The 44,739-nt window shown below is 73.1% G+C and carries 34 protein-coding genes (1 of these 34 only partly in view); 17 read left to right on the forward strand and 17 right to left on the reverse strand.

The window, feature by feature from the left end:
* Both ACZ4W9_RS07440 and ACZ4W9_RS07445 read right to left on the reverse strand, forming a co-directional pair.
* Positions 1-33, reverse strand: partial view of a tyrosinase family oxidase copper chaperone gene (locus tag ACZ4W9_RS07440; protein WP_467933832.1) — the start only. Its footprint begins 474 nt before the window's first position; the window shows 33 of its 507 coding nt (coding positions 1-33); the start codon lies at positions 31-33; its stop codon lies beyond the left edge, outside the window.
* An 829-nt stretch (positions 34-862) separates the two neighbouring features.
* On the reverse strand, positions 863-1,528 hold the full coding sequence (locus ACZ4W9_RS07445; RefSeq protein ID WP_467933833.1) for a hypothetical protein: 666 nt from the start codon (positions 1,526-1,528) through the stop codon (positions 863-865).
* Between the two features lie 707 nt (positions 1,529-2,235).
* Here ACZ4W9_RS07445 and ACZ4W9_RS07450 point away from each other — a divergent pair.
* The 8 genes from ACZ4W9_RS07450 to ACZ4W9_RS07485 all read left to right on the forward strand — a co-directional run bounded on the left by ACZ4W9_RS07450 (position 2,236) and on the right by ACZ4W9_RS07485 (position 11,790).
* Positions 2,236-3,552 (forward strand): glycosyltransferase, encoded by a 1,317-nt coding sequence (locus ACZ4W9_RS07450; RefSeq protein WP_467933835.1) that lies wholly within the window; start codon positions 2,236-2,238, stop codon positions 3,550-3,552.
* Positions 3,549-4,970 carry an exopolysaccharide biosynthesis polyprenyl glycosylphosphotransferase gene (locus tag ACZ4W9_RS07455; protein ID WP_467933836.1) on the forward strand — a complete coding sequence of 474 codons (1,422 nt, stop codon included), beginning with the start codon at positions 3,549-3,551 and terminating at the stop codon, positions 4,968-4,970. The genes ACZ4W9_RS07450 and ACZ4W9_RS07455 overlap by 4 nt, the downstream gene beginning before the upstream one ends.
* A 4-nt stretch (positions 4,971-4,974) precedes the next feature.
* Complete coding sequence (locus ACZ4W9_RS07460; RefSeq protein ID WP_467933838.1) at positions 4,975-6,345, forward strand: O-antigen ligase family protein; 1,371 nt, start codon at positions 4,975-4,977, stop codon at positions 6,343-6,345.
* A gap of 209 nt (positions 6,346-6,554) precedes the next feature.
* Complete coding sequence (locus ACZ4W9_RS07465; protein WP_467933839.1) at positions 6,555-8,132, forward strand: lipid II flippase MurJ; 1,578 nt, start codon at positions 6,555-6,557, stop codon at positions 8,130-8,132.
* The gene (locus ACZ4W9_RS07470; protein ID WP_467933840.1) at positions 8,116-8,859 is read left to right on the forward strand and encodes a polysaccharide deacetylase family protein; all 744 of its coding nucleotides are present in this window, start codon (positions 8,116-8,118) and stop codon (positions 8,857-8,859) included. Before ACZ4W9_RS07465 ends, ACZ4W9_RS07470 begins: the two co-directional genes overlap by 17 nt.
* Complete coding sequence (locus tag ACZ4W9_RS07475) at positions 8,856-10,013, forward strand: glycosyltransferase (protein ID WP_467933842.1); 1,158 nt, start codon at positions 8,856-8,858, stop codon at positions 10,011-10,013. Before ACZ4W9_RS07470 ends, ACZ4W9_RS07475 begins: the two co-directional genes overlap by 4 nt.
* On the forward strand, positions 10,010-10,666 hold the full coding sequence (locus tag ACZ4W9_RS07480) for a YveK family protein (RefSeq protein ID WP_467933843.1): 657 nt from the start codon (positions 10,010-10,012) through the stop codon (positions 10,664-10,666). Before ACZ4W9_RS07475 ends, ACZ4W9_RS07480 begins: the two co-directional genes overlap by 4 nt.
* Positions 10,663-11,790, forward strand: coding sequence for a GNAT family N-acetyltransferase (locus tag ACZ4W9_RS07485; protein ID WP_467933844.1), 1,128 nt, complete (start codon positions 10,663-10,665; stop codon positions 11,788-11,790). The genes ACZ4W9_RS07480 and ACZ4W9_RS07485 overlap by 4 nt, the downstream gene beginning before the upstream one ends.
* On the opposite strand, the gene ACZ4W9_RS07490 is transcribed toward ACZ4W9_RS07485, so the two are convergent.
* The 10 genes from ACZ4W9_RS07490 to iolC all read right to left on the reverse strand — a co-directional run bounded on the left by ACZ4W9_RS07490 (position 11,787) and on the right by iolC (position 26,869).
* Entirely contained in the window at positions 11,787-12,929 is a 1,143-nt protein-coding gene (locus tag ACZ4W9_RS07490) for a glycoside hydrolase family 26 protein (RefSeq protein WP_467933846.1), read from the reverse strand. The two genes, ACZ4W9_RS07485 and ACZ4W9_RS07490, sit on opposite strands and share 4 nt — an antisense overlap.
* 689 nt (positions 12,930-13,618) lie before the next feature.
* Positions 13,619-14,338, reverse strand: coding sequence for a hypothetical protein (locus ACZ4W9_RS07495; RefSeq protein WP_467933847.1), 720 nt, complete (start codon positions 14,336-14,338; stop codon positions 13,619-13,621).
* 488 nt (positions 14,339-14,826) lie between these two features.
* Positions 14,827-15,681 carry an ABC transporter permease gene (locus ACZ4W9_RS07500; RefSeq protein WP_467933848.1) on the reverse strand — a complete coding sequence of 285 codons (855 nt, stop codon included), beginning with the start codon at positions 15,679-15,681 and terminating at the stop codon, positions 14,827-14,829.
* Positions 15,678-18,326: an alpha/beta fold hydrolase gene (locus ACZ4W9_RS07505; RefSeq protein WP_467933850.1), complete on the reverse strand. Its 2,649-nt coding sequence runs from the start codon at positions 18,324-18,326 to the stop codon at positions 15,678-15,680. The genes ACZ4W9_RS07500 and ACZ4W9_RS07505 overlap by 4 nt, the downstream gene beginning before the upstream one ends.
* Positions 18,327-18,468: 142 nt before the next feature.
* Positions 18,469-19,950, reverse strand: a complete 1,482-nt coding sequence (locus ACZ4W9_RS07510) for an APC family permease (protein ID WP_467933851.1) — start codon at positions 19,948-19,950, stop codon at positions 18,469-18,471.
* A gap of 400 nt (positions 19,951-20,350) precedes the next feature.
* Complete coding sequence (gene mmsA / locus ACZ4W9_RS07515; protein ID WP_467933852.1) at positions 20,351-21,853, reverse strand: CoA-acylating methylmalonate-semialdehyde dehydrogenase; 1,503 nt, start codon at positions 21,851-21,853, stop codon at positions 20,351-20,353.
* Between the two features lie 16 nt (positions 21,854-21,869).
* Positions 21,870-23,750: a 3D-(3,5/4)-trihydroxycyclohexane-1,2-dione acylhydrolase (decyclizing) gene (gene iolD, locus ACZ4W9_RS07520; RefSeq protein WP_467933854.1), complete on the reverse strand. Its 1,881-nt coding sequence runs from the start codon at positions 23,748-23,750 to the stop codon at positions 21,870-21,872.
* A complete protein-coding gene (gene iolB / locus ACZ4W9_RS07525; RefSeq protein ID WP_467933855.1) occupies positions 23,747-24,565 on the reverse strand; it encodes a 5-deoxy-glucuronate isomerase in 819 nt (272 codons plus the stop codon). The genes iolD and iolB overlap by 4 nt, the downstream gene beginning before the upstream one ends.
* Positions 24,566-24,572: 7 nt before the next feature.
* Positions 24,573-25,442: a Cgl0159 family (beta/alpha)8-fold protein gene (locus ACZ4W9_RS07530; protein ID WP_467933949.1), complete on the reverse strand. Its 870-nt coding sequence runs from the start codon at positions 25,440-25,442 to the stop codon at positions 24,573-24,575.
* 476 nt (positions 25,443-25,918) lie between these two features.
* Positions 25,919-26,869, reverse strand: a complete 951-nt coding sequence (gene iolC, locus ACZ4W9_RS07535) for a 5-dehydro-2-deoxygluconokinase (protein ID WP_467933856.1) — start codon at positions 26,867-26,869, stop codon at positions 25,919-25,921.
* Between the two features lie 330 nt (positions 26,870-27,199).
* Here iolC and ACZ4W9_RS07540 point away from each other — a divergent pair, with 330 nt between their 5' ends.
* On the forward strand, positions 27,200-27,400 hold the full coding sequence (locus ACZ4W9_RS07540) for a helix-turn-helix transcriptional regulator (RefSeq protein WP_467933858.1): 201 nt from the start codon (positions 27,200-27,202) through the stop codon (positions 27,398-27,400).
* 12 nt (positions 27,401-27,412) lie between these two features.
* Here ACZ4W9_RS07540 and ACZ4W9_RS07545 read toward each other — a convergent pair whose 3' ends face one another.
* Complete coding sequence (locus tag ACZ4W9_RS07545; protein ID WP_467933859.1) at positions 27,413-28,456, reverse strand: zinc-dependent alcohol dehydrogenase family protein; 1,044 nt, start codon at positions 28,454-28,456, stop codon at positions 27,413-27,415.
* 147 nt (positions 28,457-28,603) lie between these two features.
* Here ACZ4W9_RS07545 and ACZ4W9_RS07550 point away from each other — a divergent pair, with 147 nt between their 5' ends.
* Complete coding sequence (locus ACZ4W9_RS07550; RefSeq protein WP_467933860.1) at positions 28,604-28,843, forward strand: heavy-metal-associated domain-containing protein; 240 nt, start codon at positions 28,604-28,606, stop codon at positions 28,841-28,843.
* 86 nt (positions 28,844-28,929) lie between these two features.
* Positions 28,930-31,182 carry a heavy metal translocating P-type ATPase gene (locus ACZ4W9_RS07555; protein WP_467933862.1) on the forward strand — a complete coding sequence of 751 codons (2,253 nt, stop codon included), beginning with the start codon at positions 28,930-28,932 and terminating at the stop codon, positions 31,180-31,182.
* Between the two features lie 677 nt (positions 31,183-31,859).
* Here the strand turns inward: ACZ4W9_RS07555 and ACZ4W9_RS07560 are convergent.
* From ACZ4W9_RS07560 to ACZ4W9_RS07570, 3 genes are all read right to left on the reverse strand, one after another.
* Positions 31,860-33,149: a citrate synthase gene (locus ACZ4W9_RS07560; RefSeq protein ID WP_467933863.1), complete on the reverse strand. Its 1,290-nt coding sequence runs from the start codon at positions 33,147-33,149 to the stop codon at positions 31,860-31,862.
* A 197-nt stretch (positions 33,150-33,346) separates the two neighbouring features.
* The gene (gene recD2, locus ACZ4W9_RS07565; RefSeq protein ID WP_467933864.1) at positions 33,347-35,602 is read right to left on the reverse strand and encodes an SF1B family DNA helicase RecD2; all 2,256 of its coding nucleotides are present in this window, start codon (positions 35,600-35,602) and stop codon (positions 33,347-33,349) included.
* Between the two features lie 98 nt (positions 35,603-35,700).
* Positions 35,701-35,940 carry a hypothetical protein gene (locus ACZ4W9_RS07570; protein ID WP_467933865.1) on the reverse strand — a complete coding sequence of 80 codons (240 nt, stop codon included), beginning with the start codon at positions 35,938-35,940 and terminating at the stop codon, positions 35,701-35,703.
* A gap of 303 nt (positions 35,941-36,243) precedes the next feature.
* Between ACZ4W9_RS07570 and ACZ4W9_RS07575 the strand changes: the two genes are divergently transcribed.
* From ACZ4W9_RS07575 to ACZ4W9_RS07585, 3 genes are all read left to right on the forward strand, one after another.
* The gene (locus ACZ4W9_RS07575) at positions 36,244-37,032 is read left to right on the forward strand and encodes a GAF domain-containing protein (RefSeq protein ID WP_467933867.1); all 789 of its coding nucleotides are present in this window, start codon (positions 36,244-36,246) and stop codon (positions 37,030-37,032) included.
* A gap of 115 nt (positions 37,033-37,147) precedes the next feature.
* Positions 37,148-38,032 (forward strand): RpnC/YadD family protein, encoded by an 885-nt coding sequence (locus tag ACZ4W9_RS07580; protein WP_467933868.1) that lies wholly within the window; start codon positions 37,148-37,150, stop codon positions 38,030-38,032.
* Between the two features lie 80 nt (positions 38,033-38,112).
* Complete coding sequence (locus ACZ4W9_RS07585) at positions 38,113-38,427, forward strand: hypothetical protein (RefSeq protein ID WP_467933869.1); 315 nt, start codon at positions 38,113-38,115, stop codon at positions 38,425-38,427.
* Between the two features lie 362 nt (positions 38,428-38,789).
* Here the strand turns inward: ACZ4W9_RS07585 and ACZ4W9_RS07590 are convergent, their stop codons facing one another.
* Complete coding sequence (locus tag ACZ4W9_RS07590) at positions 38,790-39,572, reverse strand: DUF2637 domain-containing protein (RefSeq protein WP_467933871.1); 783 nt, start codon at positions 39,570-39,572, stop codon at positions 38,790-38,792.
* 578 nt (positions 39,573-40,150) lie between these two features.
* Between ACZ4W9_RS07590 and ACZ4W9_RS07595 the strand changes: the two genes are divergently transcribed.
* Genes ACZ4W9_RS07595 through ACZ4W9_RS07605 form a run of 3 tightly spaced genes read left to right on the forward strand, consistent with a single transcriptional unit; the run spans position 40,151 to position 44,632 of the window.
* Entirely contained in the window at positions 40,151-41,176 is a 1,026-nt protein-coding gene (locus ACZ4W9_RS07595) for a LacI family DNA-binding transcriptional regulator (protein ID WP_467933872.1), read from the forward strand.
* Complete coding sequence (locus ACZ4W9_RS07600; protein ID WP_467933873.1) at positions 41,173-42,693, forward strand: sugar ABC transporter ATP-binding protein; 1,521 nt, start codon at positions 41,173-41,175, stop codon at positions 42,691-42,693. The genes ACZ4W9_RS07595 and ACZ4W9_RS07600 overlap by 4 nt, the downstream gene beginning before the upstream one ends.
* On the forward strand, positions 42,683-44,632 hold the full coding sequence (locus ACZ4W9_RS07605; protein WP_467933875.1) for an ABC transporter permease/substrate-binding protein: 1,950 nt from the start codon (positions 42,683-42,685) through the stop codon (positions 44,630-44,632). The genes ACZ4W9_RS07600 and ACZ4W9_RS07605 overlap by 11 nt, the downstream gene beginning before the upstream one ends.
* Positions 44,633-44,739: the final 107 nt, after the last annotated feature.

Raw genomic sequence — 44,739 nt, forward strand, 5'->3', positions numbered from 1 at the left:
ACCGAACTCCACTTCACCGACACTGACGACCATGCTCGCTCCTCGTCCGGTTACAGATGTCCCTACCGGCCTAACCGGACGGAGGCGCGCAGGGTCACCGCCGTAGAGCCATACGGAGGGTGCGGCTGTGAGCGGTCACGGTGCGGGACAGGGGCGAGGGCGCCGTCCTCGGGACATCCGGCGCCCGGCGGGCCGAAGCTCTCACCGGCGGGCGCGGGCAGGGGACCTTCACGACAGGCGGGGCGCGGGGCCCGCACCGGCGGCTCGGTGGGTGGCCCGGACCTCATGCGCGCGATCACCGGCGGGCAGGTACACGCCGGCGGTGGCGTTCGTGTGGGCGGAGAGCCCCGGGTCCTGTCGTCGAACTCCCGCCGTCCGCCCGAGGGCCGGGCCTCGCGGCGTCAGGTGCGTGCTCCGGTGATCCCGGCCGGAGGTGGGGAGAGCGCCGGGCGCTGGCCCTCGTACGGGATGTACGTGGGTCCGGGCCCGGTGCGGCGAGGCGCGTCCGTGCCGCCGAGCAGCCGGGCCGCGGCGGTGGGTGCGGGTCCGAGCCGTCACCCGGGGAGCAGGCGGGCAAGCGGGGCGGCCGGCCGTCATCCGCCCCGTTTCCGGCCGTCCAGGCGAGCAGCGCGAGCGTGCCGGGGTCCACGGCGCGGGAGGGCGGCTTCCCCGGGTACCGAGGCTCGTGCGCGGTCGTATCGGCGGCCCTTGCGCAGTCCGTCGGCTCCTGCCCCGTCCGCAGTGGCGCCAGGGATCGCGCCGTACCACCGAGCGAGGCGTTTCGACACGCCCTGGGCCGGTGTCGCATGTGCGCGACACCGGCCCAGGCGAGGATCGGGGCGTCAGCCGGCCGGCGGCCGGGTCACTCCGTGGGGAAGGCGGACAGGGAGGGCAGGAACACGACGGTGGGAGCGGACGTGTCGCTCTTGGTGGTGTTCGCGTCCACCAGCTGCTCCAGGCCGGACATCACGTCGGTGGCGGTCGGCAGGAGCTGGTCGGGGTCGCCGGTGATCGCCTTCACGAAATTGTCGATCGCTGTCTCCAGGGCGGAGAACAGGTCGTCGAAGAAGTCCCGTGCCAGGGGCGCACCGTGGTGCGCGTGCCGCGCGGCGACCGGGCCGGCCGAACTCGGGGAGGCCGCGGACGCCGCGGTGGATGCGGGGCTTGCCGGGACGGTGGGAGTCTCGGGCTTCGCCATCGTGACCGGTGCCGGACCGGCGGCCATTCTGGCGACGGCCGTCTTCGCCGCCTCCCCCAGCCTTCTGGCCTCGTCGACGGGAAGGCTGCCCTTCTCCAACGACTGGCGGAGCAGTTCGACGACCGGATCCAGCTCGGGGTTCGCGCTCCCCAGGGCCCTGGCCCGGGCGAGCAGCCCCTCCTTCTCCGCCGCGGAGACGGACACCTGGGACTCGGTACGCCCGTTCTCCCGGGCCACGTCGGCTGCGAGGGCCACTGGGCCGGTGACACCGACCAGAACGGACGCGCAGAGGACGGTGCAGGCGAGACGCCGGACGGGCAGATCACGCATGGGTTTTCCTTTCGTGAACACGCTGGGACCTGAACCCACCGTCCGTTCACCGATCGCTTCGTGCAACCGCTGATCCACCGACTGTGACCCGTCCGGGGAAACGCGGAACCGGCCGCCACGCCACGGTCCGCACACGGGGCGGCCGAGAAGTGGTGCGATGTCTGCCGTTGCCGCACAGGCTGACCGGCACATGGGCCGGGGACCGGGGCGGCGTCTCCGCGGACATCGCCCGGAACGACACGCGCATCCGGGGGATGCCCAGCGCTGTGCCAACGCGCGGGTCCGTCGGGAGTTGCGCCGCCAATGAGGTGACGGACAGGAGGGCCATTCCGGTGGTTTCAGTGCATTTGTCCGGTCGCACGGACCGATCCGGACGGCCGGCGAGACACCCACGCGATCCGCTTCCGGAGTACCCCGCACGCCCCCGGCGACTGGGCCGCTCGCCTGGTCGGCATACCGGATCCCCTGATCAGCGCACCGGGTGAGTGCCGTCGGCGGATGGCGGCCCACGCCGGCGTGCCCGGTCACGGCCACGCGGTACGTTCCCGATCCGGTCCGCGGGCCGGTGGTGACCCGCCGGGCTTCCGGCTCGTTTGCCACGCGGACGTGGCGTGAGTCCGCGCGCTCTTCTCCGCCGTGGGCGCTCGGGACCGCAGGCGCGTTCACGACCGCAGTCCCGAGCGCTCTGTGAGCGAGGTAATCCGCGCATGCACCAGCCACCTACCGGCTTCCGGCCCCGGGTCCTGCACCTCGCGCAGCCTGTCGACGGCGGCGTCGCCCGGGTCGTGCTCGACCTGAGCCGGGCTCAGCTCGCGGCGGGCCTGCGGGTCGCGGTCGCGTGTCCCGGCGGTGCGCTCGCCAGGGGCCTGCGCGAGGTGGGCGCCGAGGTGTGGGACTGGCCGGCGGGCCGGTCGCCGGGGCCCGGCCTGCCGGGCGAGGTACGGCGGCTCGTACGCCTGCTCCACGAGGTACGGCCCGAGTTGGTGCACGCCCACAGTGCCAAGGCCGGCCTGGCGGCGCGGCTCGCCGTCCGCGGACGGGTTCCGACCGTGTTCCAGCCGCACGCCTGGTCCTTCGAGGCGGTCGGCGGGCTCACCGCGGCAGTCGCCGTGCGCTGGGAACGGTGGGGCGTGCGCTGGGCGGACCGGGTGGTGTGCGTCAGCGCGGCAGAGCGCGCGACTGGCCTGCGCGCGGGGGTGCGTGCCGCGTACAGGGTCGTCCCGAACGGCATCGACACCACCCGCTTCTCCCCGGCCCCCGTGGCATCGCCCGAAGTCCCGCCCGCCGACGGCGACCGCGCCGAGGGCGGGGCCGGTCCGGCCGGGCGGCCCCTTGTCGTCTGCGTGGGCCGCCTGTGTCGGCAGAAGGGCCAGGACGTACTGCTGCGCGCCTGGGAGGGCGTCCTCCAAACACTGCCGCAGGCGCGGCTCGCGCTGGTGGGTGACGGCCCGGACCGCGAGGTGTTACGCCGACGGGCACACCCCTCGGTGGAGTTCACGGGCGCGGTCACCGACGTCGTGCCCTGGTACCGGGCCGCCGATCTGGTGGTGCTGCCCTCGCGCTGGGAGGGCATGGCGCTCGCCCCGCTGGAGGCGCTCGGCTGCGCACGCCCCGTCGTGCTCACGGACGTCGACGGTGCCCGCGAGAGTCTGCCACAGGCGCTCGCCCCGCACTGCCTGGTGCCCGCGTCGGACTCCGCGGCACTGGCCCGGGCGATCACCGCGCTGCTGGCCGATCCGCCGTTACGCGGGGCACTCGGGGACCAAGGCCGCCGGCACGTCGTGTCCCGGCACGACGTGCGGCGCACCGCGGACCGGATCACGGCCGTCTACCGCGAACTCCTCATCGACGCACCGCCGCGGACCGGCCACCGCCCGACGTACACCGACCACCGCCCCGCACCGACCGGCCCGCACACGGCGCACACCGACCACCGCCCGGCGCAGCCCGGCCGGGCCCCGGCGGAGAGCAGTGGAACGAGCCGGCTCGTGCCCGCCGAACGCAGGGAGTCCAGACACTCGTGACCACGGAAACCACCGTTCCCTCGCCCGGCGCGCAGCCGTGGGCCCACAGCCTCCCGCACGTCTCCGTCGTACCCGCCCGTCCCGTCGGCGGCTTGCGGTTCCCTCCGCGGCGCCCGTCCCGCTGGTCCGCCCCGCCACTGCCGCTGCTCGCCGCCGACCTGCTCGCCGCGTTGGTGGGCACCGTCACCCTGGAGGAGGCCGTCCGCCGACCGGTGCCGGTGGCCGCGTTGGTAGCCGGCGCGCTGCTGCTGCGTCCGCGCTCCGCCCGGCCGGTACCCGGTGTGCTCGACGAACTGCCCGAGGTGAGTGGGCGGATCGCGGTGACCTGGTTGGCCCTGGCCGCACTGCTCGCCGCCTACGACCCCACACACGCCCTGACCGCCCGGACCCTGTTGCTGGGCTGCGTGCTGCACATCGCGGCAGCCGGCCTGACCCGGGCCCTGGTGCACTGGCGGTGCGCGGTCGCGCTACTGCGGCATCCGCGTATCGCGCTGGTGATCGGTCCCGCCGTGACCGCACAGCGGGTTGCCGCCGCGCTGCTGCGGCATCCGCGCTGCGGGGTGCGGCCGGTGGCCCTGGTCGCGGAGCAGCCGGGGGGCCCCGGTGTACTGCCGGTCCTCCACACCGGCGAGGAGGTGGAGCGGGCACTCGTCCGGAACGGGGTGCGGGTGGTGCTGACCGTGCACCCGGCCGTGCGCACCGAGCGCGCTGCGCTGCTGCGGGCGCTCGCCGAGTCGGGCTGCGCGCTGTGGGAGGTGGACGCGGACCGCCCGGCGTACGAGTCGCACCACCAGATCGCCGGGTTCGCCGTGCGTCGCCTGGACTTGGGCGCGGGGCGGCGCGGCAGCGCCGGCAAACGGCTCATGGACGTGGTCGTGTCCGGGGTGCTGCTGGTCGTGTTCGGCCCGGTGCTGCTGGCGTGCGCGACGGTGCTGCGGCTCACCGAAGGACCCGGGGTGGTGTTCCGGCAGGAGCGCGTCGGCAAGGACGGCCGGCCCTTCACGATGCTGAAGTTCCGCACCCACTGCCCGGCCGACGAGCACGAGGCGGACACCCGGTGGAGCGTGGCCGACGAGCAGCGGATGAGCCGCTTCTGCCGGCTGCTGCGGCAGACCTCGCTGGACGAGCTGCTCCAGTTGTGGAACGTCTTCCGGGGCGACATGAGCCTGGTCGGTCCGCGGCCCGAACGACCGTACTTCGTCAGCCGGTTCAGCCACCTGCACCCCGGCTACGCGGCCCGCCATCGCATGCGGACCGGTGTCACCGGTCTCGCCCAGATCAACGGGCTGCGCGGGGACACCTCCATCGAGGACCGGGCCCGTTTCGACAACGCCTACATCGACAACTGGTCGCTGTGGCAGGACGTCTGCATCCTGCTGCGCACCGTCGCCGCGCTCGTGCGCTCCAAGGGGAGCTGACCCGATGTCTTCCAGCCCGCCGTCCCCCCGGCCCGCACGGCTGTCCCCGGTGCTGCCGGTGGTGGCCGTGGTGGCAATGCTCGCGCTGCCGGTCGCACCGGGTGACGACGGCGGCGCCGGCCCGGCCGACGCGCTGTCGGCGCTGGCCGTCCTGTGCTGCGCGGTACGACTGCTGCGCGCACGCCGCCGCCCGCTCGGCCCCACCGCCGGGGTGATCCTCGGACTGCCGGTGGCCGCTCTGGTGCCGGCCGCGCTGCACGCGGCCGAGGCCGACGCCGGGATCACCGGCCTCGGCCGTTACCTCCAGGTCTTCGTGCTGGTCCCCGCCGCCGTCGCGCTGCTCATCCGGGGCCGAGCCGACTTCCGGCTGCTGGCCTGGTCGTTGGTGGCGCTGGCGGGGTGGCAGGGCGCGGTCGGCGTGCACCAGTACGTCACCCGGACCGGCGCCTCCTACCAGGGCGAGGGCATCCGGGCGGTCGGCACCTTCGGGGTGACGGACGTGATGGGCATGGCGACGGTCGTGTCCTTCGGGCTGGTGTGCGCGGTGGGCCTGGCCCTGGGCCCGTCCTCGGCGCGGGAACGGGCGATCGCCGTCGCCTGCGCGCTCGCCCTGTCGGTGCCGCTCGCCCTGTCCTTCAGCCGGGGTGCCTGGATCGCCACCGCCGTCACCCTCACCGTCCAGCTCCTGCTGGCCGGGGTGCGCCGGGCGGTGCGGGTCGTGGCGGTCGTGCTGGCGGGGGTGGTGCTGGTGGGCGGTCTGGGGGCGGGTACGGCGATGCTCCGGGAGCGGATCGACAGCATCACGCGGGTCGCCGACGCGCCCGACCAGTCGGTCACCGACCGGTACACGATGTGGGCGGCGGCGGTCGACATGTGGCGGGACCGGCCGCTGACCGGCGTCGGGCTGAAGGCGTTCCCCGAGTACCGTGACGCACACTCCTCGCTCGCGCTGTCCTCGGGCAGCGACACCGAGGGCGCGGGTGCGGCCTTCCGCCGGCAACCGCTGCTCTCCCCGCACAACATGTACCTGCTGGTGCTCGGCGAACAGGGGCTGACCGGGCTGCTGTGCCTGGCGGGCGGGTGGCTGGCCCTGCTGGTGTGCGCCCTGCGCGGCCTGTGCCGGACGCACGCGGCCGGCGGCCGGGGCCTGGACTGCGCGCTGGTCGCCTGCGGGCTGCTTGTGTGGCAGCTGGTGGACTTCGTGTACGCCGACATCGGCGGCCCGTCGACGGTGCTGACAGCGGTGTGCTTCGGGCTGGTCGTGTGGTGGGCGCTGCTGGCCGACGACGGCCCCGGCGCGGACGAGCACCCCGCGGCCCGGGCCCGGCTGGCGCCGGCGCCGGCACCGGGAGCGGGGAAGGCGGTCCTGCGTTGACGAGTCGTACGAACGGTGAGGCACCGGGGCCGGATATCGCCGCTGCCCGGCAGCCGTCGGCGGTCACGAACCCGTCGCGGGAGGCAGGCATCGACAGGACCGCACCGCCGCACGACTTTCCGCCTGCCCCCGCCCGCGACGCCATGCCGTCCCACCGCGCCCCGGAAGCAACGGCCCCGAAGTCACCCTCCCCCGCCCCACCACAACCCGTGGAGCCCGCGGTCCCGAACGGCCGTTTCCTGGCCCGGGCCGTGCTCCTCACCATCTGCCTCTCCGTCGTGGCGGCGCTGCTCGGGCTGCTGCGCGACCAGTCGCTGGCGCGGTTGTTCGGGGCCGGGCGGGACACGGACGCCTTCCTGGTCGCCTGGACCGTGCCGGAGTTCGCGGCCACGCTGCTCATCGAGGACGGGCTGGCCTTCGCCCTCGTCCCGGCGTTCAGCGCGGCCCTGGCCCGCCGCGCGCGGGGCGCCGCCGGGGACCCGGTGCGCTCGCTGATGGCCGGCACCCTGCCCCGGCTCGCGCTGGCGTTCGCGGCGGTCGGACTGCTGCTCGCGCTGGCCGCTCCGTGGTGCGTCGCGATGCTGGCACCGGGCCTGCCCGACCCGGCCCTGGCCGTGGACTGCACCCGGCTGACGGCGAGTTGCGTGATGAGCTTCGGCCTCGCCGGGTACTGCAGCGCGGCCCTGCGCGCCCACCGCCGGTTCCTGGCCCCGGCCGCCATCTACATCGTGCACAACGTCGCCATCATCGCGGCGATGTACGCGCTCGGCGGCCGGTGGGGCGTACGGTCGGCCGCGTTCGGCGTCGCGGTGGGCGGCTTGCTGATGGTGGCACTGCAAGTTCCTTCGCTGACCCTCCAGTTACGGCGTCGTAGCGGCGGCCTCACGGACGCGCGGCCCACAGCCCCCGTGCCCCCGTTGGATCTGTCGCTGATGGCCACCGTGCTGCTGTTCGCGCTGTGCCGGCAGTCGCAGGTGCTCATCGAGCGGTTCCTGGCCTCAGGGCTGCCCGCTGGGGCGATCTCGCACCTGAACTACGCGCAGAAGGTCGCGCAGATCCCGATGACGCTGTCCATGATGCTGTCCACGGTCACCTTCCCGGTGGTGGCGCGGGCGCTGGCCGACGGTGACACCGAGCGGGCCCGCGGCCGGGTGGAGCGGGATGTGGCGGTGGCCGCCCGCCTGGTGCTGCTCGGCACGGCCGTCATCGTGGCCTGCGCCCCGCAGCTGATCGAGCTGCTGTTCCGGCGGGGGGCGTTCACGGTCCAGGACACCGCGGCGACCGCGGGTGTCATGCGCGTCTACGCACTCGGGCTGCTCGCCCAGACCCTGACCGGGGTCCTGGTCCGCTCGTATTTCTCGGCGGGCCGCGCCACCTGGTACCCGCTGGCCGCGATGACCGCGGGGATCGCCGGGACCTGGGGAATCGGTGCGTGCGCGGCCGGTTCCCGGGGGACCGTGGGGATCGCCGCCGCCAACGCCGCCGGGATCACGCTGACCGCCGTGCTGCTGCTCGCGGGCACCGGCCGCCGTGGTGTGCGGTTGCGGCCCGGTGCCGTGCTGCGCGGGCTGGGCCGTCCCGTGGGGGCGGCCGGCGGGGCCGCCGTCGCGGGCGGGCTGGTGGCGGGGCTGCCACCGGCCGCGCCGGCCGGGCTCGCCGCCGGCGCGGCCACGGTGACCGTCGTCTTCCTCCTGCTCGGCGGCGCCCCGGGCGCCCGCGACCTGGTCCCCGCCCTCCACCCCGTCCGTTCCCTCCCCCAAAGGCTCGCCCATGCCCTCACCCGTTAAGTCCCCGGCGGCCGGACCGGCCCCATGGATCGCCATGTACCACTCGGTCGGCGACTGCTCCGACGACCCGTACCGCGTCACGGTCTCCCCCGGCCGGCTGGAGCGGCAGTTGCGCTGGCTGGGCCGGCGGGGGCTGCGCGGGGTGTCGGTGGCCGAGCTGCTGGCCGCCCGGGACCGGGGCGAGGGCCGGGACCTGGTGGGCCTCACCTTCGACGACGGGTACGCCGACTTCCTCGTCAACGCCCTGCCCCTGCTGGCCCGCTGGAAATGCACGGCCACCCTGTTCGTGCTGCCCGGCCGGCTCGGCGGCGACAACGCCTGGGACCCGCTGGGCCCGCGCAGGCCGCTGCTGACCGCCGACGGCATCCGGCGGGCCGCCGCCGAGGGCGTGGAGATCGGCTCACACGGTCTCACCCACGTCGACCTCACCCGGGCCGACGACGCCCGGCTGAAGGCCGAGACCGTCGAAAGCCGTGCCCGGCTGGAGGAGTTGACCGGCACGGCCGTCAACGGCTTCTGCTACCCGTACGGTACGGTCGACCGGCGCGTCATGGCGGCCGTGCGGGAGGCCGGCTACGCCTACGCGTGCGCCATCGACCCCGGCGGACTGAGCGGCCGGCACGTCCTGCCCCGGGTGCACATCGGGCAGGAGGACACCGCCGTACGCCTGTTGCTGAAACGCCGGCTGCACCGGTGGCGCCGGCGGCCGGTGGAGGGGCTGCGATGAGGGTCCTGCACATCATCACCGGGCTCGGAGTGGGCGGCGCCGAGCAGCAACTGCGGCTGTTGCTGCGGCATCTGCCGGTCGAGTGCGAGGTGCTGACGCTGACCAACCCGGGGCCGGTGGCCGACGGGCTCGCGGCCGACGGGGTGCGGGTGACCCATCTCGGCATGACCGGCAACCGGGACCTGACCGCGCTGCCCCGGCTGACCGGCATCATCCGGCGCGGCCGGTACGACGTGGTGCACACCCATCTGTACCGGGCCTGCCTGTACGGCCGGATCGCCGCCCGGCTGGCCGGGGTGCGCGCCGTCGTCGCCACGGAGCACTCTCTCGGGGACACCCAGACGGAGGGCCGGCCGCTCACCACGGGCGTCCGCGCGCTGTATCTGCTGGGCGAGCGGCTGGGCCGGACCACCGTCGCGGTCTCCCCGGCGGTCGCCGCCCGGTTGGCCCGCTGGGGCGTGCCCGAGCCGCGCATCACGGTCGTGCCCAACGGCATCGACCTCGCGCGGTTGGCCTTCGACCCGGCGGCCCGCCGCCGTGCCCGGGAGGAACTGGGGCTGGACCAGGACGCGTTCGTGATCGGCGGCATCGGCCGGCTGGTCCCCGGCAAACGCTTCGACGTCCTGGTCCACGCCCTCACCCACCTGCCCGCCGACTGCCGGCTGCTGCTGGTCGGCGACGGCCCGCAGAAGGGCACGCTGCGGCGGGCCGCGCAGCGGGCGGGGATCGCGGACCGGGTGGTCTTCGCCGGGGAGCGGCCGTATCTGCCCGACGGCTCGCCCGGGCCCGGTCTGCCCGCGCTGGCCTCGGCGATGGACGTGCTCGCCGCCCCCTCCCCCGAGGAGGCGTTCGGGCTGGCGGTGGTGGAGGCGCTCGCGGCCGGGCTGCCGGTGCGCTACACGTCCTGCCCGGCCCTGGAGGATCTGCCGCCCGAGGCCGCCCCGGACGCGGTGCGGGTGCCGTGCGATCCGGGCGCGTACGCCCGCGCGCTCGCCAAAGTCCGCGCCGCCGGCCCCGGTCCGCGCGCCCCCGCCGGGGCGGCCCGCCACTACTGCGTCACCCGTAGCGCCGCCCGGCTCCTGGCCGTCTACGCGGCGGCGCTCGCCCACCCGGCGACAGCCCCCGAGTCTCCGCAGAAAGTCGTCCTGTCATGACCGAGAACCACACCCGGCGCCACCGCGGCCCCCGCCTCGCCCCGCCCCGCGCGCTCCCGTCCTGGTCGCTGGTGGCGGCCGGGATCCTCGCGGGCGGGCTGCTGGGCGGTGGGTACGGAGTGCTGCGGCCCGCTCAGTACACCGCCACCAGCTACCTGGTCGTCGTCCCCGGCGAGCGGTCCGGCCCGGAAGGCGCGCTGGGCTTCGCGCAGGCCTACGGCCGTATCGCCACGCAACCCGCGGTGCTCGCCGACGCCCAAGGGCCCGCCGGGGTACCGGTGTCCGCGCTGCGCGCCGGTGTGCGCGCCGCGACCTCGCCGGACGCACCCATGGTCGCCGTCTCCGCGACCTCGCCCCGCCCGGCCGAGGCCGCCGTCATGGCCAACGCGGTCGCCGGGGCGCTGACCCGGAACGCCCAGGCCGGCCGAGCCGACACCGGGGTGTCCCTGGTCGGGTTCAGCCCCGCGGTACGGCCGATGGAACCGTCCTCGGCCTCCGCCAGGGTGACCGGGCTGGTCGGCGCGGGCGGGGGCGGGCTGCTCGGCGCCCTCGCGCTGCTGGTGCGGCCGAGGCGCCGGCCCGAGGCGGACGTCCCGCGCCCGGCCCCGGTGCCCGCCCTCGCCGTCCCCGCCGATACGCGCGGCCGGCGGTGACCGCCATCGTCACGGCGCACGCCCGGGGCGCCCACCTCACCGCCGAACTCGTCACCGACGCGGACGCCTTCGCCGGACTCGCACCCGCCTGGGGACGGCTGTTCGGGCGGTGCGCCGCCGCGACCCCGTTCCAGAGCCACGCCTGGCTGCACTCCTGGTGGCTGTCGTACGGCCGGCCCGGGCGGCTGCGGCTGCTGCTGGTACGGGTCGGCCGCGACCTCGTGGCCGCCGCGCCGCTGATGCTGGTCCGCCGGCCGCTGCCCGCGCTGCTGCCGCTCGGCACCGGGATCTCCGACTACGCGGACGTGCTGCTGGACGACACCGACGACGGGCGGGCGGCCGGCGCCCTCACCGCGGCGCTCGCCGCGGCGGCACGCACGGCGCTGGTCGACTTCCGCGAGGTACGCCCGGGCGCGGCGGTGGAGCGGGTCTACGACCTCTGGTGCGGGCCGCGCGGCGCGGTTGCCGACTCACCGTGCCTGGAGCTGCCCGCGCTGACCATGGACGGGCTGATCGCCCGCCTGCCGTCGGGCAAGTCCGGTCAGCGGGTGCGGGCCCAGCTGCGCAGGCTGGCCGCTCTGGGCGTGCGTCGGCGGACGGTGGGCCCGGAGGAGGTCGGGACGGCGCTCGACCGGCTGCTGGCGCTGCACCGGTTGCAGTGGCAAGGCAGGGGCGTGACGAGCGAGCATCTGCGACCACGGTTCCGGGCGCATCTGCTGCGCGCGGTGGGCCCGATGGTGCGCTCGGGCAACGCGGTGGTCACCGAGTTCCGGATCGGCGACGAGGTGGTGGCCGTTGACCTGACCCTGCTCTCGGACGGCATGGCCGGCGGCTACCTCTACGGCGCCCATCCGGGTCTGAGGGAGCGCCGGGCGGACGTGGCGGTGATACTGCTGGACGCCTTCGCCGAACTGACGGGTAATGGCGGGCCCCGCACACTGAGCCTGCTGCGCGGCGACGAGCCGTACAAACGTCACTGGCGGCCCGAGCGGGTCGTCAACCAGCGACTGCTCATGGCCCGTCGGCGTACCGCCCCGCTGCTGACGGCCGCGCTGTGCGGCACGACCGCCCGGCAGCTGGGCAGTGAGCTACGGCATCGGTGGCGGGAACGCGACCAGAGCTAGCGGCGCCGCGACCACCCGTCGAAGGGAAGGCAGACCTCGTGGCCGAGCCAGTACCCGGCCCAGCTGTCCAGATCCAGCGGCGCGCAGGTGACCGGGGGCTCGGTGGGAGCCTGGGACGGGGCCGGCGTGGACGGCGGTGCTGGCTGGTCGTTGCGGCCGTAGAGGGCGGCCCGGTAGATCCGCGAGGAGCGGGGGTTGGCCGGGCACTGCCACACGCCGTGCGGACAGTAGTCGGTCAGCGTGTTGTACACCGGCCGATGTTCATCGATCCAGGCGAGCATGCGCCGCATGTACTCGGCGTTGTCGCCGTTGCGGAAAAGCCCCCATTCCGGGTACGACACGGGCTTGCCGTGGGCTGCGGCGAAGTCCGCGTGCTGCTGGAGGCCGTAAGGCTCGCCGACCTGCTCGTCGAAGGTCACCCCAGCCGGCTGGTCGTAGGAGTCCATGCCGATGATGTCGACCGTGTCGTCACCGGGGTAGCACTCGGTCCAGGGCACGGCGTCCCGGCCGCGGCTCGGCGCGAAGTCGAACCGGAACCGCTGGCCCGGCACCGCGCGCATGGCGGCGACGATCCGGTTCCAGTACGCCTTCCAGGACGCGGGGTCCGGCCCGCAGCGATGGGTGTAGGTGGTGCCGTTCATCTCCCAGCCCAGCACGATCACCGTGTCCGGCACCCCCAGGGACACCAGCCGTTCGGCGAGGATCCTGAAGTGCCCGTCGAACGCGCCGGCCGCGGCCTGTCGCAGCAGCCACCGCACCTCCTCGTCCGGGACGTCCTCCTCGTTGTGTTCCTGCATCGGCACGTTGAGGACGAGCGTCCGGTCCGCCTTCTCCCGCCGCCAGCCGGCCCAGGCGGGCAGGAAGCCGGGCGGCCCCTCGATGTCCTCCCAGAGGCCGCCGGGCAGATAGGTGTGGGCGACCTTCAGTTCGGTCCCGCCGAGCCAGTCGCTCAGCCCGGCCATGCGCGCGACCCCGCGGGGCCCCGAGGCGAGGAACGCCCCGAAGGGCGCGGCGGTCCGCGCGGGAGCCGCCGGGTCCGCGGCGAAGCCGGGGCCGGCCGCCAGGGTGACCGACGCGACAGCCGACACCGCGAGCACGGCCCGCCACACGGACCGGGGCCTGTGCCGCTGTGAGGCCATGTCCGCCCTCCTTCTTCTCCGCCCGTCGCGCACCGCGCGCCACTCGACGGACCGGTCTTCTCCCCGGTCACCGACACTCAGTCACATCAGTACGAAGAATGCCAGCGCGGTCGCCGTTTTCGGTCCCGGGAACCGCCCGCACGGGCCAATGAGGAGAAAGGGGGCCGCCTCCAGCGTTCAAGCACGTCACTGGAGGCGGGGAGAGGAGCACCGCGCGGACGGTCGTGCGCGGCCCGCACGGGGCTCTGGTCTCCCCCAGCGGCCGGCAACACCGTGGTGAGCCGGTTCCGCGACCGGTGTGTCACCGTGCCCGGCGACGGCCGGAGTGGCCGGAGACGGCCGTGCACCGAGCGTCCCGCGTGGTGCGGGCGCTCGCTCCTGATGACTTGTGGGAGCGGTGGGGCGTCGGTGGCAGCGCTGCTCGGTGGGGAGGTGGACCGGCCCGGGAGACGCCGGGTGAGGTCGCACCCGGGCCTGTTCCTGCCCTGCCCGGTGAGGACCGGGCAGGGCAGGCGGGGTGCATTCGTGGACGGCTCGACCGTCGCGGTGGGGGAGGCCGGTGCGCGGGGTACGGCGAGGGCTGCGCGCGGGCCCGGCCGAGCCGAGTGGTGAGGTGCCGGCCTCCGGCCCGGCCCTGAGGGCCGCGCCGCGGCGCGGGGTGCCGGGCGCTCGGCCCGGCACCCGGCACGCTACCGGCGCGCGGCGGCCCGGCCCCGCCGGTACACGATGATCCCTGCCGCGATCAGCACGGCGCCGGCGGCCGAGGACGCGACCATGGCCTGCTCCTCGCCACCGGTCTGCGCGAGCATGGGCGGCTGTCCAGGAGGGTCCTCGCCGTGACTCGGGGGCGGGGTGGTCTCCTCGTCCCCGTGCGAAGGCGGGGCGGTCTCCTCATCCCCGTGCGAAGGCGGGGCGGTCTCCTCCTCGCCATACGAAGGCGGGGCGGTCTCCTCATCGCCGTACGAAGGCGGGGCGGTCTCCTCATCGCCGTAGAGGGACAGGTGGAGCTCCGCAGCCCCATGGAAAGATGACGCGGAGCGGTTGTCGCCGGGCCCCGGCTCGTCGCCGTAACCGGAGTCGTTGCGGCCGCCGGTCTCGCCGGGGCCGGCGGCGTCACCGGACCCGCCATGGTGCCGACTGCCTACCTCCCCCTTCACTCCCTGAGCCTCGGCGGCACAGACCCTCGCGGACACGGTGTCCACCGCGGCGGCCGCGTCGACGTGGTCGCAGAGGTCGAACGAGCCGATCGCCTGGTCCTGGACGCTGATCTCGGACAGCGAGCCGGGAAAGGATTGAGTGGTGTTCTGCCCGTCGGCGTGGGCGAACGCCGAGCCGCCGTACAAGGACAGCACGCCGGTGGCGGCGGCGGCCACGGCCATGCCCTTTTTGAAATTCTGTCGCAATTCCATGGTCTTCCTGCTCGGAGAAGTGGGAAGGGTCGGAACCCCGTGAAAAAGCACTTCAGGCATTGACGCAGGTGTTGCCGAACTCCGAGTTCGCACGGCTTGTTCAGTGCTTCCGGACCAGCGCCAGCTGCGGCAGCGGGTTCGTGTCGCCCTTCGCCGCGGGTTCGTCCCATGATCAGGCGGCGCCGTTGCCATCCGCGATGGCCGGCCCACCGTCATTGCCGACGGCAAGCGCCTGCGGCGCGGCCGCAACCATTTCCTGCCTGACCACGTCGTTCCCTTTTCCTCGTAGCGACGCATACCCTACGACCCGGTCAACTAGCGACAGCGGGAATGGTTGCGACAATTCACCCGAATGGCACCCATGACCTCGAATGTTCCGAATATCGACGCGTCTGCTAAACCTACAGAAGAAAAGGGAGGTGCCGGCCTCGGTGGCGTGCCGCCCGTCCCGCTACGCGGCCCCGCGCATCCCCTCACGGACAGAACGGCTAGGAGACGACGTCCTTGCGGGCGAAGCCGCGGAAGGCCAGGGCGAACAGCACCAGGGCGTACGTGACGGACAGCGCGGCGCCCTGGATCATGCCGGACCACTCGGGGACCGGCTGGACGGCGTCCGCCCAGGCGAACTGCCAGTGCGCGGGCAGGAAGTCCCGCCAGTGGCCGAGGGCGGTGACGGCGTCCAGGACGTTGCCGACGATGGTCAGGCCGACCGCGCCGCCGACCGCGCCGAGCGGGGCGTCCGTCGCCGTGGACAGCCAGAACGCCAGTCCGGCGGTGACCAGCTGGGACACGAAGAGGTAGGCCACGGCCACCAGGAGCCGCTGGGCCGCCGTCCCGGTGTCCAGCGCGCCGCCGGTGGGGATCCGGAGCGGGCCCCAGCCGTAGGCGGCCGTGCCGGCGGCGAGCGCCACGAGCGGCAGCAGGACCATCGCGGCGAGGGACAGCCCGAGTGCCACGGCGAGCTTGGACCACAGCAGCCGGGCGCGGGGCACGGGGGCGGCGAGCAGATAGCGCAGCGAGGACCAGTTCGCCTCGGAGGCCACCGTGTCCCCGCAGAACAGGGCGACCGGGACGACCAGCAGGAAGCCCGCCGACACGAAGAGGTTCACGGCGGCGAAGTTGGCGCCCGAGGCGGTGGCCGTGTCCATCAGCGTGACCTGGTTGTTGCGGCCGCCCGGGTCACCGCCGACCGCGAAGGCGATCAGCAGCACGAACGGCAGGAGGGCCAGGACCGCGCCCATGACGAGGGTGCGGCGCCGCTTGAGCTGGCGGACCAGTTCGACCCGCAGCGGCAGGGTGCGCCCCGCCTGATAGCCGGAGGCGACCTCGGTGAGCGTGCTCATGCGGAACCTCCGATCAGGGTGAGGAAGGCGTCTTCCAGGCGGCGGTGCGGGCCGACCGAGACGACGGGCAGCTCCAGCCGCACCAGCTCGGCGATCAGCCGCTCGGCCGTGCCGCCGGGTGCGAGGCGGACCAGCAGCCCGTCGTCGGTGCGCACGGCGGAGGCGACGCCGGGCAGCGCGGCCACCTTCTCCGCCACCGGCTCCTCCACGGGCGTGGCGGTCGCGACCAGCAGGGTGTCGCCGGAGCCGACGATGTCCCGGACCTCTCCGGCCTGCACCAGCCGGCCGCGGTCCATGACCACCAGGTGGGTGCAGGACTGCTCGACCTCGGCGAGCAGGTGGCTGGAGACGATCACCGTGCGGCCGCCGGCCGCGTAGCGGATCATCACCTCGCGCATCTCGCGGATCTGGGGCGGGTCCAGGCCGTTGGTGGGTTCGTCCAGGATGAGCAGGTCGGGCAGGCCGAGCATGGCCTGGGCGATGGCCAGGCGCTGGCGCATGCCCTGGGAGTAGGTGCGCACCGCGCGGGCCAGGGCGTCGCCGAGCCCGGCGATCTCGAGGGCCTCGTCCAGGTGGGCGTCCTCGGGCGGGCGGCCGGTGGCCCGCCAGTACAGTTCCAGGTTCTCCCGGCCGGAGAGGTGGGGCAGGAAGCCCGCGCCCTCCACGAAGGCGCCGACCCGGGAGAGCACCGGCGCGCCGGGCCGGACGGCGTGGCCGAAGACGCGGATCCCGCCGTCGTCGGGGCGGATCAGGCCCATCAGCATGCGCAGGGTGGTGGTCTTGCCCGCGCCGTTGGGCCCGAGCAGTCCGAGGATCTGGCCCCTTTCCACCCGGAAGGACAGGTCCCGGACGGCGTACCTGTCGGTGGATCCGGCGTAGCGCTTGCTCAGGCCGTCGATGACGAGGGGGACCTCGGCGAGGTCCGGGTCGGGGGCGGGGGCGAGGGTGCGGCGGCGGGCGGTGAGCAGCAGGGCGAGGGCGGCGACGGCGCCGGCCGCGGGCAGCCACCACACCCAGGCGGGCAGGGGCGCCGCGGCGGTGGCGACCTCGGGCGCCGTCGGCACGCTCAGGTCCGACTTCAAGGAGACGGTGTAGGCGGCCGGGGCGGCCGGTGAGGCGTAGCCGAGGTCGGTGGAGGCGAGGACCAGGCGGAGCCGGTGGCCCCTGCGCACCTCGTGGTCGATGGCCGGGAGGGTGACGGTGACGTCCTTGCCGGCCTTGGCGCCGGTCACCCGGAAGGGGGTGACGAGCTGGGCGGGCAGCACCGGGCGGCCGCCGTCGGGCCCGATGTCGTAGACCTTGCCGAACAGGACGGCGTCGTCGCGGGTGGAGGTGACGTGCACGGTGGCCGTCGGGGTGCCGGTGATCCGCAGGTCGCGGGTGAGCGGTGCCGAGTCGAAGCGCGCGTACTGGCCGGGGAAGTCCATGGAGAGGCCGACGCCGAGCGCGGACAGCCGGCCGATGCCGGAGCCGCCGAGGCCGGGCAGCGCGGAGACGCCGGGCGGGCTGGCGCCGGCCGGGTTGGCGACGTGCTGTGTGCCGCCGGTGAGGGCGACGGCCCGCGGGTGGTCGCGCAGGCCCGAGTAGGTGTCGGCGCTCGCGCCGCGCTGCCGGGCCGTGCCGTCGGTGGAGTCGACGCCGCCGGTGCGGGTGATCCGGAAGGCCGGGCCGGTGTCGGCGTCCTCGTCGCCCTTCAGGTACCGGTCGAACCAGGCACGGGTGCGTGCCTCGACCCGGGTGGTCTCCATGTCGCCGCCGTCGTGTCCGCCGGCGATCCAGTCGACGGCGACGGGGGCGCCGCCCGCGCGGATCGCCCGGGCGGCGGCGTCCGCCTGGTCGAGGGTGAACAGGGAGTCCGTCTGCCCCTGTGTCAGCAGGGTGGGCACCTTGACGCGGTCCCCGACGGCGGACGGCGAGCGCTCGGTGAGCAGCGCGCGGGCGGCCGGGTCGGGGGTGCCGGACGCGGCGACCCGCTCGTACATCCGGCACAGCTCGGGCTGGAAGCGGGCGCAGCCGCCGCCGCTGTTGACGAAGACGCCGGCCCACAGCTTCTTGAACACGCCGTGCGGGAGCAGGGCGTCGGCGAGGTTCCAGTAGGTGATCGCCGGGGCGATGGCGTCGATCCGCCGGTCGTGTCCGGCGGCGAGCAGGGAGACCGCGCCGCCGTAGGAGCCGCCGGCCATGCCCACGCGCGGGTCGCCGGTCCCGTCGAGCCGTACCTCGGGGCGTTTCGCCAGCCAGTCGAGGAGCCGGGAGACGTCGGCGACCTCGCCGCCGGGGTCGTTCAGCCCGATCTTCCCGGTGGACCGGCCGAAGCCGCGCGCGGACCAGGTCAGCACCGCGTACCCGGAGCGGGCGAGGTCCTCGGCCTGCCGGCGCATGTCGTCCTTGCTGCCGCCGAAGCCGTGGGCGAGCAGCACGGCGGGATGGCGGCCGGCGTCGGCCGGGGTGACGTACGAGGTGTCCAGGCGTGCCCCGTCGACCGCGATGACCCGGTCGCTGCGGCGCACGGCGGGGCGGTCGTCGGAGGCGACGGCCGCCGTCCACGTCCCGGCACCGGCGAGGACCACGGCGGCGGCGACGGCGGCCACGAGCCGGCGCGGCCGGCGCCACGGGGTCCGCGGTGCGCGAGATCGAAGATCCATGCGACTACGGTACGGGGCCGCGCCGGCGGCCGCTGCTGCCGTCGGGGGGAGGGGTGGGCCCTCCTCGCGGCGTACGGGGGCGGGTGGGCCCGTGAGGCCGCGCGGGAGGCCGCGGCGGCCGGCGGCGCCGCCGGGGCGTTCCTCAGGCCTGGGCTTCGCCGGTGGCCGGCGCGGGGACCGGGGCCATGGGGCCGGCCTGGGCCGGGATGGTCGCCAGGGTGTCCGCCGGGTCGGCGATCCGCGTGTCCTCGGGGAGGGACACCAGCCAGCGGGTGTCGCGGCGGGGCCGCAGGTACAGGGCCCAGTAGAGGGTGGCGACGGCGGTGATGCCGCCGGTCCACAGCAGGTAGCTCGCCTCCTGCTGGGTCAGGATGTAGGCCAGGACGGCGATGAGCAGGACCGGCACCGCGGGCCACAGCGGCATCCGCCAGGCGGGCGTGTGCTTGTGGGAGCCGCGGCGGGCGAGCAGCGCGGCGACCGCGACCAGCAGGTACATGCCGGTCACCGAGACGCCGGTGACGCCGTAGAGGGTGTCGAGGTTGACGAAGCAGAGCACCGCGCCGGGGACGCCGACCGCGAGGGTGGCCACCCACGGGGAGCCGAAGCGGCCGAGCCGGGAGAAGACCGTGTTGACGGGGCCGGGCCAGGCCTTGTCGCGGGCGGAGGCGAACAGCACGCGGGAGTTCTGGATGACCATGACGATGCCCGCGTTGATGATGGCGAGGGCCACGCAGAGGCTGACGAAGGTGCCGACCGCGGAGTTGGACCAGGCGGTGACCATGGAGCCGATGTCGCCGCCGGTCAGCTCGGAGAGGTCGGAGGCGCCGAGGGTGATGGCGGTGACCGGCACCAGGATGACCACGGTGGAGATGGCGAGCGTGGCGAGGACGGTGCGGGCGACGTTGCGGCGCGGGTTCTCCAGTTCCTCGGAGAGGTAGACGGCGGTGGAGAAGCCCTGGGTGATGAACAGGGCGATGGCGAGTCCGGAGACCACCAGCATGGCCGTCACGGTGTCCGTGTGGCCGTGCTCGCCGGCCACCTGCATGGAGACCAGGCTGCCCATCCCGCGGTGCCCGTGCGAGAAGCCGAGCACGGCGACGACGCCGGCCGCGATGACCTCCAGGACCAGGAAGACGCCGGTGATCCAGGCGTTGGCGCGCAGGTCGAGCAGGCCGGCGAGGGTGGCGAGCAGCATCACGCCGGCACCGGTCATGGACGGGTCGAGGTGGACGATCGGGGCGAGGTAGTCCGCCGTGCCCATCGCGATCACCGGCGGCACGATCATGACGACCAGCAGGGAGAGCACGAAGACGAGCCAGCCCGCGAGCCGCCCGGCCATCGTCGACACCATGGCGTACTCGCCGCCCGCGCTGGGGATGAGGGTGCCCAGCTCGGAGTAGCAGAACGCCACGGCGACGCAGAGCAGGGAGCCGATGGCGATGGTCAGGGCGGTGGCGGTGCCGAGGGAACCGAACAGGTCGGGGACCACGACGAAGAGCGTGGAGGCGGGCGTGACGCACGACAGCGTGAGCAGGGTGCCGCCCACGACGCCGATGGAGCGCTTCAGCCCGGGGGCGGGGGCCGTCGCGGCGTCGGCCACGGTCTTCTGGTGCGTGTCGGTCATGCGGCGGTTCCGATCGGCTGGTGCGAGTGAGGGTGGGCTCGGGAGCGCTATCGCCTCCGGCGGATCGTCGAATGTTCGGTCTCGTCCACTCCCGGCGCTGCATAGAACCCCGACGAAAACCCCCACGTCAATGGCCGTTTACCTTCGGAATCCGCAGCTCCGCTTATCCGTGGGGCGCATCGCTTTCCCAGGCCGTCACGCCCTACAGGTGCATCCATCAAGCCCAAACCGGTTGTGACCTTGCTTTCAAAGGCCCTGCCGCGGCAACCCCTTCGTCACCCGTTTCGTCCGCACTGCACGGGAACCGCAGCGGCCGTGTCAAAAAAATGTCAGGCGTCCGCTATCCGGACATGCCGGTGCCCCGCCCGCCGCGACGCGGAGGACGGGGCACCGGGCCGGCTCAGTGGTTGCGCGGGAAGCCCAGGTCCACGCCCGCCGGGGCGTCGGCCGGGTCGGGCCAGCGCGTGGTGACGACCTTGCCGCGGGTGTAGAAGTGCGTGCCGTCGTTGCCGTAGATGTGGTGGTCGCCGAAGAGCGAGTCCTTCCAGCCGCCGAAGGAGTGGTAGCCCACCGGAACCGGGATCGGCACGTTCACGCCGACCATGCCCGCCTCGACCTCCAGCTGGAAGCGCCGGGCGGCGCCGCCGTCCCGGGTGAAGACCGCGGTGCCGTTGCCGAACGGCGAGGCGTTGATGAGCGCCACGCCCTCCTCGTAGGTGTCGGCGCGCAGCACGCACAGCACCGGGCCGAAGATCTCGTCCTGGTACGCCTTGGCGCCGGTCGGCACCCGGTCGAGCAGCGAGATGCCGATCCAGTGGCCGTCCTCGAAGCCCTCCACGGTGTACCCGGTGCCGTCGAGCACGACCTCGCAGCCCTCGGCGGCGGCACCCGCGACGTACGACGCCACCTTGTCCCGGTGCGCCTTGGTGATCAGAGGGCCCATCTCGGACGCCGGGTCGCCGCCCGGACCGATCTTGATCTTCTCGGCGCGCTCGCGGATCTTCTCCACCAGCGTGTCGCCGATGGAGCCGACCGCCACGACCGCCGAGATGGCCATGCAGCGCTCGCCGGCGGAGCCGTAGGCCGCGCTCACCGCCGCGTCGGCCGCCGCGTCCAGGTCGGCGTCCGGCAGCACCAGCATGTGGTTCTTGGCGCCGCCGAGGGCCTGCACCCGCTTGCCGTGCGCGGAGGCGGTGGCGTGGATGTGGCGGGCGATCGGGGTGGAGCCGACGAAGGAGACGGCCTTGACGTCCGGGTGCTCCAGGAGGCGGTCGACGGCCACCTTGTCGCCGTGCACGACGTTGAAGACGCCGTCGGGCAGACCGGCCTCGGAGAGCAGTTCGGCGATCCGGACCGACGCGGAGGGGTCCTTCTCGCTGGGCTTCAGCACGAAGGTGTTGCCGCAGGCGATGGCGATCGGGAACATCCACATCGGGACCATCGCCGGGAAGTTGAACGGCGTGATGCCCGCGACGACGCCGAGCGGCTGGCGGATCGAGGCCACGTCGACCCGGCTGGCGACCTGCGTGGACAGCTCGCCCTTGAGCTGCACGTTGATCCCGCAGGCCAGGTCCACGATCTCCAGGCCGCGCGCGACCTCGCCGAGCGCGTCGGAGTGCACCTTGCCGTGCTCGGCGGTGATCAGCTCCGCGATCTCGTCGCGGTGGGCGTCCAGCAGCGCCCGGAACCGGAACAGGATGGAGGTGCGCTGGGCCAGCGAGGACTGACCCCAGGCGGCGAAGGCGTCCTTGGCCGCCGCGACCGCCGCGTCCACCTCCTCGGCCGACGCGTACGCGACCTTCGTGGTCACCGCGCCGGTCGCCGGGTCGGTGACCGGCCCGTAGGTGCCCGACGCGCCGTCGACGGCCTTCCCGCCGATCCAGTGGTTGACGATCTTCGTCATGTCCGGGGACTCCTTCTCACAGATGGCGGCGTCGGGTGGAGACGTGCCGTTCGTACAGCTCACGGGCCTCGACCGCGGACGGGCGGGTCGCGGTCTGGGCCACGGGAACATCCCACCAGGCCTGGGCCGGCGGCGCGCCCGACACAGTGTCGGACGTTTCGGTCTCCACGTAGACACATGTGGGAACGTCCGCGGCCCGTGCCTCGGCGAGCGCCCGCCGCAGCTCCCCCGCCGTCTCCGCGCGCAGCACCCGCATGCCCAGGCTGGCCGCGTTGGCCGCGAGGTCGACGGGCAGCGGGGCGCCGGTGTACGTGCCGTCCCCGGCCCGGAAGCGGTAGGCGGTGCCGAACCGTTCGCCGCCCACCGCCTCCGACAGCCCGCCGATGGAGGCGTAGCCGTGGTTCTGCACCAGCACGAGCTTGATCGCGACGCCTTCCTGCACGGCGGTCACGATCTCCGTCGGCAGCATCAGGTACGTGCCGTCGCCGACCAGCGCCCACACGTTCCGCCCGGGCGCGGCGAGCTTCACCCCGAGCGCGGCCGGGATCTCGTAGCCCATGCAGGAGTAGCCGTACTCCAGGTGGTACTGGTCGGGCGACCGGGTCCGCCAGAGCTTGTGCAGGTCGCCGGGGAGCGAGCCGGCCGCGTTGACGATGATGTCCGTCTCGTCCACCAGCGCGTCGAGGGCGCCGATGACCTGCTGCTGGGTCGGGCGCACGCCGGGGTCGGGGGCCGCGAGGCAGGCGTCGACCAGCCGCTCCCAGCGCTCCTTGGCCCCGGTGTACTCGGTGACGTAGGCGTCGGCGACCCGGTGGCCGTGCATCCGCAGCCGCTCGGTCAGCTCCTCCAGGCCGCCCCGCGCGTCCGCGACCAGCGGGAGTCCGGCGAGCTTGTGGCCGTCGAAGGGGGCGATGTTGAGGTTCAGGAAGCGGACGCCGGGGTGGGCGAAGAGGGTGCCGGAGGCGGTGGTGAAGTCGGTGTAGCGGGTGCCGACGCCGATCACCAGGTCCGCGGTGCGGGCCAGGTCGTCGGCGGTCGCGGTGCCGGTGTGGCCGATCCCGCCGACGTCCTGCGGATGGTCGTACGGCAGGGATCCCTTGCCGGCCTGGGTGGAGGCGACCGGGATGCCGGTGGCCCCGGCGAACTCGGCGAGGGCGCTCTCGGCGCGGCTGTGGTGCACCCCGCCGCCCGCGACGAGCAGCGGCCGGCGGGCCGCGCGGATCGCTCCGACCGCCTCGGTCAGCTCGGCCGGGTCCGCGCCGGGCCGCCGTACCGTCCACACCCGCTCGGCGAAGAACCGCTCCGGCCAGTCGTGGCCCTCCGCCTGCACGTCCTGCGGCAGGGCGAGGGTGACCGCGCCGGTGTCCACCGGGTCGGTGAGCACCCGCATCGCCTGGAGGGCCGCCGGGATCAGCGCCTCCGGCCGGGTGACGCGGTCGAAGTACCTCGACACCGGGCGCAGGGCGTCGTTGACCGACACGTCGCCCGCGTACGGCACCTCCAGCTGCTGCAGGACCGGATCGGCGGGGCGGGCGGCGAAGACGTCACCGGGCAGGAGGAGCACCGGCAGGTGGTTGACGGTGGCGAGGGCGGCGCCGGTGACGAGGTTGGTCGCGCCCGGGCCGATGGAGGTGGTCACCGCGTGGGTGGACAGCCGGCCCGACTGGCGGGCGTAGCCGACGGCCGCGTGCACCATCGCCTGCTCGTTGCGGCCCTGGTGGTACGGCATCACGTCCGCGTACTCGACCAGCGCCTGGCCGATGCCGGCGACGTTGCCGTGCCCGAAGATGCCCCAGACGGCGCCGATCAGCCGCTGCCGGGCGCCGTCCCGCTCGGTGTACTGGGCGGCGAGGAAGCGGACGAGCGCCTGGGCGACGGTCAGCCGGACCGTGGTCACCGGTACCCCCCGGTGGTGTGGCCGGGGTGGAAGCGGATGAGCCACTCCCGGTCCTGTCCCGGGCCCGCCATGACGTTCAGGTAGTACATGTCGTGTCCGGGCTGCGCGATGGACGGGCCGTGCCAGCCGTCGGGGACGAGGACGGTGTCGCCGGAGCGGACCTCGGCGAGCAGGTCCGCGCCGCCCGGACGGGAGGGGGACACCCGCTGGTAGCCGAGGCCGTCCGGGCCGTCGATCTCGAAGTAGTAGATCTCCTCCAGTTCGGACTCCTCGCCCGGCCGGTGCTCGTCGTGCTTGTGCGGCGGGTACGAGGACCAGTTGCCGCCGGGGGTGACCACCTCGACGGCGATCAGCCGGTCGCACGCGAAGGCGCCGGCGGCGGCGAAGTTGCGCACCCGGCGGGCGCAGGTGCCGCTGCCGCGCTCCTCGGCGGGTACCTCCGGCGCGGGGCCGTAGCGGGCGGGGAGTCGTCGCTCGCACTTCGCTCCTGCCAGGGCGAAGCGGCCTCCCGCGCCGGAGGCGATCTGGACCCGGGCATCCCGGGGTGCGTACGCGAAGTCGGTGACGTCCGCGAACACGCTTTCCCGGCCCAGGAGTTGGAACTCGTCCTGCTCCGTTTGTACGGTACATCCGCCTTCCAGCGGAAGCACGATCCACTCGCTGTCGCCGGTGGTGAACGTATGGCTGCCACCGGGCGCCAACTCGACGACCCGCAGACTGCTGTGTGTCCAGCCGGCCAACTCGGGGCCGATGTCGACGGCGTACCAGGCGTTCGCGGTCGCGCCCCTGGGCAGATGCAGATCGGTGCTCGTCATGCGCCCCTCACAGCAGTCCTACGGCGGTGTCCACGGCGGCGGCCACGTCGCCGTCCGCCGGGTACAGCAGCGAGCGGCCCGCCACCAGGCCGCGCACGGTGGGCAGGCGCAGCGCGCCGCGCCACTTCTCGTAGGCGGCGGCCCGGTCCCGCGCCGAGTCCCCGATGTCGCCGCCGAGCAGGACGGCGGGCAGCGTGGAGGTCTCCATCACCCGGGGCATGTCGTCGGGGTCCTCGGTGACGGGCACCTTCAGCCAGGTGTAGGCGGAGGAGCCGCCGAGGCCGGAGGCGATGGCGAGGGACCGGGTGACCGCCTCGGCGGACAGGTCGTTCACCAGCTCGCCGCCGGGTCCGCGGCGGCTGATGAAAGGCTCCACGAACACCGGCAGCCGGCGCGCGGCCATGGCGTCGATGACGCGGGCGGCGGACTCCAGGGTGGCGAGGGAGCCGGGGTCGGCGTAGTCGACGCGCAGCAGCAGCTTGCCCGCGTCGAAGCCGAGCCGTTCGATGTCCTCGGGGCGGTGGCCGGTGAACCGGTCGTCCAGTTCGAAGCTGGCCCCGTGCAGCCCGCCGCGGTTCATGGAGCCCATGACCACCTTGTGCTCCAGGGCGCCGAGCAGCAGCAGGTCGTCCAGGATGTCGGCGGTGGCGAGGACTCCGTCGACTCCGGGCCGGGAGAGCGCCAGGCACAGGCGTCCGAGCAGGTCGGCGCGGTTGGCCATGGCGAGCCGCCGGTCGCCGACGCCGAGGGAGCCGCGCGCCGGGTGGTCGGCGGCGACGATCATCAGCCGGCCGCTCTCGTCCAGCAGGGGCCGGCGCGCCCGCCGGGCGGCGGCCTCGGCGATGGCCTCGGGATGCCGGGCACGGATCCGCACCAGCTCGGCGACGTCGACCTCGGGGCACGGGGGGCCTGCGGCGCCCTCACGGGGAACGGCGGGGACGGCTCGGTGACCGGCGGGACCTTCACCGGACGCGGACCCGCCACGCGCACCCCCGCCGGATGCCGGCCCGGCGGGCGCCGGGGTCCGGGGATCCGGGCCCGCGCCACCCTCGGTGTGGGCGCCGGTGACCCGGCCTACGCGCTGACCGGCGGGATCCTCACCGCCAGCGGGCCCACCTGGCACAGGCTCACGGCGAGGGCCCTCGCCGGGCGCCGGCCCGGCGGGCGTCGGAGTCCGTGCGTCCGGGCCCGCGCCGCCCCCGGCGCGAGAGCCGGCACGCTGGCCGGCAGGGCCTTCACCGGGCGCGGACCCGCCACGCGCACCCCCGCCGGATGCCGGCCCGGCGGGCGTCGGGGTCCGGGGATCCGGGCCCGCGCCGCCCTCGGTGTGGGCGCCGGTGACCCGGCCGGCCCTCACCGGACCGCTCCGGTGGCGAGTGCGGCGGCCACCTCGTCGGCGGTCGGCATCGCGGAGGAGCACTCCAGGCGGGAGGCGACGATGGCACCGGCCGCGTTGGCGTGCCGCATGACCGTCTCCAGGTCGTGGCCGGCCAGCAGGCCGTGGCACAGGGAGCCGCCGAAGGCGTCGCCGGCGCCGAGCCCGTTCAGCACGGTGACCGGCAGCGGCGGGACCTCGGCCGTCTCGCCCGCGCGGCTGACGGCGAGGACGCCCTTGGGCCCCTGCTTGACGACGGCCAGTTCGGCCCCGGCGTCCAGCAGGGCGCGGGCGGCGGCGTGCGGTTCGCGCGTGCCGGTGGCGATCTCCACCTCGTCCAGGTTGCCGACGGCGACGGTGGCGTGGCGCAGGGCCTCGGCGTAGAAGGGGCGGGCGGTGTCGGGGTCCGCCCAGAACACGGGGCGCCAGTCCAGGTCGAAGACGGTGATCCCGGCCCTGGCCCGGTGGGCGAGGGCCGCGAGGGTCGCCGTACGGCTCGGCTCCTCGCTCAGTCCGGTGCCGGTGACCCAGAGGATCCGGGCCGCGCGGAGGGCGTCCAGGTCCAGTTCGCGGGGGTGGATCTCCAGGTCGGGGGCCTTGGGGCGGCGGTAGAAGTACAGCGGGAAGTGGTCCGGCGGGAAGATCTCGCAGAAGGTGACCGGGGTGGGCAGGCCGGGCACGGGGGTGACCCAGCGGTCGTCGACGCCGAAGCCGCGCAGCGCCTCGTGGAGGTAGGCGCCGAACGGGTCGTCCCCGGTGCGGGTGATCACGGCGGTGCGCCGGCCGAGCCGGGCGGCGGCGACGGCCACGTTGGCCGCGGAGCCGCCGAGGAACTTGCCGAAGGACGTCACCTGGGCGAGCGGGACGCCGGCCTGGAGCGGGTAGAGGTCCACCCCGATCCGCCCCATGGTGATCAGGTCGTAGGCCATCGGCTTCCCTTCGTCACGGCTCCCCCCGGCTTTCTAGTCCCGTACCCGGAACCGTGTCAACGTTTTGTCCGGACATATGGACCATCAGCCTCCGGTTCACCGGGGCACGCTCCTCCGCACGACTGCCCTTTGTGGCGGATTCGTCACAAACTTCTCCCTTCCGTCACACATGTCACGCCCGTGTCGGTTCTCCGTCACGCCCCGGCGACAGACCACCCCGATCGGTCACTCACCGTCGCCGCCCGGGCACACGCTGGTGACCGACGCAGCGCCCGGCCCCCGGGCGGCCGTACCGGTCGCCGCCGTGGCGCGCACAAGGAGGTGCGGCTCATGACCGACCGGCGGCTCTGGTCCTACAAGGAGATCGCGGCGCACATCCGGGTGCAGCCGGACACCGTACGGTCCTACCGCAAGCACGGACTGCTGCCCCCGCCCGACCGCGTCGAGGGCGGCAGGCCCTACTGGCGCGCCGACACCGTCCGCGCCTGGGTGGCCGCGCGCCCCGGCAACCGCGGGCGCGGCAGCGGCTGACGGCCCGGGGCGTCAGCTCCAGGGCTCGATGACCGTGACCCCGGCCCCCGCCGCCGTGCCCATCGCCGCGAGCGCCGCCGGGGCCGCGTCGAGCGGGATGGTCCGGGTCACCAGGAGGTCGGGGCGCAGCACGCCGGTGCGGACCAGGTGGAGCATGCCGGGGTAGGCGTGGGCGGCCATGCCGTGGCTGCCGAGGAGTTCCAGCTCCAGGGCGATCGCCCGGGCCAGCGGGACCGGGGTGGTGCCGTCGGCCGAGGGCAGCAGGCCGACCTGGACGTGCCGGCCGCGGCGGCGCAGCCCGTCGACCGAGGCGGCGCAGGTGGCGGGCGAGCCGAGGGCGTCGAGCGAGAGATGGGCGCCGCCGCCGGTCAGTTCCCGCACGGCGGCGGCCGGGTCGGGCACGCCGGTCGCGTCCAGGCACACGGCGGCGCCGAAGCGCCGGGCCAGCTCCAGGGCCCCGGGTGCCACGTCGACGGCCACCACCCGCGCGCCCGAGGCCGCCGCGATCATCACCGCCGACAGGCCGACCCCGCCGCAGCCGTGCACCGCGACCCACTCCCCGGCCGCGACCCGGCCCCGCTGGACCACGGCCCGGAAGGCGGTGGCGAAGCGGCAGCCGAGGGCGGCGGCGGTGGCGTACGCCATGTCGTCGGGGAGCGCGACCAGGTTGACGTCGGCGTGGCCGAGGGCGACGTACTCGGCGAAGGAGCCCCAGTGGTGGAAGCCGGGCTGGGTCTGCCGTTCGCACACCTGCTGGTCGCCCGCCGCGCAGGCCGGGCAGGTGCCGCAGGCGCAGACGAAGGGCACGGTGACCCGGTCGCCGGGCCGCCACCGGGTCACCCGGGCGCCGACCGCCTCCACCACGCCGGCGAGTTCGTGCCCCGGCACGTGCGGCAGCGCGATGTCCGGGTCGTGCCCCGCCCAGCCGTGCCAGTCGCTGCGGCACAGGCCGGTGGCCTCCACCCGGACGACGACACCGTGCGCGGCGGGCTCCGGGTCGGGCACCTCCCGTATCCCGGCCGGCTTTCCGTACTCCTCGAAGACCACGGCTCGCATGCACGCTCCTTTCGGGAACCCGGAAGAAGGCTAGACGCTCCGGGGAGTCGCTTGGCGTCATACCCCCTAGGGGTATACAGTGGAAGACGTCGGGGTCCCTCCGGGCACCCCACAGGCCCCACACACGCCTCGAAGAGGAGTAACGACATGACCGCGCAGACCGGCACCCCGGGCACCGTCACCACCGTCTACAAGGTCACCGGCATGAGCTGTGGCCACTGCGAGGGCTCCGTCTCCGAGGAGATCTCCCGGATCCCGGGCGTCGGCTCGGTGAAGGCCGTCGCGTCGTCCGGCGAGGTGACCGTCGTGTCCGCGGCCCCGCTCGACGAGGAGGCCGTGCGCGCCGCCGTCGACGAGGCCGGCTACGAGCTGGCCGGCCAGGCCTGAGCACCACCCGTCCCTTTCCCGACCGGGCCGTGCCGACCAGCTGATACTGGATCCGTACGGCCCGGTCCGATGTCTGGAGTCCGGACATGACCAGCACCACCGCCCAGCCCGCGGCGACGGCCCCCGGCACCGACGAGGTCGAGCTGCTCATCGGCGGCATGACCTGCGCCTCCTGTGCCGCCCGGGTGGAGAAGAAGCTCAACCGGATGGACGGCGTGAGCGCCACCGTCAACTTCGCCACCGAGAAGGCCAAGGTCACCTTCGCCGACGGCGTCGAGGTCGCCGACCTGATCGCCACCGTCGAGAAGACCGGCTACACCGCCGAGGAACCCCGCCCGCCCGAGCCCGAGCCCGAGGACGCGGCGAAGTCCCCGGAACGCGACGCCGAACTCGGCGAGCTGCGGCACCGCCTGCTCGTCTCGGCGCTGCTCGCCGCGCCCGTGGTCCTGCTCGCGATGGTCCCCGCGCTCCAGTTCGACAACTGGCAGTGGCTCTCGCTCACCCTGGCCGCGCCCGTCGTCGTCTGGGGCGGAGCCCCCTTCCACCGGGCCGCCTGGACCAACCTCCGGCACGGCGCCGCCACCATGGACACCCTCGTCTCGGTCGGCACGCTGGCCGCGTTCGGCTGGTCGCTGTGGGCGCTGTTCTTCGGCGACGCGGGCACGCACGGCATGCACGACGAGTTCCGCCTCACCGTCTCCCGCATGGACGGCGCCTCCACCATCTACCTGGAGGTCGCCTCCGGGGTCGTCGCGCTGATCCTGCTCGGCCGCTATCTGGAGGCCCGCTCCAAGCGCCGCGCCGGCGCCGCCCTGAAGGCCCTGATGGAACTGGGCGCCAAGGACGTGGCCGTGCTGCGCGGGGGACGCGAGGTGCGGGTGCCGGTGTCCGGCCTGGCCGTGGGCGACCGGTTCGTCGTACGGCCCGGCGAGAAGGTCGCCACCGACGGCACGGTGGTGGAGGGCGTCTCCGCCGTGGACGCCTCCATGCTGACCGGCGAGTCGGTGCCGGTCGACGTCGGCCCCGGCGACCGGGTCACCGGCGCCACGGTCAACGCCGGCGGCCGGCTGGTCGTCGAGGCCACCCGGGTCGGCGCGGACACCCAGCTCGCCCGGATGGCCCGGCTGGTGGAGGACGCGCAGAACGGCAAGGCCGAGGTGCAGCGGCTCGCCGACCGGATCTCCGCCGTCTTCGTCCCGGTGGTCATCCTCATCGCGCTCGGCACCTTCGGCGTCTGGCTCGGGGTCACCGGCGACACGGTCGCCGCGTTCACGGCCGCCGTCGCCGTCCTGATCATCGCCTGCCCCTGCGCGCTGGGCCTGGCCACGCCGACCGCGCTGATGGTCGGCACCGGGCGCGGCGCCCAGCTCGGCATCCTGATCAAGGGGCCGGAGGTGCTGGAGTCCACGCGCCGGGTGGACACGGTCGTCCTCGACAAGACGGGCACGGTCACCACCGGCCGGATGAGCCTCCAGGCGGTCCACGTCGCCGAGGGCGAGGACGAGAAGGAGCTGCTGCGCCTCGCGGGCGCCCTGGAGCACGCCTCCGAGCACCCTGTGGCCCGCGCCATCGCCGCCGGCGCCGAGGAGCGTGCCGGGGCGCTGCCCGCGGTCGAGCACTTCGAGAACGTGCCGGGACGGGGCGTACGCGGGCGCGTGAACGGCCGCGAGGTGGCCGTGGGGCGGCTCTACGACGAGCTGCCCGGGGAACTGGCGCACGCGGCCCGGCAGGCCGAGGAGCAGGGCCGTACGGCCGTCGTGGCCGGCTGGGACGGGCGGGCCCGGGGGGTCCTCGCCGTCGCCGACGCCGTCAAGGAGACCAGCGCCGAGGCCGTCCGCGAGCTGCGCGGGCTGGGGCTGACGCCGGTGCTGCTCACCGGGGACAACCGCACGGTCGCCGAGGCGGTCGCGAAGACCGTCGGCATCGACCCGGGGCACGTGTACGCCGAGGTGCTGCCCGAGGACAAGGTGGACGTCGTGCGCCGGCTCCAGGGCGAGGGCCGGGCCGTGGCCATGGTCGGGGACGGCGTGAACGACGCCGCCGCGCTGGCCACCGCGGACCTGGGCCTGGCCATGGGCACCGGCACGGACGCGGCGATCGAGGCCGGCGACCTGACGCTGGTGCGCGGGGACCTGCGGGTGGCCGCGGACGCGATCCGGCTCTCCCGCCGGACGCTGGCCACCATCAAGGGCAACCTGGTGTGGGCCTTCGGCTACAACGTCGCCGCGCTGCCGCTGGCCGCCGCCGGGCTGCTCAACCCGATGATCGCCGGGGCCGCGATGGCCTTTTCCTCGGTTTTCGTGGTGACGAACAGCCTGCGATTGCGGGCCTTCCGGTGAAACCGGGGGCAATCGTCCGGATCGACCCCTTGATCCCCCTGGAGTCAGACGCGCACCTCACATAAGCTCTTCACAAGGCTCGCGCATCTTCCTTACGCAAGAGTCCCGATCGACGTATCGGGTCTCTTGCGCATTAAAGGGACAAATGCAAGAGACGCACATCACAGTGATGCGAACGTAACCATCGAAGGGGTTCGAAGGTCTAAGTTGGCGATGTCAGACCAGCGTCTTGGGGGGCGCTGACTGACGTCTGGGGATGTCTTGGGGGACTTTCCCAGAAGGGGGTACCTCCCGGCTCGCACGACGTTGAGAGCTTGGGGGAGCGTTGCCGGGGCACGTACACCGGGAAGCTTTGAGCGGCCCTCCCAGCGTGCGCTGTCCCGGCAGACCGCACCGCATCACTGGAGTACGGCGAGTTCGCTCGCCCGTGCTCAGACAGCGATTCAGGCGCTGTCCTCTCCAAGCGCCCGGCCGGATCCCGTGGGGGGAATCCGCACCGGGACATGGGAAGGCGCCCTGGTCGTCGGCCCGTGGGGGGACCGGCGTCTCGGGGCGCCTTCCGCTTTCCCGCTTCCGCGTCTTTTCCGGCGTCTCCGCCGCCCGATCACCCGTGAGTGATCACTCCGGAACGCCGGACCGGGGCCCGCCCCCGCGGACGGACCCCGTGCCCAGTGCGCTCAGCGCGCCTCGACCGGGACGAAGTCGCGCTCGACCACGCCCGTGTAGATCTGGCGCGGACGGCCGATGCGGGAGCCCGGCTCCTTGATCATCTCGGTCCACTGGGCGATCCAGCCCGGCAGCCGGCCGAGGGCGAACAGGACCGTGAACATCTCGGTCGGGAAGCCCATGGCGCGGTAGATCAGACCCGTGTAGAAGTCCACGTTCGGGTAGAGCTTGCGCTCGGTGAAGTAGTCGTCGGAGAGCGCGTGCTCCTCCAGCTTCAGGGCGATGTCGAGGAGCTCGTCCTCCTTGCCCAGCGCGGAGAGCACGTCGTGCGCGGCGGCCTTGATGATCTTGGCGCGCGGGTCGAAGTTCTTGTAGACCCGGTGGCCGAAGCCCATCAGGCGGACGCCGTCCTCCTTGTTCTTCACCTTCCGGATGAAGGTGTCGACGTCGGAGCCGGAGTCGCGGATGCCCTCCAGCATCTCCAGCACCGACTGGTTGGCGCCGCCGTGCAGCGGGCCCCACAGCGCGTTGATGCCGGCCGAGATCGACGCGAACATGTTGGCCTGCGAGGAGCCGACCAGGCGGACCGTGGAGGTCGAACAGTTCTGCTCGTGGTCGGCGTGCAGGATCAGCAGCTTGTCCAGCGCGGAGACCACGACCGGGTCCAGGTCGTACTCCTGCGCCGGGACCGAGAAGGTCATGCGCAGGAAGTTCTCGACGTAGCCGAGGTCGTTGCGCGGGTAGACGAACGGGTGGCCGATCGACTTCTTGTACGCGTACGCGGCGATGGTCGGGAGCTTGGCGAGCAGCCGGATGGTGGAGAGGTCGCGCTGCTTCTCGTCGAACGGGTTGTGGCTGTCCTGGTAGAAGGTGGACAGCGCCGAGACGACCGAGGACAGCATCGCCATCGGGTGGGCGTCGCGCGGGAAGCCCCTGTAGAAGTTCTTGACGTCCTCGTGCAGCAGCGTGTGCCGCGTGATGTCGTTCTTGAACGTCGTCAGCTGGTCGACGGTGGGGAGCTCGCCGTTGATGAGCAGGTACGCCACCTCGAGGAAGGTGGAGCGCTCGGCCAGCTGCTCGATGGGGTAGCCGCGGTAGCGGAGGATGCCCGCCTCGCCGTCGAGGTAGGTGATCGCGGATTTATAGGCGGCCGTGTTGCCGTACCCGCTGTCCAGGGTCACCAGACCGGTCTGGGCGCGGAGCTTCCCGATGTCGAAGCCCTTGTCGCCGACGGTGCTGTCGACCACCGGGTAGGTGTACTCGCCGTCGCCGTACCGCAGTACTACAGAGTTGTCGCTCACGTCTTCCCTCACCGACGTAGTGCCTCATCTTCGAGGTGCCCTGACTGTCTCTACCATCCCCCATTTGGCTCAGGAGAGTGCACTCGGGGTCGACCATTGGGCCTATTGGCGGCACTCAGTGCCGCCAGCCTGCCCATCCTGCCCCCTTCGGGGTGGTTCCGGAAGTGCTCTGTGACCTTCACGACTCATTTGATCGATCATTTCGTCCCGAGCCTGAAGTCCAGGGCCGTACAGCGCCGTCCGGCCGACACCGTGCGCACCGCCTGGCCGATCGCCTTGCGCGACCCGACGAGCACGACCAGCCGCCGGGCCCGGGTGACCGCCGTGTACAGCAGGTTCCGCTGGAGCATCATCCATGCCCCCGTCGTGACGGGAATCACCACCGCGGGATACTCGCTGCCCTGCGAACGGTGGATCGTCACCGCGTACGCGTGGGCCAGTTCGTCCAGTTCGTCGAATTCGTACGGCACCTCCTCGTCCTCGTCGGTCAGCACCGTCAGGCGCTGGTCGACCGGGTCGAGCGAGGTGACGACGCCCACGGTGCCGTTGAAGACGCCGTTCTTCCCTTTCTCGTAATTGTTGCGGATCTGGGTGACCTTGTCGCCGACGCGGAAGACCCGGCCGCCGAACCGCTTCTCCGGCAGATCGGGCCGGCCGGGCGTGATGGCCTGCTGGAGCAGTCCGTTGAGCGCGCCGGCGCCGGCCGGGCCGCGGTGCATCGGCGCGAGCACCTGCACGTCCCGGCGCGGGTCCAGCCCGAACTTGGCGGGAATTCGCCGTGCGGCGACGTCCACGGTGAGCCGGCCGGCGGCCTCGGTGTCGTCCTCGACGAAGAGGAAGAAGTCCTTCAGTCCGTCGGTGAGCGGGTGCTGCCCGGCATTGATCCGGTGCGCGTTGGTGACCACCCCGGACTGCTGGGCCTGCCGGAAGACCCGGGTGAGCCGGACGGCCGGGACGGGACCGCCCTCGGCGAGCAGGTCCCGCAGCACCTCCCCGGCGCCGACGCTGGGCAGCTGGTCCACGTCCCCGACGAACAGCAGGTGGGCGCCCGGGGGGACGGCCTTGACCAGCTTGTTGGCGAGCAGCAGGTCCAGCATGGACGCCTCGTCCACCACCACCAGGTCGGCGTCCAGCGGGCGGTCTCGGTCATAGGCCGCGTCCCCGCCGGGCTTCAGCTCCAGCAGGCGGTGCACGGTGGAGGCCTCGGCGCCGGTCAGCTCCGCCAGCCGCTTGGCCGCGCGGCCGGTCGGGGCGGCCAGCACCACCTTGGCGCGCCGGGCCCGGGCCAGCTCCACGATCGAGCGGACGGTGAAGGACTTGCCGCAGCCCGGCCCGCCGGTGAGGACGGCGACCTTCTCCGTGAGCGCCAGTCTGACGGCCGCCTCCTGCTCGGGCGCGAGGTCGGCGCCGGTGCGGGCCTTCAGCCAGCCGAGCGCCTTCGCCCAGTCGACGTCCCGGAAGCCCGGCATCCGGTCCTCGTCGGTGCGCAGCAGCCGCAGCAGCTGGGCGGACAGGGAGAGTTCGGCCCGGTGGAAGGGCACCAGATAGACGGCGCTGACCGGCTCCTCGTCGCCGTCGGGGCCGGGCACCTTCTCCCGTACGACCCCGGGGTCGGCGCCGTCCTCCGGGGGCCGGGACAGCTCGGCGAGGCACTCGATGACGAGTCCGGTGTCGACTTGGAGGAGTTTGACGGCGTCGGCGATCAGCCGTTCCTCCGGCAGGAAGCAGTGCCCCTGGTCGGCGGACTGCGACAGCGCGTACTGCAGGCCGGCCTTCACGCGCGCGGGGCTGTCGTGCGGGATGCCGACGGACTGGGCGATCTTGTCGGCGGTGAGGAAGCCGATGCCCCAGACGTCGGCGGCGAGCCGGTACGGCTGCTCCTTGACGACGGCGATCGACTCGTCGCCGTACTTCTTGTAGATCCGCACGGCGATGGAGGTGGAGACCTCGACGGTCTGGAGGAAGAGCATGACCTCCTTGATCGCCTTCTGCTCCTCCCAGGCGTCGGAGATCTTTTTGGTCCGCTTCGGCCCGAGGCCCGGCACCTCGATCAGCCGCTTGGGCTCCTCCTCGATGATCCGGAGGGTGTCGAGGCCGAAGTGCTGGGTGATGCGGTCGGCGAAGACCGGGCCGATGCCCTTGACCAGGCCGGATCCGAGATAGCGGCGGATGCCCTGGACGGTGGCCGGCAGCAGGGTCGTGTAGTTCTCGACGTGGAACTGCTTGCCGTACTGCGGGTGCGAGCCCCAACGGCCCTCCATGCGCAGGGACTCCCCCACCTGGGCACCGAGCAGCGCGCCGACGACCGTGAGCAGATCGCCGGCGCCGCGTCCGGTGTCGACACGGGCGACCGTGTAGCCGTTCTCCTCATTGGCGTACGTGATGCGTTCCAGCACGCCTTCGAGGACGGCGAGATGCCGTTCGCCGCCGGGGTTCCCCGCCTGGTGAGCCATGGTCCGACGGTACCGGTGGGGTCCGACAGCCGGCTTTCGCGGGCGGTGATCACCGCGCCGGGGCGGTCAGGTGAGCGCGGGATGTGTCCGCTCGCGCTTCAGCCGGCCTTCTTCTCGTCCTTGTCGCCGGAGGACAGGAGCGTCTTCAGACGCACGAAAAGCGAGGCGCGCGGCTCGTGGGATCCGCTCAGGCTCGCTCGTACGCTCTCGAAGTCCACGGAGCGGAGCGCCGTCGCCTTCCGCTTCATGTACTCGGCCGGGTCTCTTTCGAACTCGCGTACCGCAGGGTCCGTGTCTAAGACGACCCCGCTCCACACCTCACTGTGCGCAGTGCTCATGCTCGCGCTCCCCCCCGGGTTCGACTCGGAGGACGAGTGGCTCCCGCCGTTCTGGGTCGGCATGCGCCCTCCAAGCGTTGACGGTACAGTCTCGGCTGATGGCTTGTCAGCGTCAATCCGACGGTATGGCTTACGGATTGACTATCGGCCCGGTTCAAGAGGCTGACATCGTCCCTGAACGAGCCGTCTGCTTCCCGGTCACGGTCCGGACACCTTCCGTCACCGTATTGATACCCAGAGACACGCTCTCCGAAACGACGGAACCACCCACATGGCCTAACTCTGCGTGTAGGCTCCGTCGCTATGTCCTTGAGTGGATTACGCGTGGGCTGGGGCACGGCGACGATGGGAACGCTGGGTGTCGTCACCTACGTCGCGCCGATCGTCCTCGGTCTTGGCCTGGAACTGCCGATATGGATCGCCATGACGATCATGGGTGTCGGCGTACTGGCCACGGTGGCCACGGTCATCATGTCCCGGCAGGAGGCGGTCGCCGCCCGGCGCGACCTGGTCACCGCCGAACAGGCCGCGAAGGCCGCCGCGGAGCGCGCCCGCGGGGCCATGGAAGACGTGCTCACGGTGCTGGTCCACCACATCGGCGAGATCGTCAGCGCGAACAGCAAGAGCGCGCGCAGTCCGCTCCAGCAGCAGATGAAGCAGGCCATCGTCTCCCTCACCGCCCAGCTCATCGGGCCGGAGAACGCGCGCGCCTGTGTGCTGGAGATCGCCCCGGCGCCCCCGGGGACCGGTGTCCGGGAGATGAAGTGCCTGGCCGGCCTCTGGATGGGGCGGGCGGAGGCGCCGCGGACGGTGTTCCGCGAGGACCAGGCGCGCGGGGCGTCCCTGCTCAAGCTGATGGACGACCGCAAGAGCACGTTCGTGGAGAACGTCGACGCGCTCGCGCCGGAGCTGCGGCCGGAGACGGACTCGTACAAGACCTACATCACCGCGACCATCACGGCCGCCGGCAAGGACGCGTTCGGCGTCCTGTGCGTGGACGCGCCGAACCCCGGCGACCTCCGCAAGGAGGACATCCGCCTGGTGGAGGTCCTCGCCCGCCTGCTGGGCGCGGCGCTGGCGGTACGCCGCTGAGCCCCTCTTCCGCCTTCCGAACGGCTGGCGCCCGAGCCCGAGCCGAGCATTTCGTACGGGTGCGCCACCTCTCGGCGGCCTGGCTCGTTGGCCAGGTCGTACGAAAGGAGAGCTGATGGTCGGCTCGTCGCACGAGGCGCTGCACCGGATCTTCCAGAAGGACCCGGAGCTGCTGACGCGGGCGTTGCAGCGGGTGTTGCACGTGCCGTTTCCCAGACCTACGGAGATCGCGGCGCTGAACGTGGACCTGACGGAGATCGAGCCGGTCGAGCGCCGGGTGGACACGTTGCTGCGGGCGGAGACGGACGAGGGCACGTACCTGCTGGTCGTGGAGTCGCAGGGGAAGGCGGACGAGCGGAAGCGGGGGAGCTGGCCGTACTACCTGTCGTACCTGTACGAGAAGTACCGCTGCGAGCCGGTGCTGATCGTGATCACCCAGAACAGTGCCACGGCGAAGTGGGCTTCGCGTCCGATCCGGCTGGGTTTCCCCGGCTGGCACTCGCTGACGGTGCGGCCGTTGGTGCTGGGGCCGGACAACGTACCGGTGATCGCGGACGAGAAGCAGGCGGAGGCGGATCCCCCTCTCGCGGTGCTGTCGGCGATGACACACGGACGTGGGCCGGGGGCGGTGGCCATACTGGAATCCCTGGCATCCGCCCTGCGGACCATCGATGCCGACAGCGCCGCGGTCTTCGCGCAGTTCGTCGACTCATGCCTGGTCGATCCCCAGGCGAAGCAGATGTGGAGGAAGCTGATGACGGCGATCCAGTACTTCTGGCGTCACCCGCTGGCCGAGCAGGTGCGGGCGGAGGGGAGGGAGCAGGGGCGCATTCAAACCCAGCAGGAGATGACCCTCCGTGTGCTGGAGTGGCGCGGCATCCCGGTGTCCGACGCGGTCCGAGAGCGGGTGCTGGCCTGCGCGGACCCCGATCAGCTGGAGGTGTGGGCCCGGCGAGCCGTCCATGTCACGGACGCGGCGGAGTTGTTCGCCACCGAGTGAGCGAGCGTCCGGCCGGTCACTTCCCTGGGCCGGCCCGGACACGCAGTTCCGTCAACCGTCGCCCGGCCGGCCCTCTGGTGGTGCGGCCATGGAAGGACCTGACGATGGCGATCCAGTACTTCTGGCGACACCCGCTGGCCGAGCAGGTGCGGGCGGAGGGGAGGGAGCAGGGGCTACAGGAGGGGCTACAGGAGGGGCTGGAGCAAGGGCTTGAGCAAGGGCGCCTTCGCGCCCAGCGGGAGATGGCCCTCCGTGTGCTGGAGTGGCGTGGCATCCCGATCTCCGACGCCGTCCGTGAGCGGGTCGGGGCCTGCACGGACCCCCGCCGGCTTGAGCTGTGCGTCCAGCGTGCCCTGTACGCCACCGACGGGGCGGAGTTGTTCGCCGGGGAGTGAGCGGGTGGCCCGAGAAGGCAGTGGCCCGGCCGGTACCGGGCCCTCGGGTGCGTTGCGTGGTCCTGTCTGCGGGGGCGCGGTCGCATCTCGCATGCACGCCGGGTGTGCTCGGCGGCTGGCGGTGGTGGTTTTTGGGATGGGTGGTCCATAAGGAGGGGTGGCGCGTCGGGCGTCTCCGGGAACCCGGGCACCGGCGGCTCGACAGGCGTCGCGGTCCCGCCACCAGCAATCACCGTGAGTGCGCTTCGCCGTGAGGTGAGGTGAGTGGCAGATCCGTTCCGCGGTGCCTCAGCGCCTGCCGAGGTGGGCGGGTGGAACGGATCTGCGATCGCGTGGTGGCGGGGGGCCGGGAGCCTCCGGTGTTATCTGCGGTGGCGGGGTTTCTCCTGGCTCGGGGGGAGGGTCAGGGTGATCTGGCGGACCAGCTGCTGGAAGCACGCCAGGGACGCGACCGCGGGGAGGGCGGCTCCGGCGACGCCGGTGACGGATCGGTCCGCCTGGGCCACGCAGAGGATCAACGCCACCGAGGAGAACAGCAGGACAACGCACCACGAGTGCACGGCCCGGCGCTGATGCAGGGCATTTCGCAGGATGGAGAGGGAAGCCGCCATCCAGGGGCCGTACACGAGAAGGGGCCACCACGCGATCATTCCGCCGTCCACCCCGGAGGTGGCATTACGCAGCGAGCCGTACGCCGCCATTCCACCGAATACGCTGACCATCGCCACCAGGACGGACACGAACGCGGCGATCACAAAGCTGCCGGCCCGCATCCACTTGACGCGCATTCGGTGAACGCGCCTCTTCCGGTGCCCCGTCCCGGCAGCGGCAGGGGGACGCCGGCCGGGGGGAAACTGCGCGGTGATCTGCGCGAGTTTCTCCATCGGGTCGGCGAAGTCGACGCCGGGTGTCGGTTCGCCGCGCGGTGGCGGGATCGTCGCCTGCCGCTCCGCCGGGACGGCCTCCTGCAAGAGGAAGGCGAGTTCTTCCGCCGGGTCCCAGTAGGCGTCGGGAGGGACCAGCACATCCCCCGGGTCCAGGGCGTCGGCCGGGCCGCCGTGCCAGCCGGGGCCCGACGGGTAGGGGGCCGCGTCCGCGTACCACTCGCGGCGCGTGAAGGAGGAGCGCGCATATTCTTGGTTCATAGGAATTCCCCCGTCAGACGCGGTCCAAGCGGTAGCTGGCGTTTTCCTGAGCGCTCCATCGCTGGTTGAGTTCCTCCTGTACCGCCTCCAGCAGAACGAGGAATTCGCGAAGCAGCGTCCCGGTATCCGGAGGTTCGGCTCCCTCGTGATCTTCGCGCGCCGAGCGGGTGCCGCCAGGCGGGTGCATTGTTGGACTGAATGTCAGCGAACTGTCCGCCGAGGGGCTATCCTTCCTCGTGTCCCGGTGAAGCAAGCCGTGGAGCCTCGTCGTCGTCATATTCGGGCTAACGCCACCCCCTCTCCTCCAGATGCGCGGCAAATGAGTGAACGCGGCGCCGGAAAACGTTAGGGAAAGCGTTTTTTCATTTGTGTCATTCCGCCCGTGGGCGCCCGCGCGCCCTCCGGTGCCCACGGGGACCGCTGCGGCGCGAGGCGGTGACCGTCCCCCCGGCCGCCACGGTCACGATTGGGTTTCGGCCACCCGCACCCCCTTGCCTCCGCCTCGTGTAATCGTTTCCAATCCTCGTACGGCAGGGATGTAATCGATTCCACGAGTCCACGAGGAGGTGGAGCCGGCGATGGCGAGCATCAAGGATGTCGCCGCTTCGGCGGGGGTTTCCGTGGCCACCGTGTCACGCGTGCTGAACGGCCACCCGTCCGTCAGTGCCGACGCCCGCGAGCGGGTGACGGCCGCCGTGGCCGCCCTCGGCTACCGGCCGAACGCCGTGGCGCGGTCCCTGCGGACCGACCAGACCCACACGCTCGGGCTCGTCATCAGTGACGTGCTCAATCCCTACTTCACCGAGCTGGCCCGGTCCGTCGAGGAAGAGGCCCGTGCCCTCGGGTACAGCGTGATCATCGGGAACGCCGACGAACGGCCCGAACTCCAGGACCACCACGTGCGGAACCTGCTGGACCGGCGGATCGACGGGCTGCTGGTCTCCCCCACCGACGGCGGGTCGCCGCTGATGCTCGACGCCGCCCGGGCGGGGACTCCCATGGTGTTCGTCGACCGGTGGATCCCCGGCGTGGACGTGCCCGTCGTGCGGGCCGACGGGCGGGCGGCGGTGCGGGACCTCGTCGGTCACCTCTGCCGGCTCGGGCACCGGCGGCTCGCCATCATCGCCGGGCCCGCCGCCACCACCACCGGCAGCGAGCGCGTCGAGGCCTTCCGGGCCGCGCTCGCCGAGTACGGGCTCCCGCTGCCCGGCGCCTACACGGGCCAGGGCGACTTCCAGGCCGAGAGCGGACGGCGGGTGACCGAGGGGTTCCTCGATCTGCCGGAGCCGCCCGACGTGGTCTTCGCGGCCGACAACCTGATGGCGCTCGGCGCGCTGGACGCCGTACGGGCGCGCGGGCTGCGGGTGCCCGACGACATCGCGCTGGCCGCGTTCGACGACATCCCGTGGTTCGTGCACACCGATCCGCCGGTCACCGCGATCGCCCAGCCCACCGGTGAGCTGGGGCGGGCCGCCGTACGCGCGCTGGTCGACCGGATCGAGGGGCGCACCCCGCGCTCCGTCACGCTGCCCGCCCGGCTCGTCGTACGCCGCTCGTGCGGTGAGCCTCCCACCCCCTCCCCAGTGCAAAGGAGCACGACGTGAGCGACCCGGACGAGTTGCTGCGCATCGAGGGCATACGCAAGACCTTCCCCGGCGTGGTCGCGCTCGACGGCGTCGACTTCGATCTGCGCCGGGGCGAGGTCCATGTGCTGCTCGGTGAGAACGGGGCCGGCAAGAGCACGCTGATCAAGATGCTCTCCGGTGCCTACACCCCCGACGCCGGCCGGATTTTCGTGGGCGGTGAGGAGGTGCGCGTCCACGGGGCGCAGGACGCCGAACGGCTCGGGATCGCCACCATCTACCAGGAGTTCAACCTGGTGCCCGATCTGACCGTCGCCGAGAACATCTTCCTGGGGCGGCAGCCGCGCCGCTTCGGGATGATCGACCGGAAGCGGATGGAGGCCGGGGCCGCGGCGCTGCTGGAGCGGGTCGGGGTCGACGTGTCGCCCCGGGCGCGGGTGCGGGAACTGGGGATCGCGCGGCTCCAGATGGTCGAGATCGCCAAGGCGCTCAGCCTCGACGCGCGCGTGCTCGTCATGGACGAGCCGACCGCCGTGCTCACCTCGGAGGAGGTGGAGAAGCTCTTCGCCATCGTGCGGGGACTGCGGGCCGACGGGGTGGGGGTCGTCTTCATCACGCATCACCTGGAGGAGATCGCCGCCCTGGGGGACCGGGTCACCGTCATCCGGGACGGGAAGAGCGTCGGGCAGGTGCCCGCCGCCACGCCCGAGGACGAACTCGTGCGGCTGATGGTGGGGCGGTCCATCGAGCAGCAGTACCCGAGGGAGCGGACCGGCACGGGTGATCCGCTGCTGTCCGTCCAGGGGCTGTGCCGGGACGGCGTCTTCCACGACGTGAGCTTCGAGGTGCACGCCGGTGAGGTCGTCGGCATCGCGGGGCTGGTGGGTGCCGGGCGGACCGAGGTCGTGCGGGCCGTGTTCGGCGCCGACCCCTACGACCGCGGGGTCGTCCGGGTGTCCGGCGCCCAGCTGAAGCGGCACGACGTGAACGCCGCGATGGACGCCGGGATCGGGCTCGTGCCGGAGGACCGCAAGGGCCAGGGGCTGGTGCTGGACGCCTCCGTCGAGGAGAACCTCGGGCTGGTGACGCTGCGCGCGGCCACCCGGGCGGGGCTGGTGGACCGCAAGGGCCAGCACGCCGCCGCCGAGCGGATCGCCGGGCAGCTCGGGGTGCGCATGGCGGGCCTCGGGCAGCGCGTGCGGACCCTGTCCGGCGGCAACCAGCAGAAGGTCGTCATCGGCAAGTGGCTGCTGGCCGACACCAAGGTGCTGATCCTCGACGAGCCGACGCGCGGGATCGACGTCGGCGCCAAGGTCGAGATCTACCAGCTGATCAACGAACTGACGGCCGCCGGTGCCGCCGTCCTGATGATCTCCAGCGATCTGCCCGAGGTGCTCGGCATGAGCGACCGGGTGCTGGTGATGGCCCAGGGCCGGATCGCCGGCGAACTCACCGCCGAAGAGGCGACCCAGGACGCGGTGATGTCCCTCGCCGTCTCCACCCCCACCACCGAGAAGGAGGGCCCCCGTGGCCACTGACACGCTCAAGAGCCGGTCGGGCGCGGGTGGCGCCCCGGGGACCCTGCGCCGGCTGCTCCTCGACAACGGCGCGCTCACCGCGCTGATCGTCCTCGTCATCGCCCTGTCGGCGCTGTCGGGTGACTTCATGACCACGGACAACCTGCTGAACATCGGCGTGCAGGCCGCCGTGACGGCGATCCTCGCCTTCGGTGTGACGTTCGTGATCGTCTCGGCGGGCATCGACCTGTCCGTGGGTTCGGTGGCCGCGCTGTCGGCGACCATGCTGGGCTGGAGCGCCACCTCGCACGGGGTGCCGGTCGCGCTCGCGGTGGTCCTGGCGGTCGCCACGGGCGTCGTCGCCGGCCTGGTGAACGGCTTCCTCATCGCCTACGGCAAGCTGCCGCCGTTCATCGCGACGCTGGCCATGCTGTCGGTGGGCCGTGGTCTGGCCCTGGTGATCTCCCAGGGCTCCCCGATCGCGTTCCCCGGCTCGGTCTCCCACCTCGGCGACACCCTCGGCGGCTGGCTGCCGGTGCCGGTGCTGGTCATGGTGGTGATGGGGCTGATCGCCGCCGTGGTGCTCGGCCGGACCTACATCGGCCGGTCCATGTACGCGATCGGCGGCAACGAGGAGGCCGCCCGGCTGTCCGGCCTCAGGGTCAAGCGGCAGAAGCTCGCCATCTACGCCCTGTCCGGGCTGTTCGCCGCCGTCGCGGGCGTGGTGCTGGCCGCCCGGCTGTCCTCGGCGCAGCCGCAGGCCGCCGACGGCTACGAGCTGGACGCGATCGCCGCCGTCGTCATCGGTGGCGCCTCGCTGGCGGGCGGCACCGGCAAGGCGTCCGGCACGCTGATCGGCGCGCTGATCCTCGCGGTGCTCCGCAACGGGCTGAACCTGCTGTCGGTGTCCGCGTTCTGGCAGCAGGTCGTGATCGGTGTCGTCATCGCGCTGGCGGTGCTGCTGGACACCGTGCGCCGCAAGGCCGGTGCGGTGCCGGTGGCCGCCGGTGCGGGCGGGCCGAAGGGCAGGCAGGCGGTGACGTACGCGCTGGCGGCGGTGGTCACCGTGGCCGTGGTCGGCGCCACCTCGCTGCTGCACGGCGGTTCCTCCTCGTCGGCGAACCCGCGGCTGGGCCTGTCCCTGTCCACCCTCAACAACCCGTTCTTCGTGCAGATCCGGTCCGGCGCCGAGGCCGAGGCGAGGAGGCTGGGCGTGGACCTGAACGTCACCGACGCCCAGAACGACGCCTCCCAGCAGGCGAACCAGCTCCAGAACTTCACCAGTACGAGCCTGGACGGGATCATCGTCAACCCGGTGGACTCGGACGCGGCGAGCAACTCGGTGAAGGCCGCGGGCAAGGCGGACATCCCCGTCGTCGCCGTGGACCGGGGCGTCAACCGGGCGTCCGTGGCCACGCTGGTGGCCTCCGACAACGTCGCCGGCGGTGAGCTGGCCGCGAAGACCGTCGCCGAGAAGCTGGGCGGCAAGGGGAGGATCGTCATCCTCCAGGGGCAGGCGGGCACGTCGGCGGCGCGTGAGCGGGCGGCCGGCTTCGCCAAGGGCCTGAAGGCCTACCCGGGCATCCGGGTGCTGGCCCAGCAGCCCGCCGACTTCGACCGGACCAAGGGTCTGGACGTGATGTCGAACCTGCTCCAGGCCCACCCGGACGTGCAGGGCGTCATCGCCGCCAACGACGAGATGGCCCTCGGCGCGATCAAGGCGCTCGGCTCCAAGGCGGGCAGGTCGGTGCAGGTGGTCGGCTTCGACGGCACCCCGGACGGGCTGACGGCGGTCAAGGGCGGCACGCTGTACGCGTCGGTCGCCCAGCAGCCCTCGCAGCTGGGCCGGATCGCCGTGGACAACGCCCTGAAGGCGGTCCGGGGCGAGAAGGTGGAGCCGACGGTGAAGGTGCCGGTGAAGGTGGTCACGAAGGACAACGTGGCCGGGTTCACCGGCTGACGGACCACGGCAGGGGGGGGGGGGGGGGGGGGGGGGGGGGGGTGGCCCCCCCCCCGGCCGCCTCCCCCGGGGGTGGAACAAGGACGGCCACCACCCCTCCTTTTCTT

It is taken from the genome of Streptomyces sp. NPDC029296 (assembly GCF_055569255.1).

What these genes read in the sequence shown, in the direction of transcription:
- ACZ4W9_RS07445 (WP_467933833.1), bottom strand. Translation starts at nt 1,528, where the DNA reads ATGCGTGATCTGCCCGTCCGGCGTCTCGCCTGCACCGTCCTCTGCGCG.
- ACZ4W9_RS07590 (WP_467933871.1), bottom strand. Translation starts at nt 39,572, where the DNA reads ATGAACCAAGAATATGCGCGCTCCTCCTTCACGCGCCGCGAGTGGTAC.
- ACZ4W9_RS07550 (WP_467933860.1), top strand. Translation starts at nt 28,604, where the DNA reads ATGACCGCGCAGACCGGCACCCCGGGCACCGTCACCACCGTCTACAAG.
- recD2 (WP_467933864.1), bottom strand. Translation starts at nt 35,602, where the DNA reads ATGGCTCACCAGGCGGGGAACCCCGGCGGCGAACGGCATCTCGCCGTC.
- ACZ4W9_RS07510 (WP_467933851.1), bottom strand. Translation starts at nt 19,950, where the DNA reads ATGACCGACACGCACCAGAAGACCGTGGCCGACGCCGCGACGGCCCCC.
- ACZ4W9_RS07575 (WP_467933867.1), top strand. Translation starts at nt 36,244, where the DNA reads ATGTCCTTGAGTGGATTACGCGTGGGCTGGGGCACGGCGACGATGGGA.
- ACZ4W9_RS07545 (WP_467933859.1), bottom strand. Translation starts at nt 28,456, where the DNA reads ATGCGAGCCGTGGTCTTCGAGGAGTACGGAAAGCCGGCCGGGATACGG.
- ACZ4W9_RS07540 (WP_467933858.1), top strand. Translation starts at nt 27,200, where the DNA reads ATGACCGACCGGCGGCTCTGGTCCTACAAGGAGATCGCGGCGCACATC.
- ACZ4W9_RS07450 (WP_467933835.1), top strand. Translation starts at nt 2,236, where the DNA reads ATGCACCAGCCACCTACCGGCTTCCGGCCCCGGGTCCTGCACCTCGCG.
- ACZ4W9_RS07460 (WP_467933838.1), top strand. Translation starts at nt 4,975, where the DNA reads ATGTCTTCCAGCCCGCCGTCCCCCCGGCCCGCACGGCTGTCCCCGGTG.
- ACZ4W9_RS07570 (WP_467933865.1), bottom strand. Translation starts at nt 35,940, where the DNA reads ATGAGCACTGCGCACAGTGAGGTGTGGAGCGGGGTCGTCTTAGACACG.
- iolC (WP_467933856.1), bottom strand. Translation starts at nt 26,869, where the DNA reads ATGGCCTACGACCTGATCACCATGGGGCGGATCGGGGTGGACCTCTAC.
- ACZ4W9_RS07500 (WP_467933848.1), bottom strand. Translation starts at nt 15,681, where the DNA reads ATGAGCACGCTCACCGAGGTCGCCTCCGGCTATCAGGCGGGGCGCACC.
- ACZ4W9_RS07490 (WP_467933846.1), bottom strand. Translation starts at nt 12,929, where the DNA reads ATGGCCTCACAGCGGCACAGGCCCCGGTCCGTGTGGCGGGCCGTGCTC.
- ACZ4W9_RS07470 (WP_467933840.1), top strand. Translation starts at nt 8,116, where the DNA reads ATGCCCTCACCCGTTAAGTCCCCGGCGGCCGGACCGGCCCCATGGATC.
- ACZ4W9_RS07595 (WP_467933872.1), top strand. Translation starts at nt 40,151, where the DNA reads ATGGCGAGCATCAAGGATGTCGCCGCTTCGGCGGGGGTTTCCGTGGCC.
- ACZ4W9_RS07475 (WP_467933842.1), top strand. Translation starts at nt 8,856, where the DNA reads ATGAGGGTCCTGCACATCATCACCGGGCTCGGAGTGGGCGGCGCCGAG.
- iolB (WP_467933855.1), bottom strand. Translation starts at nt 24,565, where the DNA reads ATGACGAGCACCGATCTGCATCTGCCCAGGGGCGCGACCGCGAACGCC.
- ACZ4W9_RS07580 (WP_467933868.1), top strand. Translation starts at nt 37,148, where the DNA reads ATGGTCGGCTCGTCGCACGAGGCGCTGCACCGGATCTTCCAGAAGGAC.
- mmsA (WP_467933852.1), bottom strand. Translation starts at nt 21,853, where the DNA reads ATGACGAAGATCGTCAACCACTGGATCGGCGGGAAGGCCGTCGACGGC.
- ACZ4W9_RS07505 (WP_467933850.1), bottom strand. Translation starts at nt 18,326, where the DNA reads ATGGATCTTCGATCTCGCGCACCGCGGACCCCGTGGCGCCGGCCGCGC.
- ACZ4W9_RS07495 (WP_467933847.1), bottom strand. Translation starts at nt 14,338, where the DNA reads ATGGAATTGCGACAGAATTTCAAAAAGGGCATGGCCGTGGCCGCCGCC.
- ACZ4W9_RS07555 (WP_467933862.1), top strand. Translation starts at nt 28,930, where the DNA reads ATGACCAGCACCACCGCCCAGCCCGCGGCGACGGCCCCCGGCACCGAC.
- ACZ4W9_RS07480 (WP_467933843.1), top strand. Translation starts at nt 10,010, where the DNA reads ATGACCGAGAACCACACCCGGCGCCACCGCGGCCCCCGCCTCGCCCCG.